Source organism: Priestia sp. 40 (assembly GCF_049368575.1).
Lineage (GTDB): Bacteria > Bacillota > Bacilli > Bacillales > Bacillaceae_H > Priestia > Priestia zanthoxyli.
This window is the reverse complement of sequence record NZ_JBMPZA010000014.1, coordinates 56,748-114,418: the sequence shown is the minus strand read 5'-3', so window position 1 is coordinate 114,418 and position 57,671 is coordinate 56,748. Positions and strand designations below refer to the sequence as shown.

60 protein-coding genes and 2 pseudogenes (2 of these 62 cut by a window edge) are annotated in these 57,671 nt (G+C 34.9%); 24 read left to right on the top strand and 38 right to left on the bottom strand.

What is annotated here, in order from left to right:
- A protein-coding gene (locus tag ACO1DI_RS14625) for an AAA domain-containing protein (RefSeq protein ID WP_423145422.1) crosses the window boundary here: on the bottom strand, positions 1–281 show its start. Its footprint begins 919 nt before the window's first position; the window shows 281 of its 1,200 coding nt (coding positions 1–281); it begins with the start codon at positions 279–281; the stop codon falls past the left edge of the window.
- 614 nt (positions 282–895) lie between these two features.
- Here ACO1DI_RS14625 and ACO1DI_RS14620 point away from each other — a divergent pair.
- Entirely contained in the window at positions 896–1,096 is a 201-nt protein-coding gene (locus ACO1DI_RS14620; protein ID WP_014460585.1) for a hypothetical protein, read from the top strand.
- A 336-nt stretch (positions 1,097–1,432) separates the two neighbouring features.
- Here ACO1DI_RS14620 and ACO1DI_RS14615 read toward each other — a convergent pair whose 3' ends face one another.
- The 7 genes from ACO1DI_RS14615 to ACO1DI_RS14585 form a co-directional block, all read right to left on the bottom strand.
- Positions 1,433–1,876: a hypothetical protein gene (locus tag ACO1DI_RS14615; protein WP_209368880.1), complete on the bottom strand. Its 444-nt coding sequence runs from the start codon at positions 1,874–1,876 to the stop codon at positions 1,433–1,435.
- A 97-nt stretch (positions 1,877–1,973) separates the two neighbouring features.
- Positions 1,974–2,393 carry a hypothetical protein gene (locus ACO1DI_RS14610; protein ID WP_209369408.1) on the bottom strand — a complete coding sequence of 140 codons (420 nt, stop codon included), beginning with the start codon at positions 2,391–2,393 and terminating at the stop codon, positions 1,974–1,976.
- 587 nt (positions 2,394–2,980) lie between these two features.
- Positions 2,981–3,313: a hypothetical protein gene (locus ACO1DI_RS14605; RefSeq protein WP_014460589.1), complete on the bottom strand. Its 333-nt coding sequence runs from the start codon at positions 3,311–3,313 to the stop codon at positions 2,981–2,983.
- A 133-nt stretch (positions 3,314–3,446) separates the two neighbouring features.
- Complete coding sequence (locus ACO1DI_RS14600; RefSeq protein ID WP_423145421.1) at positions 3,447–3,824, bottom strand: SMI1/KNR4 family protein; 378 nt, start codon at positions 3,822–3,824, stop codon at positions 3,447–3,449.
- Between the two features lie 13 nt (positions 3,825–3,837).
- Positions 3,838–4,353 (bottom strand): SMI1/KNR4 family protein, encoded by a 516-nt coding sequence (locus tag ACO1DI_RS14595; protein ID WP_226701152.1) that lies wholly within the window; start codon positions 4,351–4,353, stop codon positions 3,838–3,840.
- A gap of 121 nt (positions 4,354–4,474) precedes the next feature.
- Positions 4,475–4,807: a YolD-like family protein gene (locus ACO1DI_RS14590; RefSeq protein WP_406866801.1), complete on the bottom strand. Its 333-nt coding sequence runs from the start codon at positions 4,805–4,807 to the stop codon at positions 4,475–4,477.
- Between the two features lie 14 nt (positions 4,808–4,821).
- Positions 4,822–6,087 carry a DNA polymerase thumb domain-containing protein gene (locus ACO1DI_RS14585; RefSeq protein ID WP_423145420.1) on the bottom strand — a complete coding sequence of 422 codons (1,266 nt, stop codon included), beginning with the start codon at positions 6,085–6,087 and terminating at the stop codon, positions 4,822–4,824.
- Positions 6,088–6,287: 200 nt separating this feature from the next.
- Here ACO1DI_RS14585 and ACO1DI_RS14580 point away from each other — a divergent pair, with 200 nt between their 5' ends.
- Together ACO1DI_RS14580 and ACO1DI_RS14575 are read left to right on the top strand one after the other, a co-directional pair.
- Positions 6,288–6,848, top strand: a complete 561-nt coding sequence (locus ACO1DI_RS14580) for a hypothetical protein (RefSeq protein WP_423145419.1) — start codon at positions 6,288–6,290, stop codon at positions 6,846–6,848.
- Positions 6,849–6,883: 35 nt separating this feature from the next.
- Positions 6,884–7,453: a hypothetical protein gene (locus tag ACO1DI_RS14575; protein WP_182421070.1), complete on the top strand. Its 570-nt coding sequence runs from the start codon at positions 6,884–6,886 to the stop codon at positions 7,451–7,453.
- 601 nt (positions 7,454–8,054) lie between these two features.
- On the opposite strand, the gene ACO1DI_RS14570 is transcribed toward ACO1DI_RS14575, so the two are convergent.
- The 4 genes from ACO1DI_RS14570 to ACO1DI_RS14555 form a co-directional block, all read right to left on the bottom strand.
- The gene (locus ACO1DI_RS14570; RefSeq protein ID WP_243557028.1) at positions 8,055–9,383 is read right to left on the bottom strand and encodes an MFS transporter; all 1,329 of its coding nucleotides are present in this window, start codon (positions 9,381–9,383) and stop codon (positions 8,055–8,057) included.
- Between the two features lie 206 nt (positions 9,384–9,589).
- On the bottom strand, positions 9,590–10,672 hold the full coding sequence (locus tag ACO1DI_RS14565) for an amidohydrolase family protein (RefSeq protein WP_116738616.1): 1,083 nt from the start codon (positions 10,670–10,672) through the stop codon (positions 9,590–9,592).
- A 46-nt stretch (positions 10,673–10,718) separates the two neighbouring features.
- Positions 10,719–11,609, bottom strand: a complete 891-nt coding sequence (locus tag ACO1DI_RS14560; RefSeq protein WP_042992187.1) for a prephenate dehydrogenase/arogenate dehydrogenase family protein — start codon at positions 11,607–11,609, stop codon at positions 10,719–10,721.
- A 20-nt stretch (positions 11,610–11,629) separates the two neighbouring features.
- Positions 11,630–12,310, bottom strand: a complete 681-nt coding sequence (locus tag ACO1DI_RS14555) for an RraA family protein (protein WP_423145418.1) — start codon at positions 12,308–12,310, stop codon at positions 11,630–11,632.
- Between the two features lie 338 nt (positions 12,311–12,648).
- On the opposite strand from ACO1DI_RS14555, the gene ACO1DI_RS14550 reads away from it, so the two are divergent.
- Both ACO1DI_RS14550 and ACO1DI_RS14545 read left to right on the top strand, forming a co-directional pair.
- Positions 12,649–13,500, top strand: coding sequence for a MurR/RpiR family transcriptional regulator (locus ACO1DI_RS14550; RefSeq protein ID WP_014460600.1), 852 nt, complete (start codon positions 12,649–12,651; stop codon positions 13,498–13,500).
- A gap of 724 nt (positions 13,501–14,224) precedes the next feature.
- On the top strand, positions 14,225–15,523 hold the full coding sequence (locus tag ACO1DI_RS14545) for a CitMHS family transporter (RefSeq protein WP_014460601.1): 1,299 nt from the start codon (positions 14,225–14,227) through the stop codon (positions 15,521–15,523).
- Positions 15,524–16,039: 516 nt separating this feature from the next.
- On the opposite strand, the gene ACO1DI_RS14540 is transcribed toward ACO1DI_RS14545, so the two are convergent.
- The 5 genes from ACO1DI_RS14540 to ACO1DI_RS14520 all read right to left on the bottom strand — a co-directional run bounded on the left by ACO1DI_RS14540 (position 16,040) and on the right by ACO1DI_RS14520 (position 19,866).
- Positions 16,040–16,264 carry a hypothetical protein gene (locus tag ACO1DI_RS14540; RefSeq protein WP_011106165.1) on the bottom strand — a complete coding sequence of 75 codons (225 nt, stop codon included), beginning with the start codon at positions 16,262–16,264 and terminating at the stop codon, positions 16,040–16,042.
- Between the two features lie 65 nt (positions 16,265–16,329).
- Entirely contained in the window at positions 16,330–16,920 is a 591-nt protein-coding gene (locus ACO1DI_RS14535) for an HMA2 domain-containing protein (protein WP_011106164.1), read from the bottom strand.
- A complete protein-coding gene (locus ACO1DI_RS14530; RefSeq protein ID WP_423145431.1) occupies positions 16,892–19,006 on the bottom strand; it encodes a heavy metal translocating P-type ATPase in 2,115 nt (704 codons plus the stop codon). Before ACO1DI_RS14530 ends, ACO1DI_RS14535 begins: the two co-directional genes overlap by 29 nt.
- Positions 19,006–19,539, bottom strand: a complete 534-nt coding sequence (locus ACO1DI_RS14525; RefSeq protein WP_011106162.1) for an HMA2 domain-containing protein — start codon at positions 19,537–19,539, stop codon at positions 19,006–19,008. Before ACO1DI_RS14525 ends, ACO1DI_RS14530 begins: the two co-directional genes overlap by 1 nt.
- A gap of 18 nt (positions 19,540–19,557) precedes the next feature.
- Entirely contained in the window at positions 19,558–19,866 is a 309-nt protein-coding gene (locus ACO1DI_RS14520; RefSeq protein ID WP_102055962.1) for an HMA2 domain-containing protein, read from the bottom strand.
- A 374-nt stretch (positions 19,867–20,240) separates the two neighbouring features.
- On the opposite strand from ACO1DI_RS14520, the gene ACO1DI_RS14515 reads away from it, so the two are divergent.
- The 4 genes from ACO1DI_RS14515 to ACO1DI_RS14500 all read left to right on the top strand — a co-directional run bounded on the left by ACO1DI_RS14515 (position 20,241) and on the right by ACO1DI_RS14500 (position 24,249).
- Entirely contained in the window at positions 20,241–21,227 is a 987-nt protein-coding gene (locus ACO1DI_RS14515; protein WP_014460607.1) for a permease, read from the top strand.
- 10 nt (positions 21,228–21,237) lie between these two features.
- A complete protein-coding gene (locus ACO1DI_RS14510; RefSeq protein ID WP_371905531.1) occupies positions 21,238–22,200 on the top strand; it encodes a TIGR03943 family putative permease subunit in 963 nt (320 codons plus the stop codon).
- A gap of 564 nt (positions 22,201–22,764) precedes the next feature.
- Positions 22,765–23,019, top strand: a complete 255-nt coding sequence (locus tag ACO1DI_RS14505) for a hypothetical protein (RefSeq protein WP_155008797.1) — start codon at positions 22,765–22,767, stop codon at positions 23,017–23,019.
- Positions 23,020–23,058: 39 nt separating this feature from the next.
- Positions 23,059–24,249 (top strand): FtsW/RodA/SpoVE family cell cycle protein, encoded by a 1,191-nt coding sequence (locus tag ACO1DI_RS14500; protein WP_371905530.1) that lies wholly within the window; start codon positions 23,059–23,061, stop codon positions 24,247–24,249.
- A gap of 51 nt (positions 24,250–24,300) precedes the next feature.
- On the opposite strand, the gene ACO1DI_RS14495 is transcribed toward ACO1DI_RS14500, so the two are convergent.
- Positions 24,301–24,864, bottom strand: a complete 564-nt coding sequence (locus tag ACO1DI_RS14495; RefSeq protein ID WP_209368849.1) for a hypothetical protein — start codon at positions 24,862–24,864, stop codon at positions 24,301–24,303.
- A 440-nt stretch (positions 24,865–25,304) separates the two neighbouring features.
- Positions 25,305–25,910 (bottom strand): GNAT family N-acetyltransferase, encoded by a 606-nt coding sequence (locus ACO1DI_RS14490; RefSeq protein ID WP_423145417.1) that lies wholly within the window; start codon positions 25,908–25,910, stop codon positions 25,305–25,307.
- 144 nt (positions 25,911–26,054) lie between these two features.
- Here ACO1DI_RS14490 and ACO1DI_RS14485 point away from each other — a divergent pair, with 144 nt between their 5' ends.
- The gene (locus ACO1DI_RS14485) at positions 26,055–26,588 is read left to right on the top strand and encodes a GNAT family N-acetyltransferase (protein WP_226555637.1); all 534 of its coding nucleotides are present in this window, start codon (positions 26,055–26,057) and stop codon (positions 26,586–26,588) included.
- Positions 26,589–26,842: 254 nt separating this feature from the next.
- Here the strand turns inward: ACO1DI_RS14485 and ACO1DI_RS14480 are convergent, their stop codons facing one another.
- Positions 26,843–27,436 carry a TetR/AcrR family transcriptional regulator gene (locus ACO1DI_RS14480; RefSeq protein ID WP_168760813.1) on the bottom strand — a complete coding sequence of 198 codons (594 nt, stop codon included), beginning with the start codon at positions 27,434–27,436 and terminating at the stop codon, positions 26,843–26,845.
- Positions 27,437–27,584: 148 nt separating this feature from the next.
- Here ACO1DI_RS14480 and ACO1DI_RS14475 point away from each other — a divergent pair, with 148 nt between their 5' ends.
- The 4 genes from ACO1DI_RS14475 (at position 27,585) to ACO1DI_RS14460 (ending at position 30,221) form a co-directional block, all read left to right on the top strand.
- The gene (locus ACO1DI_RS14475; RefSeq protein ID WP_423145416.1) at positions 27,585–28,580 is read left to right on the top strand and encodes an NADPH:quinone oxidoreductase family protein; all 996 of its coding nucleotides are present in this window, start codon (positions 27,585–27,587) and stop codon (positions 28,578–28,580) included.
- Between the two features lie 229 nt (positions 28,581–28,809).
- Positions 28,810–29,001, top strand: coding sequence for a hypothetical protein (locus tag ACO1DI_RS14470; RefSeq protein WP_226555641.1), 192 nt, complete (start codon positions 28,810–28,812; stop codon positions 28,999–29,001).
- A gap of 169 nt (positions 29,002–29,170) precedes the next feature.
- Positions 29,171–29,785, top strand: a complete 615-nt coding sequence (locus ACO1DI_RS14465; protein ID WP_423145415.1) for a VanZ family protein — start codon at positions 29,171–29,173, stop codon at positions 29,783–29,785.
- Between the two features lie 136 nt (positions 29,786–29,921).
- Complete coding sequence (locus ACO1DI_RS14460; protein WP_374734194.1) at positions 29,922–30,221, top strand: hypothetical protein; 300 nt, start codon at positions 29,922–29,924, stop codon at positions 30,219–30,221.
- Between the two features lie 596 nt (positions 30,222–30,817).
- Here ACO1DI_RS14460 and ACO1DI_RS14455 read toward each other — a convergent pair.
- From ACO1DI_RS14455 to ACO1DI_RS14425, 7 genes and pseudogenes are all read right to left on the bottom strand, one after another.
- Entirely contained in the window at positions 30,818–31,459 is a 642-nt protein-coding gene (locus ACO1DI_RS14455; protein ID WP_423145414.1) for a class F sortase, read from the bottom strand.
- Positions 31,428–32,237, bottom strand: coding sequence for a DUF4397 domain-containing protein (locus tag ACO1DI_RS14450; RefSeq protein ID WP_423145413.1), 810 nt, complete (start codon positions 32,235–32,237; stop codon positions 31,428–31,430). Before ACO1DI_RS14450 ends, ACO1DI_RS14455 begins: the two co-directional genes overlap by 32 nt.
- A gap of 375 nt (positions 32,238–32,612) precedes the next feature.
- On the bottom strand, positions 32,613–33,020 hold the full coding sequence (locus tag ACO1DI_RS14445; RefSeq protein ID WP_223260264.1) for a TetR-like C-terminal domain-containing protein: 408 nt from the start codon (positions 33,018–33,020) through the stop codon (positions 32,613–32,615).
- 469 nt (positions 33,021–33,489) lie between these two features.
- Positions 33,490–33,918, bottom strand: a pseudogene (locus ACO1DI_RS14440) (hypothetical protein); the annotation flags it as partial.
- An 804-nt stretch (positions 33,919–34,722) separates the two neighbouring features.
- A complete protein-coding gene (recA, locus tag ACO1DI_RS14435; protein ID WP_014460627.1) occupies positions 34,723–35,754 on the bottom strand; it encodes a recombinase RecA in 1,032 nt (343 codons plus the stop codon).
- Between the two features lie 608 nt (positions 35,755–36,362).
- Positions 36,363–38,126 (bottom strand): dihydroxyacetone kinase subunit DhaK, encoded by a 1,764-nt coding sequence (gene dhaK, locus ACO1DI_RS14430; RefSeq protein WP_014460628.1) that lies wholly within the window; start codon positions 38,124–38,126, stop codon positions 36,363–36,365.
- Position 38,127: 1 nt separating this feature from the next.
- Positions 38,128–39,261 carry a glycerol dehydrogenase gene (locus ACO1DI_RS14425; protein ID WP_209368840.1) on the bottom strand — a complete coding sequence of 378 codons (1,134 nt, stop codon included), beginning with the start codon at positions 39,259–39,261 and terminating at the stop codon, positions 38,128–38,130.
- A gap of 311 nt (positions 39,262–39,572) precedes the next feature.
- Here ACO1DI_RS14425 and ACO1DI_RS14420 point away from each other — a divergent pair, with 311 nt between their 5' ends.
- The gene (locus ACO1DI_RS14420; protein WP_028413807.1) at positions 39,573–40,616 is read left to right on the top strand and encodes a PocR ligand-binding domain-containing protein; all 1,044 of its coding nucleotides are present in this window, start codon (positions 39,573–39,575) and stop codon (positions 40,614–40,616) included.
- 139 nt (positions 40,617–40,755) lie between these two features.
- Here ACO1DI_RS14420 and ACO1DI_RS14415 read toward each other — a convergent pair.
- Positions 40,756–41,544, bottom strand: a pseudogene (locus ACO1DI_RS14415) (carbon-nitrogen family hydrolase).
- Between the two features lie 365 nt (positions 41,545–41,909).
- Here ACO1DI_RS14415 and ACO1DI_RS14410 point away from each other — a divergent pair.
- Positions 41,910–42,839, top strand: coding sequence for a DMT family transporter (locus ACO1DI_RS14410; RefSeq protein WP_423145412.1), 930 nt, complete (start codon positions 41,910–41,912; stop codon positions 42,837–42,839).
- Positions 42,840–42,890: 51 nt separating this feature from the next.
- Positions 42,891–43,451 (top strand): cysteine dioxygenase, encoded by a 561-nt coding sequence (locus ACO1DI_RS14405; RefSeq protein WP_048018678.1) that lies wholly within the window; start codon positions 42,891–42,893, stop codon positions 43,449–43,451.
- Between the two features lie 197 nt (positions 43,452–43,648).
- On the opposite strand, the gene ACO1DI_RS14400 is transcribed toward ACO1DI_RS14405, so the two are convergent.
- Both ACO1DI_RS14400 and ACO1DI_RS14395 read right to left on the bottom strand, forming a co-directional pair.
- Entirely contained in the window at positions 43,649–44,083 is a 435-nt protein-coding gene (locus tag ACO1DI_RS14400; RefSeq protein ID WP_182421091.1) for an ArsI/CadI family heavy metal resistance metalloenzyme, read from the bottom strand.
- A 38-nt stretch (positions 44,084–44,121) separates the two neighbouring features.
- Positions 44,122–44,451, bottom strand: a complete 330-nt coding sequence (locus ACO1DI_RS14395; RefSeq protein ID WP_045289726.1) for an ArsR/SmtB family transcription factor — start codon at positions 44,449–44,451, stop codon at positions 44,122–44,124.
- 404 nt (positions 44,452–44,855) lie between these two features.
- On the opposite strand from ACO1DI_RS14395, the gene ACO1DI_RS14390 reads away from it, so the two are divergent.
- Genes ACO1DI_RS14390 through arsC form a run of 3 tightly spaced genes read left to right on the top strand, consistent with a single transcriptional unit; the run spans position 44,856 to position 46,967 of the window.
- Positions 44,856–45,203 carry an ArsR/SmtB family transcription factor gene (locus tag ACO1DI_RS14390; RefSeq protein WP_209368830.1) on the top strand — a complete coding sequence of 116 codons (348 nt, stop codon included), beginning with the start codon at positions 44,856–44,858 and terminating at the stop codon, positions 45,201–45,203.
- An 18-nt stretch (positions 45,204–45,221) separates the two neighbouring features.
- Positions 45,222–46,520 carry an arsenic transporter gene (locus ACO1DI_RS14385; RefSeq protein ID WP_423145411.1) on the top strand — a complete coding sequence of 433 codons (1,299 nt, stop codon included), beginning with the start codon at positions 45,222–45,224 and terminating at the stop codon, positions 46,518–46,520.
- Positions 46,521–46,544: 24 nt separating this feature from the next.
- On the top strand, positions 46,545–46,967 hold the full coding sequence (arsC, locus tag ACO1DI_RS14380; protein WP_116740975.1) for an arsenate reductase (thioredoxin): 423 nt from the start codon (positions 46,545–46,547) through the stop codon (positions 46,965–46,967).
- A 173-nt stretch (positions 46,968–47,140) separates the two neighbouring features.
- Here arsC and ACO1DI_RS14375 read toward each other — a convergent pair whose 3' ends face one another.
- On the bottom strand, positions 47,141–47,497 hold the full coding sequence (locus ACO1DI_RS14375; protein ID WP_423145410.1) for a hypothetical protein: 357 nt from the start codon (positions 47,495–47,497) through the stop codon (positions 47,141–47,143).
- Positions 47,498–47,815: 318 nt separating this feature from the next.
- Between ACO1DI_RS14375 and speG the strand changes: the two genes are divergently transcribed.
- Entirely contained in the window at positions 47,816–48,340 is a 525-nt protein-coding gene (speG, locus tag ACO1DI_RS14370) for a spermidine N1-acetyltransferase (protein WP_423145409.1), read from the top strand.
- A gap of 272 nt (positions 48,341–48,612) precedes the next feature.
- On the opposite strand, the gene ACO1DI_RS14365 is transcribed toward speG, so the two are convergent.
- The 5 genes from ACO1DI_RS14365 to ACO1DI_RS14345 all read right to left on the bottom strand — a co-directional run bounded on the left by ACO1DI_RS14365 (position 48,613) and on the right by ACO1DI_RS14345 (position 53,032).
- Entirely contained in the window at positions 48,613–49,086 is a 474-nt protein-coding gene (locus ACO1DI_RS14365; protein WP_226555663.1) for a stress protein, read from the bottom strand.
- Between the two features lie 278 nt (positions 49,087–49,364).
- A complete protein-coding gene (locus ACO1DI_RS14360; protein ID WP_423145408.1) occupies positions 49,365–50,126 on the bottom strand; it encodes a class I SAM-dependent methyltransferase in 762 nt (253 codons plus the stop codon).
- 224 nt (positions 50,127–50,350) lie between these two features.
- Positions 50,351–51,178 carry a mechanosensitive ion channel family protein gene (locus ACO1DI_RS14355; protein ID WP_226701137.1) on the bottom strand — a complete coding sequence of 276 codons (828 nt, stop codon included), beginning with the start codon at positions 51,176–51,178 and terminating at the stop codon, positions 50,351–50,353.
- A gap of 167 nt (positions 51,179–51,345) precedes the next feature.
- Positions 51,346–52,374 (bottom strand): serine hydrolase domain-containing protein, encoded by a 1,029-nt coding sequence (locus ACO1DI_RS14350; protein ID WP_406866779.1) that lies wholly within the window; start codon positions 52,372–52,374, stop codon positions 51,346–51,348.
- Positions 52,375–52,462: 88 nt separating this feature from the next.
- Entirely contained in the window at positions 52,463–53,032 is a 570-nt protein-coding gene (locus ACO1DI_RS14345) for a MarR family winged helix-turn-helix transcriptional regulator (RefSeq protein ID WP_182421096.1), read from the bottom strand.
- 243 nt (positions 53,033–53,275) lie between these two features.
- Here ACO1DI_RS14345 and lgt point away from each other — a divergent pair, with 243 nt between their 5' ends.
- From lgt to ACO1DI_RS14330, 3 genes are all read left to right on the top strand, one after another.
- Positions 53,276–54,091, top strand: coding sequence for a prolipoprotein diacylglyceryl transferase (lgt, locus tag ACO1DI_RS14340; protein WP_243549082.1), 816 nt, complete (start codon positions 53,276–53,278; stop codon positions 54,089–54,091).
- A 245-nt stretch (positions 54,092–54,336) separates the two neighbouring features.
- Positions 54,337–55,383, top strand: a complete 1,047-nt coding sequence (locus ACO1DI_RS14335; RefSeq protein ID WP_423145407.1) for a YeiH family protein — start codon at positions 54,337–54,339, stop codon at positions 55,381–55,383.
- 477 nt (positions 55,384–55,860) lie between these two features.
- Positions 55,861–56,820, top strand: coding sequence for an aldolase catalytic domain-containing protein (locus ACO1DI_RS14330; RefSeq protein ID WP_014460650.1), 960 nt, complete (start codon positions 55,861–55,863; stop codon positions 56,818–56,820).
- A gap of 147 nt (positions 56,821–56,967) precedes the next feature.
- On the opposite strand, the gene ACO1DI_RS14325 is transcribed toward ACO1DI_RS14330, so the two are convergent.
- Together ACO1DI_RS14325 and ACO1DI_RS14320 are read right to left on the bottom strand one after the other, a co-directional pair.
- Positions 56,968–57,303, bottom strand: a complete 336-nt coding sequence (locus ACO1DI_RS14325; protein ID WP_116740989.1) for a L,D-transpeptidase — start codon at positions 57,301–57,303, stop codon at positions 56,968–56,970.
- Positions 57,304–57,376: 73 nt separating this feature from the next.
- A protein-coding gene (locus ACO1DI_RS14320; protein ID WP_423145406.1) for a glycosyl hydrolase family 18 protein crosses the window boundary here: on the bottom strand, positions 57,377–57,671 show its end. It continues 968 nt past the right edge of the window; 295 of the gene's 1,263 nt are visible here — the last part of the coding sequence; its start codon lies beyond the right edge, outside the window; it ends in the stop codon at positions 57,377–57,379.

Genomic DNA, 57,671 nt, shown 5'->3' with positions numbered 1-57,671 from the left:
ATAATTTCATCTAAAATTCCAAAGTGCTGTCTTAGAAATTGAACAAGGTTGTTTTGCACATAACAATCTAGATAGTATGTAAAAACTAGACTATCCTTTGCTGGGTTAGTTAACTCCACTTCTTTCCATAACTCTTCTTTTATGTTTACTTTACGAACCCGTGGTTGACCAAATGTTTTTATACGCTTCCCTAATTTGATACCCGGTACTGGAGGAACAACCCCAGGGCTTAAATTTTCAGCAAAATGCCATGCCTTTAATATATTTTGTGTATTTGTCATATTATCAACCCTCTTTATTGTAAAGAATTTGCACATTCAGCTTACAACGAATAAACATATAATTAATTAAATGTCTTCTAGCTGTTGTATTTAGATGTTCACTTGTTAAATATAAAGGTTCATGTGTTAATACAAACTATTTTCATGAAGTATAATTATGGAGATGTATACTAATAATCTACCGTTTTCCACCATAATTGTAAATAAAAGAAGGATTTTAGCTAATAAAGATTAAGTCTATAAATATCATTTTTGTAGTGTAAATACAGGTAAAAAAAGAATTTGCACATATCGTAAATTTATAAAGCCTCTAAAAATAATTTATCGCATTCTTTTTAAAAATTTACCTTAGGTTACTGTTGAAGATGAAAGGTTGGTTGGTAATATGTGAGAGAATGAAAAAGCTATAGAAAAAGCTATAAACAATACAAAAGCAAGTTTTGCGGTAGAGGGCTTGTACCTTTCTGATTCGGAAAAAAGACTAATTCAAAAAAAGGTAACCGGTCAACTTTCAGATGAAGAATTTTTAAATGAGGTAAAGAAATTAAATAAACTAGAGTAAATTCATAAGATGTATATTTCTTAGAAAAATCGTTAACGAGAGTGGTGCTTATATGCCAAGTCGCGAACAAAAACTAAAAAAGTTGTCTATCGAAGAGTTACGGGCAAAATTAAGTGAAGAGCTTAAGAAAAAACCGCCACGTAAAATGGAGAGTGATAAAGATGGCACAATTATATTAGATCCAAACAACCCTCAGGATTGTGAATGGTACGATAACGATGATGCTTATGGCGGATATAAAACTGATGATTAATTATATTATCTTTTTTTCATGGTTTTTAGTCTTATTTCTTCTATGGATTATCGTCTCATTCTTTGGAGGTGAAAACGGCCAGTGGTGGTCTATGTATCGTTTGAATTCCCATAAATATGGTCCGTGGGCCTTAGAGCTTTCTGATATAAAGATTGTTATAGCCGCTGTTATTTCGTTAATAATAGCTTATATAGCGAGTTTTAGATTTAAAAGATACAGATAAAAAGAGAAAACTCCTTGTCATTAGAGTTTTCTCTTCTGCTTTTGCTTCTAGCTTTCCTATCCTTAATGTTTTGAAAATGGATTTTAAGGCGGTAGTTAGGTTATAAAAAAACGTTAATCTGGTTCTTCAGCCAGGACCCAAGGAACTTCTATCTCAAAATTAAGTTGAAGTACGGGTCTGGTAAATCCGCCAGGGACAAATTCTAAATCGTTGGAAAAGCCAATATGTAGATTATTACTTATTTCGATTGCATCATCTGAATTTATAATTTCAAGAGGTGTTTGATGAGATACCTTACCTACAAGATGATAGCAGCCAATATAGAAGTGTAGTCCATTTTCTTGAGGATCAAAATGTGATAAGTGATTACATTGAGAAGGATTAATACCTAGTTGGTAAAAAAACTGAAGCTCTATCTTCGGTCGTGACTTCATAGCTTCATAGAAGTTTAGACAATATAGACAATCGCACAAATCCCACTTCTTTAAATACTGTTTTTGTGTTTCTTCAACATCAATTTCTAAAATCCAATTATTAATCTTTATAGTTTGATACATAGTCTTCACTTCCCATATTTAGGCTATTTAGAAGTTACCTTCAGTTGCAGAATTCTGTAGCTTAATTTATAAGCTGATTAGAAAGATATATGTCCAATTATAACGAATCAGCAAAAGCATCTAATAATTCTTCACCTTTAGTTTCTGCTTCTGTCTCATCAAATTCTTTCTCTTCTATCCATTGTTGGTAATGAACAATCTCGTGAGCCATACTGCGGAGTATAGCCCAAAGAGCATCAATTTCTCCCCTTTCCGATACTAATTCTTCATAGTCACCAGTAGCAATTCGTATATAAGGTTCTATCGCTTTATCATATGGTGCAAAGAAAGTAGCGCTTACTAGCTCTTTAGAATATTTATTTTTAATTTGATAATCCTTTTTTAAATATACAACAACTCTTACAGGAAATTCTATCGTTGAACGTAACCAGACTGCAAAGTTTAAGCAAGACTGTCTAACTGCTGGTTCTACACCTTTCTGACACCTAACCCTCAACCCTGATCGAGGATATTGCACCCTAGCTCTCCTCATTTAATTTCACCTTTAGTTTCTTAATGGCTCTTAATACTTCACTCCTGTTTTTAGCAAGCTTCATCCACTTTGGAAGTCGACTCTCGACACTTAAATAATAGGGATGTGATTCCCTGAGTTCAGCTTCTATATAGTTTTCGATATAATTTAAATGTTCTAGGTTTAATCCCCATAAGGTGTTTCCACTGCATTCGATTTGTAAGTAGAGCGGAAGTTGAAAATACCAATCACAGGGGTCTCCAATTAAGATTACTTCATAATTAGCTTTAGGTTCATACGAGACTCTTGCTTTTCCATAACCGTTCGCTTTTATAACTTTGTCTTTTGTTGCTCCGCAAGCAGTACAAACAAACCTTCTTCTGGCGTTAGCGACATAGGGACTCGGATTATCTAAAGCTATGACGCTTGCACAAGAAGCACAATGTGGACAAACGACTAGAAACTCATCCCTAACTCTATAAGTGTTTTATTTTTATTTAGAATTGTTTTTTTCAAGACGTTTCCCCTTTGAATTTATTCATTCATATTATCGAAGCGATGAAACCACAACATAGATTTCATTTAATTCTACATTAATCACCAGCTGCAAATACTAATTTATTTAGCTTCAGTGCTTCTAAGCAAAGACCCTTTAATGCTTCAGCAAATGTTTTCGTTTTCAGATTTATTTCCGTTGGCTGTCGACAGGTAGTCTTTAACGCTTCACATACCTTTATTAATTGATTGATTTCTTGTACAGAAAACAACTTGTCACCATATTGATCCAACCCTGTCAATAATCCAAATGAATCCCTGAATTCTCTTGCTAATAGATAGTCGTGTACTCTTTCCTCAAATTTTACACATTTAGTAGAAGAAGCTGCTTCTTTCTTATTATTAACGATATAGAAATCGATTCCTACCATAAGGACCTGCCTTTCTCTACATTCTTTCTAAGTTTAATAGGTACTAAAAAAAGAGGACAGCTAGGTAGATATTAAAATACTAGCTGTCCTTTTCTGACCGGACTCCTATCAAAATCTTTTAACGAAGCCATAATTAAGTAACATCTTCTACAAACTCTTCTAGAGAATCATACATTTCTAAAGCGTCCCATTCACCCATACCATGTTCAGCTGTAAAAACTGGATAATCTTCATTCGCTATATCGATAAAGAGCGGGTCACCACCTATTTCTTCATCATACCCTATAACAAACCAGTTTTCTTGCCAATCTCCTTCTTGATTTCCTATAAGGGAATTTGCTTCTAAATCTTCTCTGTAACCTAATTGTCCATCTAAAAACTCACTTTTAAGGTAGATATAATAAGGAGTAGAAAGAATTTCTCCAACTTCATCTTCAAATTCTACGTTCACCGACGTACCTGGAAGCTCTTTAAGGATTTTATAAATTCTCTCTATATCAGCTTTTATCATTTGCTTCTCCCCTTTAATAGTCTGTATGATTTATCGTGGCCATTATCCATTCTTCTAAGCTGTCTGCTATTACTTCGCGCTGCTCCCAATCGTGCCAAAAGGTGATAATTTGGCCGACTTTTCCTCCTTCAGCAGGATCCAAGTCTATACAAATATCATCTCCTCCTCCATTCGTGGCAATCGAAATCCAACGCGGGTTCCACCAAATTTCTTTTTTTACTGGTCCAACAGGTTCTACTTCTGGAAAATCTTCAAATTCTCCTCCGTCTAAAAGCTCTTTTAAGGTTTGCCACGTATACAGAATCTCCTCTAGAGGTAATAGAGTATAATTTTCAATAACTCCTATATACTCATCGTTCTGTCCATTATGTATCATTAACCAATCTTTAAGGTTTTGGGGGAAGGTTAGTCCCATCTTTTGTTCAACCTCTGCAATTTCTGATTCAGCAGCAGCTTCATTAAGCGTTCCTACTGCTTCTGGTCGATGTATTTTCAACCACTGTTCAAACTCATTCCAAACTTGCTTCATACTGGACTCCTCCTTATACAACATTATTAAATGAATCTATGAAAAATCATCCTGTATTTTTTAAGCTTATACTAATTATGTATGGAAATATTATGTAAATAAACTATTTTATTACTTTCTATTATATGAAACGAACATCAATTAGCTCGCTTAACCTCATTTTATTTGTCTGTTGATCCGCCTCATCGATAAAAACAAATAATCCTCCAAGAGAATCAACAAACTGAATAACTCCTGTTTCCGTTATACACTGCCCATGCTTGTAATACGTAAGGTACACTTTTTTATGTGTATGAAGCGCTTCGATCAAAGTGAAATTAATCTGTTCCATTTGATCTTCTGTTAAAAAAGGTTGAGGTATTTCTGCTTGTTTTTTTATAATTTCCTGTAACCCTTTGTATTGCTCTGGCATAGTGGCAAACGGTCGCCATTTTTTCATTCCTCTGTTCTGCATAGCAGCTTCCTCCTTTATGCTTTATGACCTCCTAGAAGGCCGTTTCGATAACGAGCTGTTGAATGCTCGAGATAGCTTGAGGCCCGTAGAACGCTATTCTTTCCATAACGAAGACGAATGTCATCAATCGTTTTTGCAAGTGCATAGGCTCTTTCCCGCTGATCAATATCCTCAAATAAGCTCATTTGTTCTTCTTCTTGAATGCGTGTGTTCGATAAAGAAATACCAATGGAGCGAATCGGCATTCCGCTATCATATGTATGTAAGATTGTTAAACAATACGGAAAGATATCTTCGCTTAAGTTCGAAGCTCGCCCCATTTTCTTTTGTCTTGAGAACCCTCCGCTTGTTTGCTTGCTGTAGCCAATCGATAGATGAATAGTTTGGGCCACGACTTGATGCATCCGCAAACGAAAACAGACATCGTCCAATAGCTCCAACAGCAATAACTCCACTTCTTTTCGGTTTGTATAATCGCGGAATAGAATCTGACTCTTTCCAAAGGAACGAGAGCTAGGAATGTACACATCGGAAATGCGACTAAAATCAATGCCATTCGCATATTGGTGCAATTCTTCGCCTAGTATGCCAAATTCCTGTTGTAACATCTCTTTTGAAGAAAGAGCGAGTTCTTTTATGGAGTGAATGCCTAACCGGTGTAAGCGTCTTTCCGTAGCAGACGAGATCCCCCAGAAATCCTTCATCGGATGAATGGACCACAACTTAAAGGGAATATCCTCATATCGCCAATAGGCAACTCCTGTTGGGCTGTTCTTGGCTTCATGATCTAAGCTCACCTTCGCCAGTAAGAGATTCGGACCGATACCTGCGGTAGCTGTCAGCCGTGTCTTGCGATGAATCTCGTTGATGATTTTATGGGCCAGTTCTTCTGGTGTTTTAGCGAATAAATGCAAAGAAGCTGTCGCATCAATAAATAACTCATCAATGCTATACGCATGAAAATCTTCAGGAGCCACATACTGTAACACCAAACTTGAAATATAGTTCGAAGCCTTGATATATCTCTCCATGGACGGATTCACCACATGGATATCTTTCCTTTTAGGAATGTCGAAAAGGCGACTTCCCGTTTTGATCCCTTCTTTCTTTAGTAAGGGTGTGGCAGCCAACACAACTGATCCCGATCGCTTGACATCTCCTACCACCGCAAGCCTTGTTTTCAACGGATTTAAGCCCCGTATGACAGAAGAAACCGAAGCAAAAAACGATTTCATGTCTATACAAATAATCACTCTGTTTGGTAGCTTCCCATAATCCATTGAAAGAACTCCTTAAAATAAAGAACATTTGTTCTCTTTATTATATACGAACAAATGTTCTTTATTCAAGGATGAAATTTAAAGTTTTCCCGATTATTGCTATCACTTACAAAGAGTTTATTGGTACATTAAAAGGGTCAATGGATGTATAACGTAAAAGTAAGAGTTTAAAAGGATTAAATACTAAAGGAGGCTAGAAGTTGAAAAAAGAATATTTTGTGCAATATTCAGACCAAAGTATAATTAATAGCTTTGACTTTCCACAGAATAATTTTGTATCTATTACTGTAGGAATTAGTGAGATCACGCATGATCTGATTACTTCCTTAGTTCAACAAATGTTCCGTTTTCCAGTTTTCTTTGTTTTAGAGTCAATGATATTTGGATATGAAAAAGAGACTTTAATTGAAAATCAAGTTCCTTTTTATGAGTTTTCATCGGATAGTGCTATTGTTAAAGTTGATTCTGTAGAAAAATTGGATGTTGTTAGTGGGTTAGCAGAGGTATTAGTTAATAATGGACTGAGTATATTCATTTTCTACGGAGAAGGTATTGTAGAGCAGGATTTAATTCCTTTGAGACAATGGAATAAACCTATAAAATTTAAAAATGTCGATATATATAAAGTAGATACATTTGTGGATGTGGAAGAGGTTGGATTTACTATATTCAGTAAGAATAATCTATTTAACACACCTGGAAAGGTCCAAAATTATATACCTCGTTGCTACTCACTTGATATTAATAGCAGCGATATTTAACATTTCTAGATTAAAAGGAGGAGGATTTATAGTAAATGAAATATAAAAGTAATAAGAGTATATTGAAAATGTCAGCTATCATCCTTCTTACTATAGATTTATTCTTTTATCTTTTAGCATTAAAGAGCCTATACGTTTTCTCTTTAAGGGTTTCAATATATCTTTTGATTTTTGTCCTGCACTTTATCTATCTATACATAGTCCTTATAACTGTTAGCAAAACAAAGGAGTCTAAAGTCTTCTGGGGTGTAATTGGGCCATTCTTTATTGTACCTATAGCAATCGTTGGGTGGTTTATATTCTTTTATAATAATAAAGTTGACTATTACTATCTTAGTTCACCTAATTCTACACAAAAACTTATTATTGGCTATTCTAATTGGAGTCTTGGTGAAACTAACCATTATTATGACTTTTATAGACAAACTGGATTCCCCTTGGTGAAAAAACGACTAAATCACGAATCTCTTCATGTCGTGACACGAAATACGGATATGAGCGATTTAAATGTTTTAGGAGCTCATGATGCACAATGGGTAAATGAACAAACAGTAACTTTTACATCTCCATATCTAAATAAGGAAGTAACTTTGAATTTAAAGTAGGTACCTAGTTCTACTTAAACAACAGAATCGAGAAAAAGCCTGTATCTAATAAGATACAGGCTTTTTCTTTTCTAATTTAGTTACCATAAGTTTGATTATCGATAGCCAAATAAACTTTTTAAATATTAAATTTTAAGGTTAACACTGACTTTAAGCTCTATCATTAAATACAAATTAATATAAAAAGGAGTATATTGAGAAGATTTAATAAATCAATTTTTATGGACTGTAGTTTTGGCATTTGTAACTATTAGTGACCATTAGCATATTTTGCCGACTACAACTAATTTATTGTAACCTATTGCTTTAGGTAAATTGGTATAAGTCCGGTCCATTATCAAGATATCAACTAGTAAAGTTTTTGAAAGTATTAAAAATGGTTTTGACAGTAGAAAATGTCGGAAAGAATTTTCCCTTTTTGCAATTTATTATATGTTTCTTCGGCCTCTTTTTCTGTTTTGAATTCGAATATAGTAATATTATTTTCTCTTGAATAAGCATTTATTATAGTAACCATCCACATGAAAAAACACTCCAGTTCAAAGATTATTTCCACTTTTATACGTATAAATATTTCGGACATGTTCCTTGAATTTTAAAGTTAGATTTTCCCTATTTCCTTCTGACTCTTTAAGGCAATTATCTTTTTATCAAACTTCATAGCTAATACTAATATAAAAGCTATAATTAAAATAATACTTAAGAAAATTAAACCAGATTGCATGTTTCCTGTAGAATCTTTTAACCATCCAACTGCATAAGGGCCAACAAAACCACCTAGATTTCCAATTGAATTAATTATTGCAATCCCAACAGCTGCTGTGGCTGGACTTAATATCATAGTTGGCAATGACCAAAAAGGACCTTTGAAACAATACATTGCTGCCAATGAAATTGTTATTAAAATCATCGCAATAAATGGATTAGACACCATCCCTACACTAAATAACGTTAAACCAGATACGAGTAACGGTAAAGCTGTGTGTACACGTCTTTCGCCAGTGCGGTCTGAACGCCTTGACCAGTAGTTCATTACTATTGAAGCAATAATGTAAGGAATTGTAGCAATGAATCCAATCTGTGTGTTTGTTAAGTAGCTTGACAATCCTTTGATAATTTGGGGCATCCAATAACCAACGCCTAGTGTGCCTGCAGTATATACAAAGTAAATTAAGGAGAGGTGCCACAGTTTAGGATCAGTCAAGGCTGTCTTATGACTAGAGGTTTGTTGGTTTTTCTTTTCTCTTAGCTCCTCGTCTTTTCTTAATTCTGAAATCAACCAATTTTTTTCTTCATCTGTTAACCACTTTGCTTGTTCTGGTCGGTCTGTTAAGTAGAAATATGTTACAAATCCTAAAACAACAGCAGGCGCACCTTCTATAATAAACATCCAACGCCATCCAGGTACATTCATCCAATGAATATGATCCATAATTAGAGTAGAAACGGGAGCTCCAATAATATAAGAAACTGCGATTGCTGTCATAAACATCGCAATTGTACTTGCTCTTTCCTTAGCTCGAAACCAATAAGTAAGATATAGAATAACACCAGGAAATAAACCTGCTTCTGCTACTCCAAGAAAGAATCTAATAATATAAAGTTGATTAGCACTCTGAGCAAACCCGGTTGCAATAGAGATAATTCCCCAAGTAATGAGAATTCTAGTAATCCAAACTCTTGCCCCAAATTTTTGCATTAAAATATTACTTGGTACTTCAAAGATAAAATAACCAATAAAAAAAATACCTGTAACGAGACCAAACATTTTACTTGTTAGTCCTAGTGCTTCATTCATTTCCAATGCTGCATATCCTACATTTGCCCTGTCTAGATAAGAAATAATATAGAGTAAAAATAGAAACGGGATAATTCTTCGTGTTACCTTTCGAATTGTCTTCTTTTCGAAATTCAATTGAGAATTTTCCATTCAAATTCCTCCTTTTAAAATAATAAAAGAAATTTTAAAAGCGCTTACATTTGTTTTAAAAAATAAAGAGATACTCTTGTGGTTCTATAAGATGTGTAAGAGTATCTCCAATTACCCTTCTGTTTTCTCCTCAAAACAACGAGCAAAATTAACTAAATCAAATCTGATGATAAAACTTTTTTTAATGTTGTCAAAAACGTTTATTTTTAATTAAAAATGCTCTCAATGCTTGGTATACCGTTAAATATCAAATGTTTTGGTTGATAATTAATGTTACCTAACACAGTTTCTCCATCTACATCGGGAAAAGCAGTCTCAGTGGAAGCAGAATCTAGAACCACAAGGTTTTTTTGAGTAGAAGTAAAATCATCAATTCCTAACAATTTAGGAGCTGTTACCAGAACTGCTCTAAAAGCTTCATCTAGAGACAGTCCACCTACAATCATTTTAGAAACTATGTAGCTCATGTTATAAACAGGGTATTCTCTCCATGACGCGCTTGTTAAATCTGTACTGATAGTATCTGGTTTAATTCCCTCAGCTAAGCATTTATAAAAAACATCCCAATTAAAGTGTTTTCTACCGTGGCCGATATCTAATAATATTCCTCTTTCCACTGCAGCTAGAAATTCTTTTTTTACCTTTCCAGCAGTATTTAACACGTTTCCATTCCTTCCTTGAAATGGATGAGTTAGAATGTCCCCTTTATTAAAAAATTGTGTTACCTCTTCAATATCTAGTTTCGTTCCAGTTAAATGAACCATTATTCGTAAATTCGTTTGATCGGCTGCTTTTCTTGCTAAGCGTAATAAAGACCGGTCAGTAGTTTCGTCCACCTGGCCTAAGCGAATTTTAATTCCTAATAAACTATCTTCAACTGAAGATGCAACTTCAACAATTCGATCCAACGAAATGTTTTCTGGCTTGGTCGGGTTAGGGTTGGGGTGATTGGTTAGCCCTTCTGGTAAGGCTGATAACCAAGAACGTACTGTTAACGGGCTGTTTTCCCAGTAACGATTTGCTTCTTCCCATCCGTCATAACCAAAAGTACCTGCGTCCCCAACTGTAGTTACTCCTGAGGAGAGATATTGTTTATCTGTAACACCAATCTCTGCTCCAGGCGCCCATAAATGACAATGAAAATCTACTAGTCCCGGTATAATTACACTAGATTCAGATAAATGAATATCCCTATCATCCTCATGAGTAACTGTTATACTTGTAGACTTATTTGGAATGAACCCTTTTTCTGACCAAATAGAACCGCCTTGAAAATTCCATACTCCCATGTAAATACACCCCTTAACTTAATATTGATATAATAGATGAGTTTATTTAATTGTTTACAGTAACATCTTCTTTATATGCCTTGATAACATCCAACCAATGGTCTGGCTTTTGTCCTTTAAACTTTTCTTTTAAATTAAATGAAGCCAATGTTTCTAGCTTACTTTTTGCTGCTTTCGACATAACAGAATCTAAATTAGAAGCCTCTAACATTTGAATAGAACCGTCTAACTCAATTGATCTTCTCAATGCATGTATAGACGTTCCGGTTACTAATCGGTTCATTGTTTCTCTAAAGCTCTTGCTATCAAGAGTTTCACTAATAGAATCTAAGACTAATTGTTCTACATTAAATTCATGAGAAGCTTCTAATAACTCTAGATAAAGAGCAACTACACCTTTCATATAAATGCTGCGGATTAGTTTTACAGCAGAAGCATCACCAGGTTTTTCACTTACTTTAGTTATGTTCATACCGTAAGGATTCATTAAGGATATTAATCGATCTACACCATTTCCACTTGCTGAAATGGGGACCTTGTGTTTGTAAACTGGCAAGGGACCTAGCATTGCGACATCCACAAAAAATGCATTTTTTTCTTGTATATTTGTATTGATTTTTTGTTTCACTACTGGAGTAGAAGCTGATACATCTACATAGATACAATCTTTCTTTATGAATGGTTTCAGCATTTCACTAACTTCGAGAGCTTTATCTGCTGGTACTGCCACCATTACTACATCTACTTGACTTAACATCTCTTCAGGTTTAGAAAGAATTTCTACTTGAGCTTGAGTAGCCCGTTCTTTAATTTGTGGACCAAATGTGGGATGGTCTATCATAACATCATGAGCAAAAATGGTTTCTAGCCCTTCGCCTTTTAGGCCAACTGACAACTCAAAGGCTGCCTCTCCAAATCCAATAAAACCTAATCTCATTTTAAAGCTCTCCCTTCTGTTTATAATCCATATACTTTCATTTGTTCTCTTAACCATGAAGGCTGAATGTTGCCTCCAACTTCACCTTGCAGACGCGCTTTTTCAAATACCTCAATCGTTTCTAAACGTGTTTTCTCATACTCTAATTTTTTTTCAGCTTTAGAAAGAACCTCTTCAACCTTTTCTTTTGGAACTGCAACAACCCCGTCATCATCACCTATAATTAGATCTCCTGGAATAACGGCTACACCTCCACAAGAAATAGGTTTATGTAATTCACCTGGACCGTCTTTTAGAGGGCCATTTGGAATAAACCCTTTTGAAAAAATAGGGAAATCTGATTGGCTAAGCGTCTCCTTATCACGAACTGCCCCGTCTATAATAATGCCCTCTACTCCCATAGCTTTAGCTGCAGCTGCCATTAATTCTCCGAGATAAGCATTTGCGGTATGCCCCTTCCCATCAGCAACTAATACATATCCTTCTGTACCATCATAGATTGCCTGATGAAGAAATAAGTTATCTCCAGGTCTTAAACTTACAGTTAGAGCAGTTCCAACTACCTTCATTCCTGTAGATACAGGCTTAATTTTATAATCCATTGAGCCTGTACACCCCATTGCATCGGATATAAGAGTTGTGTTAAGAAGTTTTGCTCTCTTAATAATGTCTTCAGATAATACTGGTGCTAAATTACTCACTGATATACACTCCTCTTCGATTTTAATATATTCTAATCAATGCTCTACTCAGGATAACGCTTACAAAATTAAAGTAATAAAAATTACTACATTTTTTATCTAAGTAATATTTATTACTATAATCTTAAATGTATCTTATCACCGGTACCTAATAAAGTAAATCTATTTTTATAAATAAAGCACAGGAAAAACATATCCTAAGCTTTATTACTTAGAAGAAACATTTTTACATAAAAAATCAAACATGCTAAAATTCAAGTAAGTATTGTGATAAATACTTTTTTTATACTAAAAAAAAATAAAATTTACAATATAATCTGTTTAATTGGAGCGAATATATGGAAAATCCAATATTAAAATTAAAAGATAATATATCACAACTAACAGAAACTCAACGTAGAGTAGCAGACTACATCCTTAAAAACCCTGTCGATGTAGCTTTTCTAACTGTTGACCAATTGGCCTTAGCAGTAAAAACTAGTACAACTACGATAATGAGATTAACTTTTAGCCTAGGCTATTCTGGATATGCAGAGTTTCAAAAAGGACTTCAGGAACTTTTGCGTAACAATGCTGCTCCTCAAATCAGATTAGAAACAAATTTGAAGGGCTTAGATGAGAGTGATTTGTGGATGCGCTGTGCAGAAAATCAATTCAATAATATTCAATCAACAGTAGAAATGATTTCTACAGAGAGCCTAGATAAAGCGTTAGAAATGATTGTCTCTGCAGACCGAATATTTTGTACAAGCGTTAGAAGTGGTTTACCCGTGGCACAGCACTTATCTTTTGGGCTTAATCGACTACTGGGAAACTGTGAGCTAATTGTCTCTGACTTAAGTGATTGGGTGGATAAAGGAATTACTTTAACTTCTAAAGATTTAGTTATTGCAACCTCTTTTCCAAGATACGCTAGAAGAACTGTTGAATTTGTAACAGCTGCTAAAAGCAATAATGCTCAAGTCATTTCAATCACTGATAGTTATTCTTCCCCTTTAGTTAAGTACTCTGATTTAGTACTGACTTGTAGCTCGAGTAGTATCGCTTTTCATAATTCACCTATAGCGTCGCTACTTGTGGCCGATTATCTTGTAAGTGCGATAGCTATAAATTATCCAGAAAAGACAAAGGATCGTCTCGATAAAATCACTTCAGTCCTTACAAAAATTAATTATCATTACACTGATTAAATTTACGAATGTGGTAAAAGCATAAAATATCGAATGTATAAAATAATTCGATATTGTATGTTTTTACCATTTTTTATTTTTTTAATTAAGTCTAATACTTCCCTTTCACTTTTCAGTTCTATAAAAAAACATTTACTTTTCATTAGAAGCCATGATAGTATACTTTTAAATAGTCAAAATTATTACAACAATTAAATAAAAAGTAATAATTATTACTTCAAACGATGGGTTGTAATAATGAATATAGTTAGTTCTGTAAAATCATTTTCAGATATCATCCGGAGATATCTGACTGCTCCCCTACTAAGATATTACAAAGTGACTATAAGTTTATTAATCCTAACACTTGTATTTTGCTCGTTAACACGCAAATGATGAGAGCGTTACCTTTGGTTCTAAGCAATCATCAACAAAAGATTTTAGTAAAGGAGTGATTAGTTAAAGAAACACGAGAATAGAAAATAATCTATTAATGATTCTATATATACAGTGGGCTTAAGGGGGAATTCACGCTAGATTTTTTGTAAACCCTTACATTAGTTCTGATAACAGGTTTCAAACCAATAATATGTAAAAAAGCCAATTATTTTCTACTGATGAATGATTGTGCAAAGCAGCTTTATAATAAAGAATGATAGTTAGATAGTTTCATGAGAATTTAAAAAGTATGACATTAAAGATAAACAAGAGGGAAAATGAAAGAAAGTTCTAGAGGGGGTATAACATGTTAACATTTTTAGGTTTTTCTATGATTGTAGTATTCATGTATTTAATCATGAGTAAGCGCTTATCTGCTTTTAGTGCATTAACAGTGGTTCCTATTGTTTTTGCTTTATTGGGCGGATTTACTGATTTAGGTCCAATGATGATGAAAGGGCTTGAAACCATTGCTCCGACAGCAATTATGATTATCTTTGCCATTCTCTACTTTGGCGTGTTAATCGATACAGGATTATTTGATCCTCTCGTAGCAAAAATTATAAAGATGGTTGGCGGTGATCCTTTAAAAATCGTGATGGGTACTGCAGTACTTTCTCTAATAGTTGCTTTAGATGGTGATGGTACCATTACATATCTAATTGTAGTAACTGCATTTCTCCCACTATATAATCGATTAGGCATGAATAAACTTATTTTAGCTTGTATTCCTGCGTTAGCAATGGGTGTTATGAATTTGACTCCCTGGGGTGGTCCTGCTGTACAAGCTACGGCGGCCGTAAAAGCAGATGTAACAGACTTGCTATTACCACTTATTCCTTCTATGATTGCAGGAACAATCTGGGTTTTAGGGGTTTCTTATTTCCTTGGACGGCGCGAGCGTAAAAGACTTGGAGTTATCAATATAGATACAGAATTTAATAATGAAATTGCTGCAGCTCTTGATGTAGGAATGGATGCATCAATAAAGCGTCCAAAATTATTTTGGTTTAACTTAGTTTTAACACTTTTACTTCTTACTGCTTTAGTTTTAGGGTTCTTACCATTACCAGCTTTGTTTATGATTGGATTTGCTATCGTGATGATTGTTAATTACCCAAATTTACAAGATCAAAAGGAGCGTTTGCATGCTCATGCAGGAAATATATTAACCGTTGTTTCCATGATATTTGCAGCAGGTATATTTACTGGAATTATAGATGGAACAGGAATTGTTAAGGCTATGGCGGATACTTTAATAGCAGTTATTCCTGACGCTCTTGGCCCTAAATTAACAGTAATAGTTGCGCTTATAAGTATGCCATTCACATTTTTTATGGCAAATGCCCCTTTCTATTTCGGGATTATCCCTATTATGTCTGAAACAGCTGCTCATTTCGGCATCCCTCCAATAGAAATTGGTCAAGCTTCTCTACTAGGACAACCCTTGCATCTACTAAGTCCACTTCAAGGTTCTATCTATGTCTTAGTAGGACTTCTTGGTATTGATATAGGTGATCACATTCGTTTTGCTGCCAAGTATGCTATTGGAACAGCGTTAGTTATGACGATTGTAGCTGTTTTATTTGGAATACTCTCCATATAAATCATTTATAGTAACAAAAAAAGAGAGCTGACTTTTTAAAACAGCTCTCTTTTCCTATCTGATTTAACGAGTTTTTCTCTATTTATTCTACCAAAAACGTTCGTAAAGCTGTAAGTATGAAAGGAGACGTTCGTAATTTATTTCAAAACTTAAACGAACGATAGAAATATCAGGTTTCTTATAAAAAAGAAAAGTCCGTAAAAGTATACTTTTACGGTAGGTACGTTCAATTTTCTTCAAAAATTATAGAGGTAAATTCAAGAATTTTATTTGCAACTTTTTAACGCTGTTTAAATAAAAAGTAAATTACTCCTTCTGCTTATTTGTAAAATTAGAACATTTTCCTCTATAATTATTGATAATTTTCAAATTACAGAATATAATAATAACAAGAGTTTACCACAGGAAACTTTTTAGCGTACGGTAAATAAGCGTTTCATCATTTAAAAATGATTCCCTCATTATGAATAAAAAGAGTGAGAGGTAGCCTGGAACTATCTCTCACTCTTTTTATCATTATTTTACTTGTAATTCAGCAATCATATCTTCTAGACGCTCTTTCTGTGCTTGAAGCTCTTCCATAGAAGGTTGATAAGATGAAATAGTTTGTTGTCCACCATATGCCTGTTTAGGTTGAACCAAACGTTGTAATTGCCCACCATTCTGTTCATATAAACGGTAGCCTACTGCGCCTACCACTGTTCCTGATACAAATCCCATTAGAAAATCGCGATTAATCATTATAAAACTCCCCCATAATCCTAAGTTTTTTATATCAATTCATACAAAAGGTATGAATGAATATCTTACGTAATTGTAGATAACTTTTGTGATTGCACTTTCTGCTTTTCATGTAACAATTCCAACACATTCACAATCCATGTAATCATCGCTACATATAGCATATTTGATGGCCCTAGAGATAACATCGTAACAATTCCAGTTAAAATATCTGGGTGCCTCATTTTATTGCTCGTACCATGGGATAAGACCGTATAGCCTGTTGCGACTACTGCTCCATATACGAGTGCATCTGGTTTATAAAAAGAGGATTTTCGAATACCTGCTAGTAGAAGTAATCCCCCAGAAAACAATGTACGTAGCCAATCATTTCGTGTGGCAGGATCCATTTGAATCATAATATCATCTAGTGGATCTAAACGCGTTTGCTGAAAAAAGATAGATATATAACGAAAAATGGTATTGCGAGAAAGTTGTGAAACATCATAGTGAATAAGCATGGTTTGAATGGTGGGTTCTATTCTCACACTTGTTATACCTTTTAAAGCAGAAAACATATGCTCAATCTCCACATGATTTTTCTTATCTCTCAATGCTGGGATATGAAATCGAATACGACCTGGTATATCATGCAGAACGTAGAATTTGGGATTCATTGGTTTCCCTCCCTAACCATAAAATTCTTGCACTATTTATTACTACACCAATAGTGGCCGCATTATGAATAGCTGCTCCCACAATTGGAGAGAAGATACCTAAAGCACCGAATAATATTGCAATACCATTAATAGCAAACGTGGCAATAAAGTTTTGTTTAATAATGTTCATGGTCTTTTTAGATAGTCCAACTAACTCAGAAAGCATTTCTGGGTTATCAGACGTAATAATAACGTCACTGGCTTCTGAAGCAATGTCTGTTCGTTTAGCACCCATCGTTACACCTACATGAGCATGAGCTAAAGCTGGTGCATCGTTAATGCCGTCACCTACCATCATGACAGCTCCCGTTCTTCCATACTTCTTCACATAAAAGGCTTTATCATCTGGCAAAGCCTCTGCATGATACCAGTTCAGTTTTAAGCGACGCGCCATCTCTCTTGCAACCGTTCTCTTGTCTCCAGTAAGCATAATGATGTCGTTAATACCTTGATGTCGAAGATTGTTCACTGCGCGGTGCATACCAGAACGTATTTTGTCAAAAATGCTAACTACTCCTACAAGTGTTTGATCATAAGCTACATAAATCACATTTTCGTCGTTTTGCATGTGTTGAAGTAAGTTGGTTGTTTTAACTTTTAATTCATTCATAAAGCGTAAACTTCCAACAATAACTCTTTTACCATTTAACCAAGTGGAAATTCCTTTTCCTACCGTTGTTTCTACCTGAGCATTATTGTCTCTAATAGGAATTAAAATGTTCCAATCTTTCGCTTGCTTCATAATTGCATCAGCAATAGGATGGGTAGAATTTTTCTCAGCTGCTGCAGCTAAACGAATGACATCTTCTTGATTAAAGCCTTCAGCAGCAATTACTTGCTGAACCACAGGCGTTCCTTCTGTAATAGTTCCAGTCTTATCAAGAATAACTGTATTTAGTTTAGACATCTTTTCAATATGATCACTGCCTTTAACAATAGCCCCTTCTTTTGCAGCACGTCCAATGGATGCGTATAAAGCTGTGGCCGTTGATAATTTAATTCCGCAAATAAAATCAATAACTAACATACTCATCGCTCTGTTAAGGTTTCGAGTGAAGAAAGATGTAAGCAGTGCCAAACCAAAAGAAACAGGAACCATTTTTTCAGCTACTGTATCGGCTATATTTTGAATAGGAGCGCGCTTATCTTGTGCTTCCTCCAATAGTTTCACAATTTTAGAGAGGGATGTATCTTCTCCTACTTTTTCAACTGTTACAGTAACGTGTCCACTCTGCAAAACACTTCCAGCGTACACATTATCTCCACCACTTACCTCTCGTGGCATATACTCCCCAGTAATTGAAGCTTCATCTGCTGTACCATTCCCCTCTATTATGATTCCATCCACGGGAATTTTTTCTCCAGTGAAAACTACAACCTTATCACCAACTTGAATATCCTCGACTAAAACCTTTTCTTCAACGCCCTTTTCCTTTACTCTCCAAGCATATGAGACATCTAATTTTAGGACGGAGTGAATATAATGCTTGGTTTGTTCAGACGTATAGTCTGTTAGCAGCTCACTAATAGTAGACATCAAAGTGATAATTAAAGCCGATCCTGGATTCTTCATATACAAAGAAGCGAATATAGAAGCAGCTGTTAATGTATTAGCATTACCTTTTCGTTCTTTTAGGACATGAATAACACCATCTTTAATTACCTCATGGGAAGTACCAATAGCAGTAAAGGTGCTAACCCAATAGGATAGTGCTTTTACTATAGCAGGATACGAAGAACGTTGAAGGTACCAGTTAACTAAAAAAATAGTTCCACAAGCTATGATAGGTATAGCCTTTTTCCATGAACATGCTGCTTGCTTGAGTGTATGTTTATATTTATGGATGAACGATTTTAGACTGTATAAAGAGAGAGTAATATGATGATAAATGAGTAGACTTCCGGTTACTTGATTATAGCTTGCAGAATATACCCCTGGAAAAGAGCGTAACCAAGTTTCAATATGGTTTGTCTCTAGCTGTTTAGGTATATAAAATCGGGTTCTTCCAGGGAGAGAATGAGCTACCTTTACCCCGAACATCATCACCTATTCTTTTCCCCCTTATCCTTAATGATGTTGTATGACCAATAAAGTAAGCTTGCAGAGAAAGCAGGCGCACTTCCAAACGTCTGAATTCCTTTTCCTAATAAAAATAGAACAAATAAACTATCAAAGTCAGCAAAGCCATTAGTTTGCTTTTTAATCCCTTTATCTATAAATCCAAGTGTGTTAGTCATGCCATTCATCAATGTAGCATCTTTGTTTAAAATGGCGTTAGCTGCTATTTGTACGATATAATTCATCAGTTCATCTAGCTCTTCCTGGTTAATATGAGGTACAACAAATTGAAGCACTAAACTTCCGGTTAGTTCTGAAGCTTCCGATGTTAAAATAAGAGGATGTTTTTTTACTTCTTCCGTTAGAGCATGTGCAATGATACGGTGCTTCCAACTGTCACATTGTATACGCAGTCGCCCCGGCATCGCATGCACTACTTTTATTTTTTGATCACGGAATTGAGACATAATTTTTGGAGCAATAAAAGAGGCACCTAAACCAATTACAGTAGGAAGCATGCTCATCCCTCCCTTTCCTTAAGCTCTATATTCTTCTTGATATATTTGTTCAATAAGTTGAAACCACTCTTCAAGTTCTTTGTTATTTGTCATATAAGAAGCCTTATATGTAATAAGTAAACTCCCGGTATCTGGTGTAAATACTGCGTCATAAACAAGGGGTTGAGACTTCAAATTTAAAATAATTAATTCAACTAGTTTTTCATTCTCTTTCCAAACAGTTGAACGAAGTCTAATTCTTCCTGGAATAAAATGCACAAGATCAATTTGTAACTTATGTAGTTTTCTTTCTGCATGTTTCATTAGTATCTTTTCTTTAATACTCATTAATATCTAGATACCACCAATCATTTTTCTTTATTTTACCAACTTATATATTTTATAACAATATAAGTATTAAAATAATGTAAATTTTATTACGCGCAAGTAAGTACTAAAATTTACAGTATTCTAGTACTGATTTTCAATAATAAGATAAGAAATTGCAAAACTAAACGTATCTGTATTTCTCAGTTCTATACCTTATGCTTTTTACATAATATATACCAAATCGTAAACATTACGTTTTGATGAAGGGATAATTATTATTTTTGAGGTTTTTATCTTTTAAATATTTTTTATATTAACTCTTTCTTATTAGCTGCATAATGTGTTTAAACTCTATCATATAGTTTTAGTAATTGGAGGTGAAATGATAGATTATGACAACTCTATCACAGTTAAGTAAAGACCTAATAGGTGTGCTGTTACTAGTGCTTTTTGGTTATTGTTTTTTCTTTGTCGATATAAATACGCACGATTTAGCTATCCCAGCATCTCTATTAAATGTAAACTCCATTTTTTTAAGCATTGTACTTGAGGCTATACCCTTCATTTTAATTGGAGTATTTGCATCTGCCCTGATTCAAGTATTTGTCTCAGAAGAATTCATTCAACGTCTAATTCCAAAAAATCCGTATATAGCTCTTTTACCAGCTGTTCTAGTAAGTGCTCTTTTACCTGTTTGTGAATGTGCCATTATTCCAGTTGTAAGGCGTTTATTAAAAAAAGGAATGCCTCTTCATATCGGTATTGTCATTCTAGTTGGTGCACCTATTTTAAATCCTGTTGTCTTTGCTGCTACTTTTTATGCATTTCAGTCAAATACGTCTATCGTCTACAGTCGTATGGGACTGGCTGTCGTAGCTTGTCTATTAATTGGTTTATCCATTTACTTCTTTTTTAAAAATTCAAATCAGCTACGACATGTACACGTTCACGAACATGAAGAAGCGAAAGGAGGAAATAAGTTAAAACAAACGTTGTATCATGCTAGTGATGAATTTTTTGACATGGGCAAATACTTACTATGCGGTGCCCTCGTAGCAAGTCTGTTTCAAACCTTTTTAGATAGACAGTTATTAACAAACCTTGCAAGTAATGAATTTATGTCTTCTGCCGTTATGATGGGATTTGCTTATGTACTGTCACTTTGTTCAGAAGCTGATGCTTTTGTTGCTTCATCTTTTTCTCATACATTTTCACCTACAGCTCTTCTTGCCTTTCTACTATATGGTCCTATGATGGATTTTAAAAACACCATTATGCTATTGTCTTTTTTTAAAAAACGTTTTGCATTTAGTCTGATTCTTATCATTACTGTGGTTGTATACGTTATTGTCATGACTTATGGGATAGTTAGTAGATAGGAGAAGTGGTATGAAAAAAATTGACCAGCAATTTGTCATCTATATAAGGGGGATATTACTAATTGGTTTTTCCCTCCTTATGTTTAAACTCATATTAACAGGTAAAATCATTCAATTTATTGCGCCTAAAATGATGCCTTTTATATTGTTTTCTTCTGGTACCTTTTTTTTGTTGGGAATTATACAAATTTGGCGAAGTAGTATCAATAAGGATTTATCTTGTGAATGCGGTCATGATCATACGGAAAAAGGAAAAATTCGAACAACGTTTTTTTACTCTTTATTTCTATTACCTATTATGACGGGCTTTTTATTTTCAAATCACACACTTGATAGTTCGGTTGCAGTAAGAAGAGGGTTAAGCTTTTCAGTTAATACGCCTGATACTCCACAACAAGCCGGAAGTGATGAAAAAATTGACACCACTAATTCAGAATTGGAAAAGGATACGAATGATTTCTTGTTTGGAAATTCAGAGGAAACACCAAAGAATGTTCCAACAAGACACCAAAATAGTATTGCTGCTAAAGTAGCACCTAAAGGTTTTTATGAATTACTTGAAAAGAAGCTACTCAAAAAACCGGAAATTTCTATAAATGACACGGATTATATTCCAGTCATGAATATTATTGAAAACAATACAGATCAGTTTGTTGGAAAAAAAATCGAAGTCAGTGGCTTTGTATACCATGAAAAAGGATTTAAAGATAATCAATTTGTTGTTGCTCGTTTTGGAATATCTTGTTGTGCAGCAGATGCATCTGTATATGGCTTATTATCTACCCTAGAAAATGCCTCAGCATTAAAAAAAGATACTTGGGTTCATATAAAAGGAATCATACAAAAAACTACGTACAACGGAGAAAATGTCCCCTATATTCAGGTTCAACGGATTGAGTCCATTCGCAAGCCTGATAACCCGTACGTATATGAACTTTATCAAGGTGAACAACTGATAGGACCTGGAGAATAAAAAGACTATAAGGCATGTGTATGCTACCAAGGGCCAACTACATGTAATTTATTTGTTACGTTAGATACTTGGGAAGTACAATGGTGTCTAAAAAACTATACTTTTACGGACGGCATCTTTAAAGGTATGTTAAGACGCTGAATCAGTTATTATCGTTAATAAAATAAAAAGCTACCTCGGAGTGAATGCGAGGTAGCTTTTAAACAGGGTTACAATGAAATTTGCAAAAAATAAACTGATCTTTAGTATCGTATCTGAATACAAAATCAATTACTTAAACTGTGATATGTATAAAAGGTTTACTTTTTATGCACTAAGCTATAATAGGACAGCTTTTTAAACTCCTGATGGTAGAAGGAGTTTTTTTATGGCTTGCTCTGATATACAAGTATGTTAACTGCTAACGAATACCCTATACACAAAATCACTATTATATGTTTGGCTAATATACTTTGTCTTATTTAAGGATTCATTATGGTATAATTATAATTTCGTTTACATTTATGGTTAATACATGGTAATTAACCATATGATAGGAATTTTATTTGACGGTAGGAGTGTTATATGAAGTACGTAGAAGTTGTCACAGAAAGTAGAATAAGAACAATATCTTTAGTACTACTACTTATTTTTATGAGTTTAGGGTGGTATTTAGATAGTTCTTTTTGGTACAAGGCAGTCATCATGGTTGTCTCAGTTGCATTTATCTTACATAGTTTACATTATTATTTAGCAGGAAGAAACAAAACAGTAGGTACTGTGGCTATAGTAGCAAGTTCAACCTTTGGTTTGTTTAATTTATTGAGAGTTTTTCTCTAAAAACATATTTTTTATATTGCAAGAAATGAGGATCTTTCTATGTTTAAAAAGGTTTTAAAGTGTTATGACTACAAATTTATTATAGCTTTAGTTATCTTAAGTATGATTGGTTTAATTATGGTTTACAGTGCTAGTATGGTAACAGCTATCGCTCGATACGGATTCACGGGTGATTACTTTTATCAAAAACAAAAGTTTGCACTTATAGCAGGGCTTTTCTTTTTCTGCGTTACAGCCGTTATTCCTTATAAGATGTACCAAGAAAAAAGATTCTTGATGCTTGCATTAGGAGGAATAACTACCCTGTTAGTTCTAGTACTTGTATTTGGACATACGGCAGGAAATGCAACAAGTTGGCTTGTACTTGGTCCAGTTAGAATACAGCCATTGGAATTAACAAAACTCGTCATTATTGTCTATTTAGCAGCTGTTTTTACAAATAAACAGGAATATATAAATGACTTAAAGCGTGCAATTATTCCACCTATTCTTATTGTCTTTTTCCTTTGCTTTTTAATTGCTATGCAACCTGACTATGGTGGAATTCTTCTTATTTTAGCAATCGTTGCAGCAATCGTTTTATGTTCTGGTATTTCTAGAAAATCAATGTTAAAAATTGCGATGCTAGGGGTAGTAGGCATAGGAATTATGCTTTTCGTTTTATTAGTAACTGGCCATATTGATACAGTCTTCTCTCCTGTACGTATCTCTCGTTTTACAGGATACTTACATCCATTTGAAAATCAGCAAGGCGACGGATATCAACTTGTTAATTCTTATTTGGCTATAGGAACCGGAGGGCTACAAGGTTTAGGTCTAGGACAGGGTGTACAAAAAGCTGGTTATCTACCTGAATCTCATACAGATTTTATTATGGCTGTTATTGCAGAGGAACTAGGTTTTTGGGGTGTACTTATCGTCCTGGGTTTATTATTTTTTATTGTTATTAAAGGGCTAAGAATTGCACAGAAGTGCAAAGAACCTTTTGGAGCATTAATGGCTATAGGTATTTCAGTTATGATTGGTATTCAAGTATTTGTGAATCTTGGAGCAGTAACTGGTATCTTACCTATTACAGGTGTAACTTTACCGTTTGTGAGTTATGGTGGATCTTCACTCACGTTATTAATGTTATCTATGGGCGTATTAACTAATATCTCTATGTTTAATAAGTTCGAAGAAAAGCATAAGGGTGAATTAGTTAAACGACGTAAGTTAAAGAGTGTTTAAACCGAGGAAAAGAGGAAGGTAAAGAATACCTTCCTTTTCTCTATTATTAAATTATGGTTGTGTGGTTTCTAAATTGTCGAGCTCCCAATGAACGTTATCTAACGGATCATTTTTACTGTCTATATATAAATAGAATTGATCTAATTCCTTTACATCTTTAATTAAGAAAGAAACATCAAAAACTATAGATTGCCCTTGAGGGAGACTATTGTATATTTGAGCATCGTTAGGAAGAGCTTTTCCTACAACCTTTTGTTTTGTTTTTTCGTTTTCTATCCAGAACTTCAAGGGAGAAAGGTTAACAACTGTACCGTCATTATGAACGTTTTCCACCTTAATCTGTGCCTTAATTGTTCCTGAACTTTCATTTGTTTTCTCATATGTTCCAGTTAGAACGGATATAAGATAATCCCCGCCTTTAAAGCTTTCTCGATAGGACAAGATCCCTTTCTCTAATTTCTCCATCTCTAACCTCTCCTGCTTTTCTGCAGGAGTTAAAGTACTCTCAACTTTCTTTTGAGGTTCTGCTTGAACAGTTTCTTTCTCTTCACTACAAGCTGTCATAAGGCTTGTAACCATAAATGCTATACAAGCTGTTGCTATAATTGATTTCATCGTATACCCTCGCCACATTTAAAAATTTAGTATCAGGTTAATTTTACATCAAAAGGAAATAAAAAGAATTAAATTTTGCAAGAATAACATATTTTAAGAGCGAAGATAATGTTACTTTAACATTGTTAACAAAATAAAAAGCAACCTCGGCATTGGCAAGCGAGATTGCTCTTTCATAAGGGTTTGTCCATACGTATCCGAAGTATGAAACATAAGTAGATTACCATGTTCTGTAATTAAAGGCTATTTTTAATGTGTTGCTGCATATGTATAAAAAGTGCACGTTTTATACATCCGTCTCCCACTTGGGTGTCGAGTAAATGCCGTCATATTAAGGGTGTATAAAAAGCTGCATATTCGATAAAAGGCACCCTACTGAGAACCCTTCTCCCAAGAGGGTTCTTTTTTATGGTGTGTTCCTAAAAGAGTGTTTATGTAAACTAGCTCTGTATATGGTATACATTTTCTGGTGATGCCTCATAATTATATGAGAACTCTTCTTTTAATATTGAATACATTTTTAAATTTTGATGTTTTCCCTTTATAAACATGGCTTTTCTAAGGGTTCCTTCAAAGGACATGCCCAATTTTTTCATTACACATGCTGATCCTTTGTTCTCTGCAAAGCATCTTGCTTGAACACGAATAAGATCCATATGGTTAAAACCAAATTTAATCACTTCGCTTACGGCTTCTGTTGCTATACCGTTTCCCCAATAATCTTTAGAAATGATATATCCGATTTCAGCTATATTATGTTCTATATGCCAAGAGATAAAATCAATAGTACCTATAAGTTTGCCATTTTCTTTATACTCTATCGCCCAGGGAGCAATTTTTCCATTCTCATATTGATTTAACACGAATTTAACGAAGTTAATAGTATCGTCAAGTGCCTGATGAGTTTCCCACGTAACGTATTTAGATACTTCTTCATTAGAGCAATAAGAGTACATATCTTCAACGTCATCTAACGTTATTTTTCTTAATATCAGACGTTCTGTTTCAAGTTTGGGTAAATCGCCAAATATTTCTTCAATCTTCATGAAAAACGCCTCCATAATTGTTATTTATTAACATTATATATTTAATTTGTATAAAATAAAAAGTACAGTATCCCTCTCCTTTTAAAAAGTTTATAATATCTTAAAACATACATAAATTAACAAATATTAAAAGGAGTTAGAACTATGCCACTGCCTAAGGTTAAATTAAGAGAACTAAACTTGAGTGATGTAGAGGATCGCTATGAGTGGTCACTTGATGAACAAGTAACTAAGCATTTAGTTGTTCCTGATGAGTATCCTCCATTTACTCTTGAAGATACTGAACAATGGATTAAATTGTGTATATCAAAGTCTAATGGGTACGAACAACGAGCAGTTATAACAGAAGAAGACAAGCACATTGGATGGGTAGATTTAAAGAACTTTGATAAGGTAAATAAAAATGCTGAGTTAGGAATAGCGATTGGGGACAGAAAGTACTGGGGAAAGGGGTATGGTATGTCAGCCCTTTTAGAGATGCTAAGAGTTGGATTTTTAGAATTTAATCTTGTAAAAGTCTGGCTTAGGGTTGATATCGACAACTTAAGTGCAATAAAAAGCTATGAACGAGCTGGATTTATAAATGAAGGTTTAATGAGAAAAGATCGTTATCGTAAAGGCGAATTTGTAGATCGTTATAGGTTTAGTATTCTCAAAGAGGAGTTTATTAAAGTTTAGTACCGATAAAATCTATTATGGTAACTGGCTTTGCATATGATATGCCTAACTTTGATTATTGGATTGTTTCTACTGATGGCTTATAACACATATGCTTGTTCTGATACAAATCCTGCGTTATCTAATTTTTATGGAAATTAGATATTATAAAAAAGAACAAAGCGTCATTTGATTTTAGACTTTGTTCTTCTTGTTTATCATTTAAAGTATAGAAGGTAGACAGTTCAGACAGATTAAAAAGTCAAAAAGAGCATCTAATTAACTTTTAGCAAGTCTAAAAAGCTTTGATAGCACGTCTCTTTGTAATATTGATGGGAATTTATATCTTCGTTCATTAGCCATTGAATGAGCAATCCATCTATAATAGCGCGCATGGTTTTTGAAGTGTTTTCTATATTAATATTCTGTTCAAACACTCCTGTTTTCTGACCAGAAGTAATAATGTCAGATGTAATGCCCCAACAGTTTTGATAAAAATGATGATTAATTTTTCTATATGTTTCATTTTGACCTGCCTGAGACAAGAAATCTAAATAAACTCTATAAAATTTTGCATTTTTCTCAGGGGCGACAAATACTGAGTTTACATAAGCTTTTAATTTACCCAAGGGAGTAGACTCTGAATTCACTGATGCAAGCTCATAGTTATAGATTTTATTTGTAAGCCACTCAAGGAGTTGAGATAAGGTATCTTCCTTATTTTCAAAATAATAATGGACGACTCCTTTACTAACTTCTGCATGATCAGCAATACTCTGTAAGGTAACCGAATTATAACCTTGTACTGACATAGCTTGGAAAGCTGCTCTTAATATTTGATTCTTTCTCTCTTCTGCTTTTTTCTTCATAATAAACCTCCAGCAAACTAAACGTACAAATTAGTATACAACATTTTATAAAATTTGAACAAAAAATTATTCTGACCGGCCAAAAAAGTTTGACCGGTCAGAATAATAATGTATACTAGAAGTAGTTTCACAAAGGAGGAATGACAAAATGAAAGATCAATTCAAAGCGCTAGTAGTAGACAAAGTTAATGATGAATTTTCAATGAATGTAAAAAATATTTCTCTAGAATTTTTGCCTAAGAGTGATGTCTTAATCAAGGTACATTATTCGGGGATTAACTATAAAGATGGGCTAGCAGGTACTCCTGATGGTAAAATCGTAAGAAATTATCCATTTATACCAGGGGTAGATTTAGTAGGTGTAGTCGTTTCTTCTAATGACCCTCGCTTTCATGAAGGAGATGAAGTCATTGCAACAAGTTACGATATAGGTGTTTCCCATTTTGGTGGATACAGCGAATATGCCAGTATTCCAGGTGATTGGATTGTACCTTTACCTGAAAATTTGACCCTTAAAGAAGCCATTGTAGTAGGAACAGCAGGATTTACGGCAGCTCTATCTATACAACGTCTAGAGGAGAATGGAGTATCGCCAGAAAAAGGAAAAGTTCTTGTGACAGGTGCAACCGGTGGCGTTGGCAGTTTTGCGGTCTCATTTTTAAACTCTCTGGGTTATAAGGTAGAAGCTAGCACAGGGAAAGAATCGGAGTATGAGTATATACGAAAACTCGGAGCTCATACCATTATTTCACGGGATGTGACGTATGGAGGAAAAGTTAAAGCTTTAGGGACACAAAAATGGGCTGCAGCCGTTGACCCTGTTGGTGGAGATCCTCTTTCCTCTGTTTTAAGCCAGATTCAATATGGAGGTTCAGTTGCTGTTAGTGGATTAACAGCTGGGACAAAACTGGCCTCTACTGTTTTTCCATTCATTTTAAGGGGCGTCAATTTACTTGGAATTGACTCTGTATACTGTCCAATGGAAACACGTTTAAAAATATGGAAACGCATAGCAACAGATTTCAAGCCATCTAATTTTGAAGATTTTATCTCACAAGAAATTAATTTAAATCAGCTTCCTACTGTTCTTCCTAACATTTTAAAAGGGCATGTAAGAGGAAGAACGATTGTAAAATTAGTCTGATAAGAAATTTATATTGAGATTTCTTAATGTCAAAAATCAAGCACTATAAAGGATTTTTTAAGTGTTTGAGAAATACAATCAAAAAAGCTAAGGGTTTAACCCTTAGCTTTTTTGGTGCCTAGAATGTTGATTACGGTAACTGGATTGGTATATTATATTCATTCTGAATCAATACGTAAATTTTGATAAAATGTAATTATTAGGTAAGTGATAGTTAGGAGTGCTGTATTTGTATTTAAATTATATTGGGATGTTAGTAGGACTAATAATAGCTTTAATAAATATTTTTGATCCCCAATTTGAAGAGTTTATGCGTTGGGTTATTGTTAGTGGTGGTTTATTAGCATGTATGCTTCATTTAAAAATAATTTTAGAGAAAAAACGTAATAAAACAGTTAAGGAAGATGGAACAAAGAGTTAAAAGTTAGAAAAAGGATTATCTATGGGACATAAAGTTCTCTTTGTGGTACCTAGAACGCACATTATGTTGACTAGCTTTTCATTTAGTAGAGAATTATTACTTATTATTTCATTTAATGGTATAATGTGGTCTTGTCATTTTTGAATAGATTGGTGTTGAAATAGTTTTAATGGGTTTAATCACTTTATATGTAGAAGATATGCTTGGGTATATCTTAGCTGCATTACCCTTTTATGTAGGGTTTCGTTTTATCTTTTTAAAGAAGAAAAGAAAGATAACATCTTTCAAAAAGGAACTTATTTTAGGTTTGTTTGCATTATATCTTGTTGGTTTGGCATCTCAAACCATTGTTCCAAATTGGAATGCGGGTATTTTTACAGATACTGGAGAGCCTTTTTTTGATATTTATTTTACAAATGAGCTTTCTCATGTAAATATCATGCCTTTTCATACCCTTTACGAATACTTCTTTCAAACGAATACAAATGTTGACGAATGGAATAGCGTATCTCTTTTAAATCTAACTGCAAATGTTATGTTATTTTTACCTTTAGGTTTTTTTGTATCCCTTATTTGGAGAAAGTATCATTCCTTTAAAAGAGTAATGATCTTAGGGTTATTTGTTACATGCTTAATTGAATTCATTCAATATTTTATAGGACGTAGCTCGGATATTGATGATGTTCTACTTAACACGTTTGGCACAGTTATAGGTTATGTGGTTCTTTTGATAAGTCAATATTTAATAAGCAAGCCAGTAAAGCAAAAAAAGGCGACTATATAGATAGTTGCCTTTTTTCGTGCCGATAAATAACGTTATGGTAACTAGAAATATAATATGCTCTAAGAAAAAGGTATTTATTTCCTTTTTTGATGTATATTATAATGAATATGCGTTGCTAAAAATAGGAGGAAATTAGATGGAGAAATTCTTTAAAGATGCTTTAAAGGTATCAATAGCCTCTTTAGTCATATCGATAACTTTATATGTAGTTTTAATTGCACTTTTTCTTTTATCAGTTGTTACAGCAAATATTTTTGGTACTGTGATTAAGATTATTGTGCCTATTTTAATTTTAGTTACAATACTCGGGTTTATTTATTCTTTCTTTATCAAAGGTAAACAGAAAATCCCTTTTTTAACATTACATTTTGTTTCCTTATGTGCTCTTTCGTTTGGTATGTATCTTGCTGTCAGTTTTCAAGGATTTGCGCCTTGATAAATATTTACATAAAAAAAGAACCCTTTGCTCATATACGCAAAGGGTTTTCAAATTTATCGGAATAGGGGGAATACTTTATTAGTCTGGCCAGATTTGTAGATTCATATACATATAACTTTAAAAATAAGTGTTTTGACCGACTCTGTTTTAAGAAGATACCTTTTCCTCAGAGTCCATTAGAAGAAATATTGGAGTTAGTATAGTTGAGGACTGATATTCACCTCGTTCTTAAGACTGAAATCTTTTCTTTAAGAGTGTTAAAATGCATACAGTATAAACTTTTGGTTTGCATGCATCCTAAGTAGCGTAAAAAACGTTAACTCTAGTAAGGTAGTCTTTTTTATTTAATAGAGCATATCCCAATTTTAATCCTCAATAAATAAAAGTAAAGAGGTAGCTTTCCCCTAAAATTTCACAAAGCTTGGTCATAGTAGATTCTAACACCATCTACACCTAATAATTCAGCAGCTATTTTTGCAAATCTGCGATACCGTCACAAATGTATTTTAAATGCAGAAGAAACCCGAACTCATCGATGAGTTCGGGTTTCTTCTTGGTCAGATATCAGTGCCTCAAGGTCATACTTCACAATCTTAGCTTTCTTCTTTTAGAAAACCGGTTACAACAAGACGTTCCAAATGCGTCTTCTTTTTGCGGTCAAAATTACCGGTACACGTAATTAGATTCAGCTTCTTTTGTTGGCTGAATCCAAATATCGCCGGAATGGGTGCATCATCATACGGATAGGATTTTTTCTCCTGTACAATAAATGTAAGCTTGCCGCCATTTTTTCCGGCAATAATGATTTCCTCTCCGACCTTTATATTTTTTAAATCAAAAAATACTGCTGGTCCTGTCTTATTGTCAACGTGTCCAGCGATGACAGCATTTCCCTGTTCGCCTGGAAGAGCTCCATTCTTATACCATGCTGTCAGCTTGTCATCTGAGGGGAGTTCCATTGTACCTTTAGAAATAAGGCCTACGGATTCAACATCAGCACGTATGCCTAGAGACGGGATGCTGATTCGGCTCGGTTCAATTCCTTTTGTTTCACCGTGCTTATAGGGTTTTGGCTTTACAGCTGCCGTCCCCGATGAATCCGAGACCGCAGAAACATTTTCTATCCGAGTGTCTTTCACTTTAGATGCCGAATCTTCACCAGATTGGGAACACCCTGCTAATAGCAGCAACAGGGCAGCCGTTTTAATGACTGCTTGCTTTTTTCTTAATTCCATATACCACCAGAGCACCTAATCCCAGGATTGATACTGCTGCTATTGGTAGGTAGCTGTTTGTTTGATCTTCAGATGTTCCGCCCATTCCTGTTTTTGGCATTTCAGAAGGCATCATTGCCGGATCAGCAAGAACAAGTGCTTCAAGAGCAGGTTCTCCACCTGCAAGCCCCACTGCAATTACAGTGTAAGACATATTGGCTTTTAATTCTGTATCCGAAAGGTCAAGAACAACATCTTTTGTTCCAGCACCTCTTACTTCAAGATCGTAGGATCCAGGATCTACTTCTGAATATTCCGTTACACCTTTAAATTCTGCTCCAGGAAATAGGACATCTCCTCCTTTAACTGCTACATCAACTGCAGGTGCATCAGGTGAAAAGTGTGCAACGCGCACTTTTGATTTTCCTTCTGTTACATTTAGATCATCGTTCAGAACTTTAAGTTCAAGAGAGTCAAGTTTGTTGATGGCTGCTACCGTATAGGCCTTGCCGGCTTCAACTGTTAAATCAGACGAGATGACCGGTTTGCCGTCAGCAACTGTTCCCGCTGCAAAAATTTCAACCTTGTGCTCTCCTGCAGGAAGCATCATGTAGTCTGTGGCAGCTTTAAATTCAGCACCTTCAACAATTGTTTTACCGTCAACTACAACATCAACCGCCGGAGCATCTGGAGAAGCATGAACGATTCTGACCATTGCATCATTGCCAGCCGCAGAAACACCAGCCCCAAATGCCAATAATAAAACCATTGCCGCCATTACTGAAAAGATTTTTTTCATTTTCCCACTCCTCTTCCTTTTTTTTGGGACGTTTGCCCTCAACTAAATATAAACAAAACTAATACAAAATGTATACAATTTAGATGCTGTGAATATGCTGAAGAAGTTTTCAGGTGTTTGAGAGAAGCGAAGATGTTTATCTTGCTAATAGGTCTTCACACATTTGAACGCTCTTGTTTAAGCTGAAAATTATAGCTTTTAGCGTTAACTCAGTAGAGATTAGCTGTAAATATGTAAAAAACCAAAAAGTTGATAATAAATAATTAACAATTTAAATTGATTTGTTGAATCATATTTCTAAACTCTTTTTTTCTCAATACATGTAAATGAGAAGACTTACATGTATTAAGAGAACTGCTTAAGATGCCAAAAGCATTAGAGGTTTTCCCCTTTGTTTCCAATATACTCAATCGAGTATATATGTGTTTTCGCTAGATCAATGACTTCGTGAATAAATTCGTCCGTGTTTTCTCTAAAGCCATTTCGAATCCAATTTTGAAGAAGACCATAAAATCCATAGGCTGTATAGCGTTTAAAGTACTCCATATTAACTGCTGTATTATTGATGGTTTCAAAAATAAACTGTTCCTTGTAGATCTTTAATATCATTTGAGGAAACTGTATATGTAACCCTGGTAAGGTGTCATCGTAGTTAATAAGTTCAAAAAAATTTCGGTTTTTATAGATGTAGAAAACGATGTTCAGATACGGTGCATTTAGCTTAAATGTAGTTACTATTTTAGTTAGACCATTTTTCTTCACTATCGATCCATTTATCCTCATTTAAATCAAAAGATTCTATATCATCATGAAAATTAAGATAAACAGGCAGATTAATGTCATTGTCACTGGCTTTATTCCAACAAGAAATAAACCAGTCTGTAATTAATTCTTTCTCAGCAGCGGATATTTCTTCTTCGTTTGCTTCGTAGAACTCCCAAAACTCATCTGAACGTTCATCAGCTAAATTATAATATTCCATCTCTTCGAGCAGCTCATGACTTCCTGAAAAAACGGTATGGTCGTTCCCTTCATAGAAAACTTCATTTGCTTCGTCATCCATAGAAAACATCCTAATTGATAAATCAAATGGCTGAATAAAGGCCTCAATTTCTAATAAGTCAATGCCTTCGTAATAATGAAACGTGTGTACTTCTTTAATACTATCGATTAGTTTATCTTCGTTTTTGTAAAGTCGTTCTTTTAATGAACTAATATAAGACTCAACTGTAAATAATTTATCGCTTTTACTATCTTGTTTTACATGCTTCCAGGCAACAAAACGGTTATCTACCTTTGCTTTAATGGTTTTATAGTTATCCCACGTATCTTCTACCTCATAAAGGGATTCTACATAAGGAAATATGTGTTCATAATCATTTAAATAGGTTCCTTTATCAAAATCAAAGTAGCTTTCTGTAAAAGCTCTTCCCTCTGCATTCAACATATCGCTTGCAAAAACGCCATCCAATTCCATGTAGACTTCAGTTCCGGTCATGTTTTTTTGTTTGAATTCTAGAATCTCCTGTTCGGATGCTTTTTCAAACTCTTCACTATATAAGTTTTTTTCGATGATCCACCCAAGATACATTCCAGTATGAACGAACGCCTGCTTTTCACTCAAGTCATTTGGGAAATCCCCTTCATAATGCCATTTAGCTTTATCATAAACGGTTGTCATAGACTCTTCCTCTTTTTTCTCCGTATCTTCTATTAATAAAGTTTCTTCATGTTCACGACTACTTTTCTTGTTTAACGGGTCTTCACAACCTTGTAGTAACAAAATAATAAATACAACAAACGGAATATACTTTAATTTATACAAAATTCCCTCCATGAATTACATCAAAAGTAAACAATATACTGCATTATATAATGTAGAGGTTAAAAAATATATATTTTACCAAATGAAAATAGGATTATAGTAGAAAATGTAGTTGAGGTAAGGATGATTATCAGTAATAATTGTATTGAAACTTAATATCTATACATTGTCCTGCTATCAATTTTTCCTAAGCTCTCTATTGAGGAGAACTGGTGTCTATCCCTTTAATTCTTACTGGTTCAATAAGGTCTTCCTGACAATTCTTCATGGGGTTAGATATATCCACCCAAGATACTTCATTGTTTGTTTCTTTTGAGCTAACCTCTAATAAATAATCTAACTATCTCAACAGTATAAAAAGTAAATTTAAAAAGCTACCTCAGCAAGCAAGGTAGCTTTTTAGTAGGATTCACAATTATCTTTTAAAGGACTGGCCTATCCATAAAAGGTATCTGATTAAGGGGTCTTTAATTCTTAATAATTGTCTAGGAAGTGGAATAATTTCCGCTTTAATATGTGTAGTAAATATAGTTATTGATAAAAGAATAAGTTCTCTCTTAGTTTCTATATTATTTTGTCATTTAGGTTATTTTTAACTTTTTATGCTTCCAATGGAATGAATAGACTTGAAGCTGCCGGGAAAGGCATTTTAAGCTTTTATTAGCTTTCGTTTTCACTATCGTTATCAATATCATTATCGTTGTCATTATTACCATATTTAAAATCAATAATGTTTTTTCTAATTTCTTCTCTGATTTCAGGGTTTTCTTTTAAGAAAATCTTAGCGTTTTCTCTTCCCTGTCCTAAACGTTCCCCATTATACGAAAACCAAGATCCAGACTTTTGAACAATATCTACTTCAGAACCAATATCTAAGATTTCTCCTTCTCTTGAGATACCTTCTCCATACATAATATCTACTTCAGCAATGCGGAAAGGAGGTGCCATCTTGTTTTTGACTACTTTAATTCTTGTTTTGTTACCAACTATGTCATTTCCTAGTTTAAGTTGTTCAGCGCGGCGAACTTCAAGACGAACGGAAGAATAAAATTTTAGTGCTCTTCCACCTGGCGTTGTTTCCGGATTTCCAAACATAACGCCTACCTTCTCCCTGATTTGGTTGATGAAGATAGCAATGGTTTTAGACTTATTAATTGCTCCAGATAGTTTACGAAGAGCTTGAGACATCAAACGAGCTTGTAGACCTACGTGAGAATCTCCCATTTCTCCTTCAATTTCTTTTTGCGGAACTAATGCTGCTACTGAGTCAACAACAATAATATCAACAGCGCCACTTCTAACTAATGCTTCAGCAATTTCAAGTGCTTGTTCACCAGTATCTGGTTGAGACAACAGTAACTCATCAATATCTACACCTAGTTTTCTTGCGTAAACTGGATCAAGTGCGTGTTCAGCATCAATAAAGGCAGCTCGACCTCCATTTTTTTGTACTTCTGCAATTGCATGCAAGGAAACGGTTGTTTTACCTGAGCTTTCGGGTCCGTACACTTCCATGATTCTTCCTTTGGGGTAACCATTAATTCCAAGAGCTATATCTAAAGCTAATGAGCCTGAGCTAGATGCCTCAACTTTTGCATGTGTGCCTTCTCCCATTTTAATAATTGATCCTGTACCGAATTGTTTTTCAATTTGTTTTAGAGCCATATCTAGTGCTGCTTGTTTATCATTCATAATTTAAAACCTCCGATTGTTATTACGTTTACAGTAAACGACAATGTATGTGGATAAATAATAAGAGTTGGCTCAAATTTTTTTGCTCCGTGCGAGAAAATTTTGTGTTTAACTGTCTTGGTTTATTCTGTTGTTCCTTTATTTATCTCTAAACCCTTAATATCGAACAAATGTTCCTGTTGTTTAATCATACAATAACCGCATCTAGTTGTAAAGGAGAAAGTTTTCTACAAACTAGCTAAAGAAATATCTTATAGTTGTAAAAAGTAAGTTTATACTTTCAATATTTATAGTTATTGAAACTAATGTATAAAATAACCCTTATTATAGGAACAAAAAATAATTCATTCTCTTATATACATTATTCTGGAAGACATGCGAAAAACGAGCCCTTGATTATCAAGAACTCGTTCACTTTTTGTTTTTCTTTTTTTATCCTTGAAATACTATTGGTTATTGTATATTTTTACAAAATATAACTTAAACTAGGTTATAAAAGCTTGTTATTAGTGCCCCATAAAAAATCCCGACCAAATATAGTGTAGTGTAACCTTCACTCTCAAGGAGTAATTTCTTTATACTATATTTAGAGGAGATAATACCAAATTTCACTTACTTTCTCGCATTACTTGAGCTACTTCAGTAAAAATTACGCCTAAGCCATGTGCACCTGCGTCCGGATAACCAAGACTTCTTTCTCCAACCGTACCAGCACGCCCCATACGTGCGACAATTTGTTCGGTTGATTTTGCTCCTTCAACAGCAGCTTCTGCTGCTTTGACAAGAGCATGTTTCAAGCTTTCATCTTCAGCAGCACTTGATGTTAACGTATCTGCATAAGGTACTAAAGCATCGATTAAAGTTTTATCTCCTACAACAGCTCCACGTCCAAAAGAACGTTCTCCTGTTGCTTGAATGCCTTTTACAGACGCTTGGATCATTTCAGCAAATTCTGTTAAAGTCAGTTCGGTTTTAGATTCGGTGTTCTTTCCAGCCGCACGAAATGCTGATCCCCAAATAGGCCCTGATGCTCCGCCACAATGCTCCATGATAACGATAGAACAAGCCTCTAAGAAGTTGCCAATATCATTTGATTTATTTTCTAAAATTTCGTGCCATTCAGCTTTCAACTGCTTGAACCCTTTAGCAACACTCATACCAAAGTCTCCGTCACCAGCATGGGAATCTAGTTCACAGAATGGTACTTCATTTCTAATAATACATTCACTCATTTGGTCAACCATAAAAATAATATTATTCAACGTCAGTCGATTTTCCGTTACTACGGAATATTCTTTGTTGGTTTGCACCTCATAAGACACTTTCGGTGCCTCCACCGTACCAATAATTTCATCATAAGTAACAGCTGGTACTTCACCTTTGATTTTTAGCGCAGGAGTATCGCATTCTTCAGATAGGAGACTTTTTAAGTTCTCATCTAATTTCATAATTGAAATAGAAGCACCGGCCATATCGATGGCTGTCATGTAGTTTCCGACAAATGTTCTTGCAATCGTTACGTTTCTACGTGACAATTCACGAATGACAGAATGATTTAATAAATATAGTTCTTGAAGAGGTGTGCTTCCAAATCCATTAATTAGGACAGCCACTTCTCCTTTTCCATCTTCTATCCCTACTTCTTTTAATAATGAAGTTACCGTACGCTTTGCAAGTTCGTCTGCTGAAATAATTTTTTCACGACGGATACCAGGTTCTCCATGAATACCAACGCCAAACTCCATCTCATCTTCTGCAATCTCGAAAGTAGGAGTTCCTTTAGCAGGAACTGTGCAAGAAGTTAGTCCAAAGCCGATGCTTTTAACATTCGCAATAGCATTTTCTGCGGCCTCTTTCACTTTTGGTAGATCATAGCCGCGTTCTGCTGCTGCACCTGCTATTTTATGAACAAGAACAGTACCAGCTACTCCGCGTCTTCCAACTGTATATAAACTGTCCTGTACAGCAATATCATCATCTACTTTTACATAATCCACTTGAATGCCATCTTCTTCTGCAAGATAAGCAGCATTCTTGAAATTCATCATGTCACCACTGTAGTTCTTAATCACTAGTAAAGTTCCCTTATCGCTAGCTGTTTCTTTAATGGCTTGATAAATCTGTATTTGAGAAGGTGAAGCAAATACATCACCACAAACTGCTGCATCTAGCATACCCTTCCCAACATATCCAGCGTGAGCAGGTTCATGTCCACTTCCGCCCCCGCTAATTATACTTACTTTACTTTTATTAATTTGGTCTTTTTTAATGACTTTATATTTTTCAATTAAATTTAGTTCAGGATGTGCTAGAACCATCCCTTTACACATCTCAAGTACAACATCTTCCGGTTTATTAATAATTTTTTTCATTTTATATCAACCTCTTCTTATAATCATTTCCAATTTGATCTGCTGCAAGAATAGCTGCAGCTACTGACTCTGGATTAACAGGGAATGGCATAGAATAGATAGATTCCTCTGGAATACAAGCTTTATTAGCTACTTCCATTAACTCTTCTTGTGTAATTTGTTCCACTCCAATATCAGCAAGACAAACTGGAAGTCCTACTGCTAAACAGAAATCTAACACTTCTTCTATTTCCTCAGTTGGCGCATTTTCCAATACCAATTGTGCTAATGTACCAAAAGCTACTTTTTCACCGTGGAAGTAGTGGTGCGCACTTTCTAAAAGAGTAAGCCCATCATGAATCGCATGTGCTCCAGCTAATCCACCACTTTCAAACCCTAATCCTGATAATAAGATGTTGGCTTCAATAATGTTTTCTAAGGCTGGAGTAACAACATTATGATCGCTTGCTGCTTTTGCTTTAACCCCGTCCTCTAATAGAGTGTTGTAGCAATGTTCTGCTAAAACTAACGCTGCATTTGTACCTTTTGCTGGTGCACATACGTCCTCACGCACTCCACAAGGTAATCCAGCATTTACATTAGAGAAAGAACGTGCTGTTGCTCTTGCTTCGAAATAAGTAGATAACGCATCCCCCATACCAGATACTAAGAATCTAGTAGGTGCATTAGCGATGACTGTTGTATCAATTAATACCACACTTGGGCTTTGCTTAAAGTATGCGTAATCATCAAAAGCACCCTCTGGTGTATAGATAACTGCGGAATGACTTGTAGGTGCATCCGTAGCAGCAATTGTTGGGACGATAATTAATCCCTCTCCCTCTGCTACACATTTTGCTGTATCAATTGCCTTACCACCACCTAGACCAATTGTACAATCACAGTTGTTTTCTTTTGCTATTTCCTGCAATCTAGAAATTTCTGGTCTTGAACATTCGCCATTGAATCCGCCTTCAAAAAATGTAATACCATATTTTTCTGCTGTTGCATCTAATTTGTCTTGTACACGTTTAATATCTTCAGGATGTGCTATTAAAAGTGCAGAGGTACCAAATGTTTTCACAAAATAACCTAAATTTAAAATTTCATCTTCACCTTGAATGTATTTTGAAGGACTAATAAATGCTTTTCTCATAAATAAAACCTCCTAATTAACTTTGTAATCCCTTACAATCGGAATTTTACTATCTTTTGTGTAAGATTACATTAGTCTTAAATGACGAGTTTTTACAACTTTTTATCGTATTTTTTTGCTCTCTTCATTTAATATGGTATTATTATGACATTATTTCAGGTAAAAATACTACTAAGTTCACGTTGAAAAGAGGTTACCTTTATCGCTGAACACTCTTTTATTTTACGAACTCAGGAATAAAATAAAGGTATTCTCAAATAGGTAATCCAAACTACCATATGGGAAGTAGAAGCAAGGGAGATAAAACATCATTGAAAACTACTTACATGAATTTAGATAAAATACTAGATTTAAAGAAATGGCGAAACCTTCAAGATTCGCTTGCGCTTGTTACAAAATTAGCGATTGTCACGGTTAACTATAAAGGAGTGCCCATTTCTCAACACAGTGGTGTACGTCCATTTTGTGAGACTATGCGTAAAAATCCTAATACGGCAAAACTTTGTGAAAAGTGCGATGCGCGGGGAGGACTAGAGGCAGTTAGAACCAATGCTCCTTATATCTATTTATGCCACTGGAATATTGTCGATATTGCCATTCCCATTATAATTGATGATAAATATGTAGGCGCCATCATGGCGGGAGAAGTGAAAATTGAGGATGGTGACAAACATCCTCCCTTGGAACAAATGCTTACTGTTCCATCGAAGGGATTTGAACAGAAGTTAAATAATAATGAGGAAATACAGCGTCTATATGATTCTATTCCTACTCTATCCTATACAGAAATTAACGAAGCTGCTCAAATGTTATATAGGCTTTGTAACTACATTGTAGAGGAAGCTATGAATAAAAACTTGATTTTAGAAGTATATGAAAAGATGGCTCCAGTAAAAGAGGACCTTTCTACTGAAGATATTTCTTACGGTTATTCTCTAGATAATATTCAAAATATAAAAAAGGAACTAGCCAACACAGTTACTAATGCTTACGTAAAAACGTCTATTAACGATCACTTAGTATGTAAAAACAAAGTATTACAGCCAGCCTTTGACTACATTTATAAACATAAAAGAGAAAAAATTTCTCAACAAAAGATGGCTGATTTATGTCACATTAGCACAGGTTATTTCAGCCGTGTATTTACCAAAGAAACGGGTATGAATTTTTCTGTTTTTATTTCTCTCAAAAAAATAGAGTGGTCCAAACAATTATTAGAAAAAACGGATTTGTCTATTGCACAGATTAGTGATGAATTAGGTTTTAATGACCCTGGATATTACATCAAGACATTTAAAAAATATGAAAACATAACTCCTAACGTCTATCGGAAATATTATCAAGAAAAAATGTAAAGTTTTCAGTACTGACGTAAGAAACATATAACTTTTCCATACTGATACTAGTATTCTGAAAAAGGGTGCTTTTCAGTATGGAAAAGCAATGAGACACAGTCATGTGCTGGCATTTACGCTATAAATAATATATAAATCTCTATTCCGCGTGCTTATAAACATTGGGTCTCAGGTTTTTAAATATTGGGATGTTTTTTTGTTGTTCTGTAACTTTCTGTATATGAATTTCTGCTGTTATGATTTCTTCTTGGTCTCTCCCCTCTTCTATAATGTTTCCATTTGGATTGATGACCATTGAATGTCCAGCGTATGTGTTGCCAACATGATCTTTATGATTCACATTCCCTACGCTGTTACATGCAATGACGTATACACCATTTTCTATAGCTCTTGCTTTCAATAGTGCTTTCCAATGGTCTATATTTTTGGTAGTCCATTGTGCAACGTAGAATACAATTTTTGCACCTTGAGACGCTGGATAGCGTGTGATTTCTGGAAAACGTAAGTCGTAACATATAATTTGACTAGCTTTGATACCGTTAATCTCAAATACTTCTGGAACTTCATCTCCACCCGTTAAATAATGATGTTCATCTAACATCGGCACGAGATGTATCTTATCTTTTTGATAGAGTAGCTCCCCTGTTTTTGATACCGCAAAGGCCGTATTATAAATGTTTTCATTCCTTTTATTTGAGACTGAACCTGCAATGATATTCACCTAATATTTAATTACTAAACTTTGTATAAAAGGAAAAGTGCTCTTTAAATTAATATCTGCTTTTTGTGCTACATTTTTTAAATCATAACCAGTGTTCCACATTTCAGGTATCACAACAATCTCCGTATCTATATCCAGCTTTTCTGCAAATAAGGATACAATACGGTTTTCGTTTTGCTTAACTTCGCCTTCTATAATCTCCACAATTGTGTTTTAGTCACTCTTACCTGTTCCCGTACAAAAGTTTTATGACTTACAATTAATTACATATAAGTGAAGTATACTGTGCACCTTTTAAAATTCTGAAAAGCCCCCATGAAAGTTGGCATTTTTATTTTTAATAACAGACTCTTTAGAATTTAGCCTATACATGGCTATAAACTCCCAAATTTAGTTTTCTATACATAACATCTATAGCTGTTTTAATGAAGATTAAGAGATAGTGATAACGATACAAATACTAAAGTTTCTACTATTTTTTTAGAATGGCATGATTTTTTTCATTTTCCTTTCGAAAAGGCATATGTTAGTTAATAAAAGATACCTTTATTGTTGAAAGGAAAATTGATCCTATGATTGCGTCAAAGGTTAAATTTGCTGCCTCGTTCTATGCAATAATGTCTATTAGTTTTTGGGGAATTTCCTTTGTCTCTACCAAAGCTGTTTTAGATAAACTAGATCCATACACACTCCTTGTTCTTCGTTTTGGAATTGGGGCACTTTTTTTATTGGTATTATTAGTGCTCAAGCGCTATCCATTAAACATTCCACTTAAGTATATTCCTCACTTAATTGTGTTAGGGATCCTTGGAGTGTTTGTTCATCAGGTTATTCAGGCAACAGCACTTCTCACAATAAATGCTTCGGCAGCCGGGTGGATCATTTCGTTTTCTCCTGTATTTACAGTCATTCTCTCCGTATTTTTTTTGCATGAAAAGATGACGTTATTAAAAGCATCGGGGATTATTGTAGCTATTATTGGCGTTCTACTGGTGACCACTTCTAGCAATCAGCATTCACTTCAGCTTCCGGTTAATATCGGTTACCTGTTAATGATTTTAAGTACATTAAACTGGGCAATCTATTCTGTCCTATTAAAAAAGCTGGATATTCAACTTCCCTCTCTTGTTGTTACGTTTTATATGTGTTTAATAGGGTTTACTCTAACAACTCCTTTTCTCATAAGAAATAAAGGCTGGGAGATCATGCCTTTTTTAACGAGCGTGGAGTGGGCTCATTTACTATTTCTCGGTGTATTCGTTTCAGGTGTTGCCTATTGGTACTGGGCAAAGGCATTAGAGGTTTTAGAGGCGTCACAGGTATCTGTGTTTCTTTATTTAGAACCAGTAGCGACATTGATAACAGCTGTTTTACTGTTACGAGAAAAGATTATTCCCGTCAGCATATTAGGAGGAGTCATAATTATAGTGGGAGTAATTGTAGCTAATGGAAGACTACTAACTTTTTTGAGGCACTTGCCATGGAGAAACAAAAAATTGTAGCTATGCAGAAAACCCAAAAATTTGTGCTGCTCATAAGGAGGTAATGCGTGTATGAGCTTAATTGAACAGGTAAAGCATATTTTAGATAACTTGGACTCCCCTACCAAATTGGAACTGAGAGAGGCTCTTTTGGCTTTAGATATAAACTTTAATGATTTAAAACCACTATTGCAGTCAGCAAAAGACAAGCCATACTATAGAAAGCTTCTCTATCAAAATGACGAAGTGGAATTACTTGTTATGAATTGGTCAGCAATAGAGTGTGCTCCTCACGATCACGGTCATTCGCATGGATGGATTCAAGTAGTAAATGGTACAACTATAAATACGGTTTACGAAGTTAAAGAAAACCAAATGCCAGAAGAGCTGTTTTCTCAGCATCAGGGAAAAGGTAAGCTTTTTTTTGCTCCCAAGAAAGGTGTGCACAAGATGAAGAGTGCTGAAGGCGCGGGTCTAGTTACTCTTCATCTCTACTCTCCCCCAATCAAGGAGATGATGGTTTATGATTTCAAAACATGCGCTGCTTGCATTGTATCCGATGATTGTGGAGCGTGGTGGCCAGATCATCTTCGTCAAAAGGTAAGAGAGATTCAATTAAAGAAGAAAGAATGATATTTGTTGACCCTTGGAATATTTCTCATACAGAAACAAAATAACTGCTTAGTCGAGTTAAAGGACGTACATCACGAGATTTTCTCGCTTAGAGTTACTGTCTTAACAAGAAAACTCCGCTAAACATAATCGATTTTATGTTAAATAAAAAAGACAGAAAGAGTCTACTTCTTCCTGTCTTTTTTGTCATTTAAGCATCAGCAACATGAGTTGGTTGCAGGTGACTTTTTATTCACCTCAACGCTATCCTCAGTCTGATGAACCTCACTATCAGATTTCGTATAAAAGAATTCCCACTCGTTCCCGTCCGGATCTGTTACCCAGAATTTATCTTGTACAGCGTAGCAGCAGGTCGTATCTATTTCTTCACGAGCAAAGAACCCTTCTTTTTCTAGTCGTGATTTATGGGAATGAATCTCCTCAGGAGTTTCTACTTGGAAGCCGAAATGATTCACTTGATTACCTTTTACATCGTCACGTACGTTCAAGGTAAAATTTAATCCCGGTTCATCTAACAAGAATTTAGCATAATCTATTTTCGTTTTCACAGGTTGAATGCCAAATACCTTTTGATAAAACTTAATGGATGCCTCTAGATTCGTTACATTAATTCCTACGTGAACATATTCCATTCAAACTTCCTCCTCCGTATTATTTTGAATGTAGTAAATTAAGAGCATGAGCCGCTTTTACTTGTATCTTTTCTAAACAAGCAGCAAAGTTCTTCTGATAAGAGATGGTTCACCTCTTTATCATTTAAATCATAATAACTCCATGTCCCTTTTGTTTCTTTTGTAATGAGGTTTGCTTCTAATAAAATCTTTAAGTGGTAGGAAAGTTTAGATTGAGACATCCCAAAGAATTCAGTTAGATCACATACGCATGTCTGTCCTCGCTGACAGAGCTCATACATAATTTCTAATCTCTTTTGATCAGCAAGGGCTTTAAATTTTTGTTCGTACTGTTTAAATGGGTGCTTTCCTTCCTTGACTGTTTCCATTGTCATTCTCCTTCATCAATTTTTTTTGATTTAAAATTCGAAGCTCTCGGCAGCTTTTTTAAAGTTACTGTATGTAGTTTCCCCTCTTAGCATAGGATCTTGATGAAAAAAACGCTGAAAGATTAGGTTTTGTGCTTCCTTATAGTTCATCCCTTGGGTGTTCATAACTAAATGAAAATAGGCTCGAAAGTAGGTAACAGATAAGTTTCCAGAGTTGTTGACTCTCACTGCTTTCACCCTCACTTTTATAAATCAATTTTTTTTGATATATTCATCATATCTGGAAAATTTAGATAAATCAAGAGGTTAATCAATTTTTTTTGATTAATATCAGCGTATATTTTTGTTGAATATATAATAAAATACTTATATAATTATATTTGGAAATAAGGAGGTGAATTGGATTGGATGTAAAAGTACAAATAGAAATGGAGAAAGCAGCACAGATACTGAAGCTGCTTGGCGATAAGACAAGATTATCTATGATGAAACTGCTCCAAAATAACGAGTGCTGTGTTTGTGAGCTAGTTGAAATTTATGAAGCAAGTCAACCAGCTATTAGTCAACATTTACGTAAATTAAGAGATATCGAACTTGTAAAGGAAAGACGAAAAGGACATTGGATTTTCTACTCATTAAATAAAGAAAACAGCTATTATCCGTTTGTCCTGAATATACTTGAATCTTTACCAAGCGAAGATGAACGATTAAAAGAATTAGAAAAGCAAGGATTACGTATTAATTGTTGCTAATAGTAGGAGGTTTGTAAAGTGGTATCAGTTATAGTAGCCTCCCTCATCTTCTTAGTGACATTGATTTTTGTCATTTGGCAGCCAAAGAACTTGTCTATTGGTTGGTCAGCATGCGGAGGCGCAGTTTTAGCTCTTTTAGCAGGTGTGGTTGATTTCCATGACGTGCTAGATGTAACTCAAATTGTATGGAACGCAACGTTAACGTTTATTGCAGTTATTATTATTTCTTTAATTTTAGATGAAATTGGATTTTTTGAGTGGGCAGCTTTACATATGGCGCGTGCTGCAGGAGGAAATGGCGTTCGCATGTTTGTATATGTATCCCTACTTGGAGCCGTAGTAGCCGCATTATTCGCAAATGATGGGGCAGCCTTAATTCTAACACCTATCGTACTTGCTATGGTGCGAGCACTTAAATTTGAAGATAAAATGGTCTTTCCTTTTATTATCGCCAGTGGATTCATTGCGGATACAACATCATTACCTCTTGTGGTAAGTAACTTGGTCAATATTGTATCAGCGGATTTCTTTGGGATTCGCTTTTCTGAATTTGCCTCACGCATGATTGTGCCAGATTTATTTTCACTTTTGGCAAGTATTGCTGTCTTGTATTTGTATTTTCGCAAAAACATCCCTAAGAAATACAATCTAGATGATTTACAGAAACCGGTTGAGGCCATCAAAGATGAGAAAATGTTTCGTTTATCAGGAATTGTTTTATTCATTTTAGTTCTGGGTTACTTTATTGGTGAGTTTTTCGATATTCCCGTTTCTATTATTGCAGGAATTATCGCCATTTTATTCTTAGGAATAGCAAGAAAAAGCCCAGCTGTTCACACGAAAAAAGTGTTAGCAGGAGCTCCATGGGCAATTGTTTTCTTTTCCATTGGTATGTATGTTGTTGTGTATGGATTACGCAATGTGGGGCTAACTGAAGTACTAGCAAGCCTTATTCAAACAACCGCTGATCAAGGATTATTTGCAGCAACCATTGGTATGGGATTTATTGCAGCCATTCTCTCATCGATTATGAACAACATGCCAACCGTGATGATTGATGCTTTGGCCATTGATGCAACTTCTGCAACAGGTACGATTAAAGAAGCTCTGATTTATGCAAATGTCATTGGTTCGGACTTAGGACCAAAGATTACACCTATTGGCTCTCTAGCAACGCTCTTATGGCTCCACGTTCTTTCGACAAAAGGAGTTAAGATTTCTTGGGGAACCTATTTTAAAACAGGTATCATCTTAACCATCCCAACATTGTTTATTACGCTTGTTGGTTTATATATTTGGTTATCAATTATTTCTTAACACATTATAAAGGAGATTTTACACATGTCTAAAAAAACACTTTATTTCTTATGTACAGGTAACTCTTGCCGTAGCCAAATGGCTGAAGGATGGGCAAAAAAATATCTAAATAACGATGAATGGGATGTACGCAGTGCAGGATTAGAAGCTCATGGATTAAATCCCAACGCTGTAAAAGCAATGAAAGAAGCTGGTGTTGACATTTCAAATCAAACATCTGATGTCATTGATCCTGAAATTTTAAATAATGCGGATTTGGTCGTTACATTATGCGGCCATGCAGCAGATCATTGCCCCGTAACACCTCCTCATGTGAAGCGTGAACACTGGGGATTTGATGATCCTGCAAAAGCAGAAGGAACAGATGAAGAGAAATGGGCGTTCTTTCAACGTGTCCGTGATGAAATTGGTGAGCGTATTCAGCGCTTTGCCGAAACAGGTAAATAATTAATCAAGAAGCAGTCTATTTGTGTAGACTGCTTTATTTCTTCCTAACAAGTAATTATTTATATTAAAATAAAAAGTATAACTAGCAGATAGTGCAGTAAATAATTTTCCAGCCTCAAACAGAATCCCAGCAAGCCACTCGCTAAAGGATATCCTCTAAAAAGAAACTATCATTAAAAAAGCCTAGGAGATATGGTGGTAGAACTTTCTATTTCTTGCCCCTTCCATATCCATCGGTTCGCTGTATCTCTACTTTTATTTAGATATATATTATTATTATTATTAAGCTGATTATATTTATTTGAGTAATGAAGATTGGCCAGAAGCAATTTAGATTTTACTGAAACCATAACATTATTGTTGATAGTATTATGAGTTGCATGATATTGCATCAGTAATTGGCCACCATCCATGTTCATCGTATCATTTCCATATAAAATATTATGTTCAATAAGAGTATTTATCGTCCCTCCACGTTTTTTATCATAGCCTCCAATTGAAATTCCTGTAAAACGATTCTTATAAATCATATTCCGTATGACTTTTTGTCGTCCCCTATAGGAGAAACGTAGATCTCATGATGTATAGGTTCTACTGAAGGCTGATTAGCTGCCTCAACCCTTTGGTTTATACAACACAGTAAAATAAGAAAAATACCAACTGCTTTTTTCATAAGATACCCCTTAAAGTTAATGAGTTTCACTTACAAGATGTTTAAATTATACTATGGCTCTTTTAATAAGTATGTAAAACATCGCACTATGTCTTGTTATTTTTTAAAGCTACAGCAACTTTTACATTTAAAACGGAAAGTGCTAAAGTAATGCTAGAATATGGAGGTTTGAGAAATGAATAAGGAACTTAAGTTACGTCCTTTGGAAAGAGAAGATTTAAAATTTGTCCATGAACTCAATAATGATGCAAATATTATGTCTTATTGGTTCGAAGAGCCTTATGAAGCTTTTGTAGAGCTACAGGACTTATATGATAAACATATTCACGATCAAGGTGAGCGTCGGTTCATACTAGAAAAGGACGGGGATATGCTTGGATTAGTGGAATTGGTCGAAATTGATTATATTCATCGTAGAGCAGAGTTTCAAATTATCATTGACCCTACATATCAAGGTCATGGTTACGCCATGGTTGCCACAAATCTAGCAATGAATTATGCCTTTTCGGTATTGAATATGCATAAACTTTACTTAATTGTAGACAAGGAAAACGAAAAAGCAATTCATATCTATAAGAAGGCCGGTTTTTCTATTGAAGGTGAGTTAAAAGATGAATTTTTTGTCGATGGAAGCTATCATAACGCTATAAGAATGTGTATGTTTCAAAAAGAATATTTACAAACCCAAAGTAAAAACTAAGGTTTAATTAGTATAAGCTTCCTGCTCACTAAAAGAGAAGAAAGAATGAGATCGGGCTTCTGTTAATACAAAGAGAAAAACTCCTGTTCAGACGCAACAGGAGTTTTTCTCTTTGTAAGCTGTAGATGATATACAAATTTCTATTCTGCATGCTTATAGACATCCGGTCTCAGGCTTTCAAATATTGAGAAGAGCCTTTACCATTACGGTAAAGGCTCTTCATACGATCTTCCCTGATGGGAATCTTGTATTATCTTCATCTCTATTTTTAATTAAGGTCTATGAAAATTGACTGTTTTCTCGTCATCTCCTGTGCGTTCAAACCAACCTCTGAAGGCCCAGTTATCATAACCTCCATCACCTTCATTAATAAATGTTCCTTCTTCAAATATCCAGACTCCATACGTAATACCATCATAATCTGCGGTATCAAAATACTGAACACCTTGTAATTGATCTGAATTATAACTTTGACTCAAATTCATGACCATTACATTATATTGTTGACCCGATTCAAAAAACGCTTTTTCCATTGCTCCCTTGACGAACCCACTTCGATTGTCGGCTGTTTTAGCCGCATCTGCAATCGCTTGTCCTATGGCTACGGGATCAACTGTTACGTCTCCTCCAACTTCTGCAGCTTCTGCGGAGCCTGCAGAACCTCCTAAATTCGGTAGAGCTAATGGCGTCGCTAACACAGCTAAACCTACGGCAGAAGCTACAACAGCTTGTTTCGCTTTTCTCATTTGATCTCCTCCTATTTTTAGGTGATTCTTAGAATATTTACCCTTTTTTTCCGCATTAAAACAAAAAATACTGTCATTAAGAATAGGAGGTAGACCATTTCATTCTTTTGAAGCATCTGTTCAACCAAACATAAGCTGATAAGTTTCTTTCTAAAGGCTCTCCCACTTTTTCTGCCATTTCTCTCGGTGAACATGGCATCTTATTTTTGAGCCATTATTCTACTATGACGCCGTATTGGAAAAAGTTGAGGTAGCTCATTCAATATAATAACCCACTATTATTTAATGGATTTAGTTGCAATATAACAAGGCATATATTCAGTGATTTTCCCCTTGTGATGATGATCTTCATAAAGGTCTTGTAAGGTGAATCCAGCTTTTAGTTGTCCGCCAATTTGAGTTTCTAATGAATGGCTAAACTGTACACCGCCATTTTTTATAAGTTCTTCATCATTTTCTACGGTGTTTTTAGTTCCATCATAAGGTAATTTATTAACCACTTGTAATGCTTTTTCATCTTCTCCAAATAAATAAAGAGCAGGATTTGCAAAGCCAGATAGCAGAACGCCACCTTTTTTAAGAACTCTAAAACATTCTTGCCAAACGTGTTCAACATCTTGAACATAGCAGTTTGATACAGGGTTAAAAATCATATCGAACGTCTCATCTTCAAATGGAAATGTCTTACTCATATCCCCTTTAACTAAATCAATAGAATAGCCTTCTCTAGTGGACACCATTTTTTCTAATTCTAATTGCTTATCAGAGTAGTCAAAAACCGTAACTTTCGCATGTTGGGCTGCAAAGACTGGGCACTGCTGTCCTCCTCCGCTAGCAAGCCCCAATATTTTTGCTTTTTTAAATGGAATAAACCAGTTATGCGGAACAGGCTTACAAGGTGTTAAGTAGATATCAAAATTACCTTGAGTTGCATCTACAAAATCTTGATGATTAATAGCTAATGACCATTCTCCTCCCGCTGAAGCCCATTCATCCCACATTTTGGAGTTAATTTTTGTATAATTAGATTTTTGCGCCATAGTTAATCCCCCTTTACCTTTTTACGTTCTTTGTTTAATTTTACCATGTTACTAGAAGAATTTAGATGTACTAATTAATTTGTTCTGTTTCAGATAATTAATCTTTACTGGAGAAGTACTTAATAGATATTTTTTAAAATAAAAAACACCCTTTTGAAAAATCACAAGGGTGTTTTTATCTTACATATAAAAGCTTGTATATAAACAAGGTACGAGTTTTATTTTTAATGGCTTGTCTCGAAGCTTTCAGCCATCATTAGGTCATTTTTGTAGGCAGCCATTGCGAGTTCATATCGCACCTTTTGGCTCGCTTCTACAAAATCAGCTTCCTTCACAAGGCCTGATAATGAATATTGGTGACCTTTAAAACCTACGTTCAGTTCAGTAATTTGATTGAATTGAAAACTTTCTATAGGAATTCCATTCACATCTTTCAGCAAATATTGGCCATATTTTTCGTTACATGTTTGTGCTACCTGCTCCATTACTTTGAAGGCATCGTCCGGGTTTTGCCTATAGCTGAGAATAAGACTTTCATTTACCCGGCGTCTTCCTCGTGTTCCGTTCTGAAGTTCCGTAATGTTGCTATATGAGACGGTATAGAGGTAGCCGTCATATTGACGAATCTTTAAGTAGCGCATTGTAATTTCTTCTATTTTCCCTTGACGGTTTCCGTTAAGAATAACATAATCTCCGTGGTGGATCTGGCGTTCAAACAAGTAAGTCAGTCCCATTATATAATCACGGATGATATGCTGGAGGATTATTGCCAGGGCACTGGCCAACACTACCGAACTAGTGAGAATCTTTCCGAAGTCAAAGAAATGGCTAAGCACATAAATAAAGAAAAAAGCCAGCCCCAATACTCTTGTGACCTGATTAGAAAAGTGCATGAGCGTCTCTTCTCGTTTTTCATCTAAAAAGCTCGTTTTATCAAAGAAAAGCTTAATGAATTTGCGAATAAAATAAACGATAAGTACAATCAGCAGCCCTACCGTTAAAACCTTTACGGGAAACTGCTGGAAAAATTCAGTAAAAACCAACTTACCCACTCCTTATTTCTAACACTATACCAAAAAAATGTACGGAAAGACAAAAATCTTCTATTCCTTGCAAACCTTAATGATAATAGCACGGTTTCCTCAAAAAAAGAAGCATATTCTATGCTTCTTGAAGGTCGGTCATATTCGGCCATATTCTTTCAAATTGTCTTCCATCCTTATATATCTTTTGAATTTTGGAGGCTTTCTAATAAAGACATTCCTATATGCTCATCATTATTTCTACCTAGTCTATAATTAGCCAAAACGACGGAAGCAACTTTCTTTTCTTTATCAATCCCTAAAAATGAGCTGAAGCATCCGGTTCCACCGCCGTGCAACATCACATTATTGTTTTTCTTTAAAAGCAACCACCCAAGACCCATATCAAACTGCTTTGTTCCATTACCGTGTTTTTTATGACAAAAAGACAGATATGGTTTACCTTCGTACATATTTATCTTTGCGTATTTAAGTAGATCGTCAGCGGTTGAGGATACTGCCCCTGCAGGTGATATAAAGTTTTCTTTGTCCCACTGCCAGTTGCCGCAATCATTATTTTTGCGGTCATAACCCTGTAAATTATTATTTGAAGCGCCTAAACAAGTATCCTTTAGTCCAAGCTCATTAAGAAGAAAGTCATTCATAGTATCCCAATACCCCTTGCCCGATATCATTCCCAACACGTATCCAATAAGGGATATACCGAAATTGGAATATTTCCATGAATAATCTACTTCTTTCAATTTACTTTTTTCGATTAGCATCTTCATTTTGTTAAAATCCATATGTAACGGATTATTTTTATTCAAATCACTTCCCCCAAAAATTAAACCTAAAATTATTTTAAAATATTCCCGTTTATTTAAAGGTAAGCTTCCTGAATATCCAGAAGAGTGAGTAGCGAGGTGGAGCAATGTAGGATAATACGTGTCTTCTTTAAGTTCTTTTATGTACTTTTGTATAGAATCGTTTAGTATCAACTTGTTTTCAGATATGTATTTTGATAGCAGCGATACAGTGAAAGTCTTGGTAATAGAACCAATTTCATAATGATATTTTTTTGATGAGTCAATTTCACCGCTCTCATTATAAATTTTTATAATAGACTGATTGTCCCTTACGTAGCCAACGGTTAATTTCAAATGTTTTTTCCCTCTACAGGTCTTATTGATTAATCGTAATGTTTCATCGCTGATTTCAAACATAATGGTTGCTCTCCCTTATCCTTCATTTTGAAAAGCATTAAAAGGATTGATCGATATGCTTTAAGTTAGATTAGCCTATCGAGTTTTTTTATATATTCTTTCTCATATTATCAATTGCTTGAACTCTTCGACTTTCAAGCTCCCTTATTACTCTCAACTGTAATTCATTGTGATCTTCATCCATTTTGATGTTGCCTTCTTCTTCAAATCCATCATGTTCTTCCCCATCAAAGCTATAAAGTTTCTTTAAAAGCTTCCACATTATTTTCAACTCTTCGGTTGAAAACTTTTTAAAAAGGTCTTCCAAAAAGAAAATTCCTTTTTCTGAAACAACAAGCAGTGCCTCTTTTCCCTCTTTGGTGATTTTCACGTTAACTGCACGTTTATCTTTACTGCTAGGAACTACGTCAACATACCCCTTCTTTTCCATAATGGTAATTAACTGTTTGACGCTTTGTTTTGTAGTTCCTAATTTTCTAGCAATATTATTCAATGTTGTTTCATCTTCAGGTAAATGAGCAATTGCCACCATCGCCATATGCTGTCTTGATGTTAAGAGTTCAAGAGATTGATCTCCTTTCACCTGGACTTTATTTGCCAGAGAAAATAAGGTAGCGTAAGTTTGCTGCATTAAAAAAAGCTCTCTATAAATATCCATATCCACCCTCCATTTTAGACAGTATATTGTCTAAAATGATAGTATATTTTGGTAATTAAGTCAATATACTGTTTATTTTAATTTTGACTATTCTGTTACACTAAAGCAGGCAAAGAAATAGTGGCCTTTCGTAAGCAAAAGTTGTCCTTTCTTTATCTAATTAGATATACTAAAAAGGCACTCTAATTTAATACTACTCTAAAAAAATGTAAGAAAACCGATATGAAGTAAAGGAGAAAAAACATGAACCAACACACACAACCTTTAAACCCTATCGCCTTCCACCTTGGTCCACTTGAGGTCCATTGGTATGGAATTATCATAGGAATAGGAGCTTTCTTAGGCTTTTTGTTAGCCTCGAAAGAAGGAAAGAAACGAGGTATCTCTTCAGAAACCATCTCTGATTTACTTCTGCTAGCACTACCCATTGCTATCGTTACTGCTCGAATTTACTACGTACTTTTTGAATGGAGTTATTATAAAGACCGCCCAGGCGAAATTATAGCAATTTGGCATGGAGGCATAGCTATTCACGGTGGAATTATTGGATCTGTATTAACAGCTATATGGTTTTGCAGAAAAAAGAATCTTTCTTTTTGGAAAATGGCTGATGTTTTAGCTCCTAGCTTATTATTAGGCCAAGCTATTGGCCGGTGGGGAAACTTTATGAATCAAGAAGCACATGGCGGACCTGTTACACGTCATTTTTTAGAAGCTTTACATTTACCAGATTTTATTGTTAATCAAATGTATATCAATGGAACTTATTATCATCCTACATTCCTCTATGAATCACTTTGGAACATAATAGGTGTTCTTGTCCTGATTGTACTAAGAAAATCCTTGTTAAAAAGAGGAGAAGTCTTTCTTACTTACCTACTATGGTATTCAATAGGACGATTTTTTGTAGAGGGATTACGTACGGATAGCTTAATGCTAACTTCTCATATCAGAATAGCTCAGCTAGTTTCTTTCCTTTGCGTGCTAGGCAGTTTGATCCTGCTATGGTATAGACGTAAAAAAGGCTTAGCAACTAGTAAGGCTGTCTCTCTCTCATAAGCACATATATTTTTGTATGGATAATTTTTTAAAGAATTAAAGGATAAAAACGTACAAAAGGAGCAAGTTGATTTTCAGTAACTCTGAAGATCAACTTGCTCTTTTTTTGTTTAATTTATTAATATTTTTAATCATAATCATGATTTATCTATATTTTACTAATAACAAAGTGTCTTTTATAGTTAAATCATACACTTCTTGTGTGAAGCCGCGCTTGATAAGAATTCATATTGGAGATGAAATGTATGATAAATATAAATAAAGCCCAAAAGCGGACTGTATTCTTACGAACAAATACCCGGACGTCATCTAATATTTCTTTATGGGCTGGAGGAATTGCTTTTACTTTTCTTTTTGCTTTACTTGCTTATGGCTTAGCGAAAGTCCCGGGGTTTAATCAGATCGGTCCACTAGCCTGTTCAATTATAATGGCAGTAATCTATTGTCAAATTTGGGGGTACCCCGAAAAAATAAGATCTGGAATTCAATTTTCTTCTAAAAAGCTGTTGCGTTATGCAATTATTTTATATGGCTTAAAGCTAAATATTGATGTTGTTATTCATCACGGGCTAGGATTGTTATTTCGCGATGTGGGAACGGCTATATTTGCGATTGTTTTAACAATTTTTCTAGCCAAATGGATGAAAGCAGATCGTGGTCTATCCCTTCTTTTAGGGATAGGAACAGGAATATGCGGTGCTGCAGCTATCGCAGCTGTTTCTCCCATTATAAAAGCAAAAGAAGAAGATACAGCTATCGGAGCAGGTGTTATTGCTTTAGTTGGAACTCTATTTGCGATTGGATATACCATTTTAAGACCTTATATACATTTAACGAATATCCAATATGGGATTTGGTCAGGCGTTGGTCTCCATGAAATTGCCCATGTAGCTCTAGCTGCAGCACCGGCTGGACGCGATGCCCTAGCTATTGGCCTGTTGGCTAAGTTAGGCAGAGTGCTTTTACTTGTGCCATTAAGCTTTATCTTAATGTATTGGATGAAGCGAACAGGAAAAATTGAAGCTGGTACGAAGATTGAATTCCCTTGGTTTTTAATAGGGTTTATAACTATGAGTGTCTTTGGGAGTTATGTCGTAGGCAAGCACCTTATCATACCCAAAACGATCATGGCTGATATTTCAACTCTAACCACGTTTCTTTTAACAATGGCTATGGTTGGCTTAGGGTTAAATGTAAGTATGAAGGCTCTTCGAACAAAAGCATTAAAGCCGTTGATTGCGATGTTTGTTACCTCTATACTCTTATCATTTCTTACGTTTTTGACGATGTAAAAACAATTAAATTAAAATGATTAAGTAACAACTAATACTTCCTATACAACTGTTAATGTGAATGAAAAAAGTTTCTTATTTTTCATGTTTTAAATCTCTTCTCAAATTTATGGATCAATTATAGAGCAATCTAAACCTATAACCTAGATACTAATGGCAGTTCCCTCCTTAATAAGCAATTTTACTTAAAAAACAATCTTTATTGCAGGAAGTAGTGATGTAAGATGCGCTGTGTTTGTATATACTAGGGGTTGTACTGCTGAACTTGATGTTGTTTTAAGAGCATCAAGCGGATGAAAAGCCAAAGCATCTCCTACCCATGGAATACAGTAAAGCAGAGACACATTTAGAAAATACATTGACGCCTCTGAATCAGTCATGGTATAAACACAATAGGAGAGTTTAGTGCTTAAAAGCATAAAAGCGATAAAGGTTAGAATAATACATAAATAGACGACATAGGAGGAAATAAATACCATGGAACATAATAGCAAAATTATAGACTGTACCATTCGTGACGGAGGTTTAATTAATAATTGGGATTTTAGCGTTGAATTTGTGCAAGACTTATATAACGGCCTAAGCGCAGCCGGCGTTGAATATATGGAGATTGGTTATAAAAATTCACCTAAGCTTCTTCAAGCAACTGAGCCCAATCCATGGAGATTTCTTGACGATAACTTTCTCAAAGAAATTATCCCTGAGAAAAAGTTCACGAAGCTATCTGCCTTAGTAGATATTGGGCGTGTAGATTCAAATGACATCCTGCCCCGTGAACAAAGTATGTTAGATATGATTCGAGTGGCATGCTATATTCGCGAAGTAGATAAAGGCTTAGAGCTTATAAAAATGTTTCACGATTTGGGCTATGAGACTTCACTTAACATTATGGCACTATCTAGCGTACCGGAAAATCAGCTTATTGAAGCATTTGAAATGGTAAAGAAAAGCCCTGTAGATGTTGTATATATCGTTGACTCCTTTGGAAGCCTAGACCCTGCGGATATTGAGCATCAAGTGAAAAAGTTTCAAGCCATGATTCCTAGCAAACAGCTTGGGATCCATACGCATAACAACATGCAGCTAGCTTTTGCTAATACATTAACTGCGATGCGTAATGGAGTTACATTCCTTGATTCATCTGTTTATGGTATGGGCCGTGCAGCTGGTAACTGTAACACAGAGCTGCTTGTTAGCTACATACCAAAACCAAGCTATGAGATGAAGCCGATTCTTGGCGTAATTGAAAAGCATATGCTTGAAATGCGTCAAAAGTGGGAATGGGGCTATATCATTCCTTACATGATTTCTGGTGTACTGAATGAACATCCACGTGTTGCTATGGCTTACCGTGATAGCGAGGATCGTGACAAATTCGTAGATTTTTATGACAAAGTAACGTCTCCAGAAGTTACTACGTCTCCAGCATCAAAATAAGTTAAAATGCTAAAAGTACCTCTGTTAATCGGGGTACTTTTTTGTTTTCGTACAAAAAGCCCATGATTGTATAGCATATACTTAAACTTTGATACCCTCGATTTCGACAATTAGCTAAATGTAAGCAGTCGTGCTCTTCTTAAACTATTATTTATGTATATAAACCGGCGTTCCAATGGGAACTGCAGAGGAAAGTTCTAGAATATCTTCATTGTCCATTCTGACACATCCATGTGACATATCTCTGCCAATAGAAGCTGGATCATTAGTCCCGTGTATTCCATATGTAGGTTTTGACAGTCCCATCCATAAGGGGCCAAATACAGCTGGAGGAGTAGTATCTTTATTAATAATTTTAAATTTTCCAGTTGGAGTTGGAGTGATCATTTTCCCTACAGCAATAGGATATGTCTTTACTAATTTAGCTCCATCATATAGTTTTAATTTATGCTGCTTTATTGAGACATCTATCCTTTTTGCCATGGCAGTACCTCCAACTTCTTATAAGTTACTATACATGAAATTTTCTAGATTAATTCATAATAACTAATACTATTTATACCGTTCTAATAGTAAAAAATTTCTTTAAAAGCCAAGGTCCCGGCGTAAACCCAAGCGTTAATTGCCAGGCTCCTATTGCTTGCAAGCCGAATTGACGAACTAACACCATTTTTTCACTCATGCTTCTGACATCTTCAAACCATACTTCATGCATCTGCCCCCCTTGATCTTTGTACCGAAAAAATGGAGATTTGTACTCCTTTGAATATTGAATGGGAGACTGATATCTCATCGCTGTTTTAATCGCATTTTGATTGGATATAGCGGGTGCTACCGTGCCAGGCTTGTAA

Bases quoted from the DNA above. Each gene is read 5' to 3' on its own strand.
- ACO1DI_RS14570 (WP_243557028.1), bottom strand. From the start codon at position 9,383: ATGGAAAATTCTCAATTGAATTTCGAAAAGAAGACAATTCGAAAGGTA.
- ACO1DI_RS14575 (WP_182421070.1), top strand. From the start codon at position 6,884: ATGAAATATAAAAGTAATAAGAGTATATTGAAAATGTCAGCTATCATC.
- ACO1DI_RS14480 (WP_168760813.1), bottom strand. From the start codon at position 27,436: ATGAAGAAAAAAGCAGAAGAGAGAAAGAATCAAATATTAAGAGCAGCT.
- lgt (WP_243549082.1), top strand. From the start codon at position 53,276: ATGAACCAACACACACAACCTTTAAACCCTATCGCCTTCCACCTTGGT.
- ACO1DI_RS14550 (WP_014460600.1), top strand. From the start codon at position 12,649: ATGGAAAATCCAATATTAAAATTAAAAGATAATATATCACAACTAACA.
- recA (WP_014460627.1), bottom strand. From the start codon at position 35,754: ATGAATGATAAACAAGCAGCACTAGATATGGCTCTAAAACAAATTGAA.
- ACO1DI_RS14520 (WP_102055962.1), bottom strand. From the start codon at position 19,866: ATGAGTATTAAAGAAAAGATACTAATGAAACATGCAGAAAGAAAACTA.
- ACO1DI_RS14615 (WP_209368880.1), bottom strand. From the start codon at position 1,876: ATGTATCAAACTATAAAGATTAATAATTGGATTTTAGAAATTGATGTT.
- ACO1DI_RS14560 (WP_042992187.1), bottom strand. From the start codon at position 11,609: ATGAGATTAGGTTTTATTGGATTTGGAGAGGCAGCCTTTGAGTTGTCA.
- ACO1DI_RS14395 (WP_045289726.1), bottom strand. From the start codon at position 44,451: ATGGAAACAGTCAAGGAAGGAAAGCACCCATTTAAACAGTACGAACAA.
- ACO1DI_RS14505 (WP_155008797.1), top strand. From the start codon at position 22,765: ATGAAGTACGTAGAAGTTGTCACAGAAAGTAGAATAAGAACAATATCT.
- ACO1DI_RS14410 (WP_423145412.1), top strand. From the start codon at position 41,910: ATGATTGCGTCAAAGGTTAAATTTGCTGCCTCGTTCTATGCAATAATG.
- ACO1DI_RS14425 (WP_209368840.1), bottom strand. From the start codon at position 39,261: ATGAGAAAAGCATTTATTAGTCCTTCAAAATACATTCAAGGTGAAGAT.
- ACO1DI_RS14545 (WP_014460601.1), top strand. From the start codon at position 14,225: ATGTTAACATTTTTAGGTTTTTCTATGATTGTAGTATTCATGTATTTA.
- ACO1DI_RS14500 (WP_371905530.1), top strand. From the start codon at position 23,059: ATGTTTAAAAAGGTTTTAAAGTGTTATGACTACAAATTTATTATAGCT.
- ACO1DI_RS14405 (WP_048018678.1), top strand. From the start codon at position 42,891: ATGAGCTTAATTGAACAGGTAAAGCATATTTTAGATAACTTGGACTCC.
- ACO1DI_RS14375 (WP_423145410.1), bottom strand. From the start codon at position 47,497: ATGATTTATAAGAATCGTTTTACAGGAATTTCAATTGGAGGCTATGAT.
- ACO1DI_RS14540 (WP_011106165.1), bottom strand. From the start codon at position 16,264: ATGATTAATCGCGATTTTCTAATGGGATTTGTATCAGGAACAGTGGTA.
- ACO1DI_RS14475 (WP_423145416.1), top strand. From the start codon at position 27,585: ATGAAAGATCAATTCAAAGCGCTAGTAGTAGACAAAGTTAATGATGAA.
- ACO1DI_RS14330 (WP_014460650.1), top strand. From the start codon at position 55,861: ATGGAACATAATAGCAAAATTATAGACTGTACCATTCGTGACGGAGGT.
- ACO1DI_RS14590 (WP_406866801.1), bottom strand. From the start codon at position 4,807: ATGCAGAACAGAGGAATGAAAAAATGGCGACCGTTTGCCACTATGCCA.
- ACO1DI_RS14620 (WP_014460585.1), top strand. From the start codon at position 896: ATGCCAAGTCGCGAACAAAAACTAAAAAAGTTGTCTATCGAAGAGTTA.
- ACO1DI_RS14400 (WP_182421091.1), bottom strand. From the start codon at position 44,083: ATGGAATATGTTCACGTAGGAATTAATGTAACGAATCTAGAGGCATCC.
- ACO1DI_RS14600 (WP_423145421.1), bottom strand. From the start codon at position 3,824: ATGATAAAAGCTGATATAGAGAGAATTTATAAAATCCTTAAAGAGCTT.
- ACO1DI_RS14335 (WP_423145407.1), top strand. From the start codon at position 54,337: ATGATAAATATAAATAAAGCCCAAAAGCGGACTGTATTCTTACGAACA.
- ACO1DI_RS14515 (WP_014460607.1), top strand. From the start codon at position 20,241: ATGACAACTCTATCACAGTTAAGTAAAGACCTAATAGGTGTGCTGTTA.
- ACO1DI_RS14585 (WP_423145420.1), bottom strand. From the start codon at position 6,087: ATGGATTATGGGAAGCTACCAAACAGAGTGATTATTTGTATAGACATG.
- ACO1DI_RS14535 (WP_011106164.1), bottom strand. From the start codon at position 16,920: ATGAATCCCAAATTCTACGTTCTGCATGATATACCAGGTCGTATTCGA.
- ACO1DI_RS14450 (WP_423145413.1), bottom strand. From the start codon at position 32,237: ATGAAAAAAATCTTTTCAGTAATGGCGGCAATGGTTTTATTATTGGCA.
- ACO1DI_RS14455 (WP_423145414.1), bottom strand. From the start codon at position 31,459: ATGGAATTAAGAAAAAAGCAAGCAGTCATTAAAACGGCTGCCCTGTTG.
- ACO1DI_RS14485 (WP_226555637.1), top strand. From the start codon at position 26,055: ATGCCACTGCCTAAGGTTAAATTAAGAGAACTAAACTTGAGTGATGTA.
- ACO1DI_RS14460 (WP_374734194.1), top strand. From the start codon at position 29,922: ATGGAGAAATTCTTTAAAGATGCTTTAAAGGTATCAATAGCCTCTTTA.
- arsC (WP_116740975.1), top strand. From the start codon at position 46,545: ATGTCTAAAAAAACACTTTATTTCTTATGTACAGGTAACTCTTGCCGT.
- ACO1DI_RS14325 (WP_116740989.1), bottom strand. From the start codon at position 57,303: ATGGCAAAAAGGATAGATGTCTCAATAAAGCAGCATAAATTAAAACTA.
- ACO1DI_RS14530 (WP_423145431.1), bottom strand. From the start codon at position 19,006: ATGATGTTCGGGGTAAAGGTAGCTCATTCTCTCCCTGGAAGAACCCGA.
- ACO1DI_RS14565 (WP_116738616.1), bottom strand. From the start codon at position 10,672: ATGGGAGTATGGAATTTTCAAGGCGGTTCTATTTGGTCAGAAAAAGGG.
- ACO1DI_RS14595 (WP_226701152.1), bottom strand. From the start codon at position 4,353: ATGAAGCAAGTTTGGAATGAGTTTGAACAGTGGTTGAAAATACATCGA.
- ACO1DI_RS14360 (WP_423145408.1), bottom strand. From the start codon at position 50,126: ATGGCGCAAAAATCTAATTATACAAAAATTAACTCCAAAATGTGGGAT.
- ACO1DI_RS14525 (WP_011106162.1), bottom strand. From the start codon at position 19,539: ATGCTTCCTACTGTAATTGGTTTAGGTGCCTCTTTTATTGCTCCAAAA.
- ACO1DI_RS14490 (WP_423145417.1), bottom strand. From the start codon at position 25,910: ATGAAGATTGAAGAAATATTTGGCGATTTACCCAAACTTGAAACAGAA.
- ACO1DI_RS14465 (WP_423145415.1), top strand. From the start codon at position 29,171: ATGGGTTTAATCACTTTATATGTAGAAGATATGCTTGGGTATATCTTA.
- dhaK (WP_014460628.1), bottom strand. From the start codon at position 38,126: ATGAAAAAAATTATTAATAAACCGGAAGATGTTGTACTTGAGATGTGT.
- ACO1DI_RS14445 (WP_223260264.1), bottom strand. From the start codon at position 33,020: ATGAGGATAAATGGATCGATAGTGAAGAAAAATGGTCTAACTAAAATA.
- speG (WP_423145409.1), top strand. From the start codon at position 47,816: ATGAATAAGGAACTTAAGTTACGTCCTTTGGAAAGAGAAGATTTAAAA.
- ACO1DI_RS14345 (WP_182421096.1), bottom strand. From the start codon at position 53,032: ATGGATATTTATAGAGAGCTTTTTTTAATGCAGCAAACTTACGCTACC.
- ACO1DI_RS14605 (WP_014460589.1), bottom strand. From the start codon at position 3,313: ATGGTAGGAATCGATTTCTATATCGTTAATAATAAGAAAGAAGCAGCT.
- ACO1DI_RS14495 (WP_209368849.1), bottom strand. From the start codon at position 24,864: ATGAAATCAATTATAGCAACAGCTTGTATAGCATTTATGGTTACAAGC.
- ACO1DI_RS14510 (WP_371905531.1), top strand. From the start codon at position 21,238: ATGAAAAAAATTGACCAGCAATTTGTCATCTATATAAGGGGGATATTA.
- ACO1DI_RS14365 (WP_226555663.1), bottom strand. From the start codon at position 49,086: ATGAGAAAAGCGAAACAAGCTGTTGTAGCTTCTGCCGTAGGTTTAGCT.
- ACO1DI_RS14350 (WP_406866779.1), bottom strand. From the start codon at position 52,374: ATGTTTGAAATCAGCGATGAAACATTACGATTAATCAATAAGACCTGT.